This is a genomic window from Kitasatospora sp. NPDC043950 (genome assembly GCF_056435345.1).
Genome location: NZ_JBWKER010000003.1, coordinates 53,938 through 111,608, shown reverse-complemented (window position 1 = coordinate 111,608; position 57,671 = coordinate 53,938). Strand labels below are relative to the sequence as shown.

Sequence of the window (57,671 nt, the reverse complement as noted above, 5' to 3'; positions counted from 1 at the left end):
CGGGACGAGAGCGCGAAGGGATGACGAACCGGGCGGCGGCTCACGTCGACGCGTGTGCCCGATCCGCCTGGTATGGTCGCCGACCCGCCCACGAGGTCACCGGGATATCCGCACGCGGAACGGTCCGCGGGCGGGCAACGGGCAGGTCTTCGGACTCGTGGGCGCACCGGGCCTGTTGGCGTCCGGTACCTACTGGCCATCGCTTCCCAGACCCGTCCCGGGTCCAGTGCGTATGACGGCGGTCGTTCCCACTCACCGCTGCGGGGCAGTCCCGGATTCCCACCGGGTTCCCTCTTGCGACGTCCTGCCTGGCGGGCAGGACGAACCAGCTGCGTCGCCAGCTTAGGGGCAAACCGCCGGGGCCGACGCGGAATTCACGGAAGCCGTCCGCATGGTGAGACTCCCTCGCCGCTCGCGGAGCCGATGGCGGAGCCGTTCGCGGTGACTCGTCGACCGTCCGGGGCCTCGAAGCGCACCATGGGCTCGAAGTTGGCGCGGCGGGCCGCGCGGCGGAAGACGGTGAGGACGGCCGGGCCGACGACGAGCACGGCGGTGAAGGTGGTGACGGCACGGCCGGTGTCCCAGCCGAGCGAGGTGGCGAGGTCGAAGAGCAGGTAGCGGTGCCACTGCTCGGTGAAGGGCAGCCCCGGCAGGTAGGCGATGGAACTGTTCGGGTCGGTGGAGAACGGCCAGAAGGAGAGGTTGAGGAGGAAGCCGAAGAGGTACCCGGAGAACGCCCCGTACGCGGCCAGCATCGGGACCTCCCAGCGCCGCCGCCGGGTTCTCGGCAGGAGCCCGGCGAGCATGCCGACGAACGCGCAGCCGAACATCTGGTACGGCATCCAGGGGCCGACGCCGCCGGTGAGCAGCGCGGAGGCGAACAGCGAGGTGCAGCCGAGGGTGAAGCCGAAGCCCGGGCCGAAGACCCGGCCGGCCAGGACGAGGACGAAGAAGACCGTCTCCACTCCTGCGGTGCCGGCGCCGAGCGGGCGCAGCCCGGCGTTGACGGCGGACAGGACGCCGAGCATGGCGAGGGCCTTGGCGTCGATGCCGCCGGCCGCGATCTCCGCGATGACGACGGCGAGCACCAGGGCCAGCAGGGCGCCGAAGATCAGCGGCGGGGCGTAGGAGGAGCCGAACTTTCCGGGGGCGACGACGAACGGCCAGGTGAAGGCGACCAGGCCGATGAAGGCGGCCAGGGCCGCGACGACGCGGGCCCGGCCGGGGATCCGGACGGCGCTCACCGGGCGGCCTGCGCGGGCGCGAGGGCGGCGGCGACCTGTCGGGTGGTCAGGTAGGGCAGCGGGGCGAGGATCTTGGCGGTCTGGGGGGCGAAGGTGGGCGAGGCGACGATGACCTCGGCGGTGGGGCCGTCGGCGACGATCTCGCCCTCGGCCATCACCACCACCCGGTCGGCGGCGGCGGCGACGAACTCGACGTCGTGGGTGGAGACGACGACCGTACGGCCTTCGGCGGCGAGGGCGTCCACGATGCCGGTGAGCGCTTCCTTCCCGTGGTAGTCGAGCCCTCGGGTGGGTTCGTCCAGCAGCACCACCCGTGGCGCGGCGGCCAGTTGGATCGCCAGGACCAGGGCCAGCTTCTGGCCCTCGGAGAGGTCCCGGGGGTGGGTGCCGTCGGGGATCCCGGGGGCGAGCCGGTCGAGGATCTGCCTCGCGGTCGGGCCGGCTGTGGTCGGGCCGGCGACGGTCGAGCCGGCTGCGCGGCGGGCCTCCAGGTCGCTCTGGGCGAGTTCCTGGGCGACCGTCTCCAGGTACAGCAGGTCGGTCGGGGTCTGCGGGACGAGCCCGACGAGCTGCCGGGCCCTGGTCGCGGAGAGCCGCTTGGGGTCCGCGGCCGGCCCGCCGTCGGCTCCGAGGACCTGCACGCTGCCGCCCTGTCGCGGGCCCGAGCCCTGGAGGGCCCACAGGAGCGAGGACTTGCCCGAGCCGTTGCGCCCCATCAGCGCCGTGACCTCACCGGCCCGCAGGTCCAGCCCGACCTCCCGGACGGCGGCCACCGGCCCGTACCGGACGACCACCCCTCGGGCGTCCAGCACCCGTTCCCCCGCCACCGCTGCCCGGCGCGGCGGAGGAACGGGCACGTCGTTCAGCCGCTCCCGCAGCGGGGCGGCGGCGCGCCGGGCGTCCCGGACGGAGAGCGGCAGCGGCCGCCACCCGGCCAGCCGCCCGAGGTCGACGACCGGCGGCGCGATCGCGGTGCGCCGGAAGACCTCGGCGGGCGGCCCGTGCACGACCGTGCCGTCGCCGGGCAGGTAGGCGACGCGGTCGGCGTACTGGACGACCCGCTCCAGGCGGTGTTCGGCGAGCAGGACGGTGACGCCGAGGTCGTGGACCAGACGGGTGATGGCCGCGAGCACCTCCTCGGCGGCGGTCGGGTCGAGCGCCGAGGTCGGTTCGTCCAGGACCAGGACGCGCGGGTGCGCGGTGAGCACCGAGCCGATGGCGACGCGCTGTTGCTGGCCGCCGGAGAGATCGTGCAGGGCGCGGTGGCGCAGGTCGGCGAGGCCGAGCAGGTCGAGGGTCTCCTCGACACGCTTGCGCATCACCTCCGGCGGGACGGCCAACTGCTCCATGACGTAGGCCAGTTCCTCCTCCACCGTGTCGGTGGTGAAGCCGGCCAGCGGGTCCTGCCCCACCACGCCGACCACGTCGGCCAGTTCGCGAGGGGGGTGGTGCGCGGTGTCCCGGCCGTCCACGGTCACCCGGCCGCGCAGGGTGCCGCCGGTGAAGTGCGGCACGAGGCCGTTGACGGCGCCGAGCAGGGTCGACTTGCCGACGCCGGTGCGGCCGACCACCAGGCAGAGCTCGCCCTCCGGGATGTGCAGGTCGACGTCGCGCAGGACGGGGGCGGTCTCGCCGTCGTACACCACGCCGACCTGGTCGAATCGGATCACGTGCTCACCTCGGGGGTCGTGCGGTCGGCGCCGGTGCGGCGGGTCCCGGCGGCGGGCTCCGGGGTACGTCCGGGCTCCGGGGTACGTCCGGGCGGAGGCGCGATGACCCCGGCGGCGCCGGCCAGCAGCAGGGCGAGCACCGGGACGAGCGGCAGGCTCGGCCAACTGAGCGGGTAGAGCGAGGGGTTGAGATCGGTGGCGGCGTAGCCGACGGTGGCGAACAGCAGGACGGCGGCGGTCACCCCGCAGCCCGCGACGCCCCACTCGGCGGCCCGCCAGCGGTCCGGCCGGTAGGTGGTGCGCCGTACGCGCCGGCCGCCGAGGATCAGCCCCGCCACGCAGAGCAGGGCGCCCGCGAGGAAGGCGGGAAGTCCCAGGGCAGCGGGGGCGGTTCCGTCCAGGAGCCCGTACACCCCGGCGCACAGGCCGCACATGCCGAGCAGCATCAGGGCGCCGGTGATGCGGCGGGAGCGGCGGGTCGCGGTGCCGGAGCGGCCGTAGCCGCGCGAGTCCATCGCGGCGGCCAGGTGCAGCGAACGCTCCAGCGCGTCCTCCAGCACCGGGACGACGATGCCGCGCAGCGCGCGGATGCCCTTCCGCTGCCCGGCGCGCAACCGCCGTGCCCGGGCGACGCGTTGGACGCTCTGCACCAGCTGCGGGGCGACGCTGAGCGACACCGTCACGGCGACGCCCAGCTCGTACAGGGCGCCGGGCAGGACGCGCAGGGCGCGCTTGGGGTTGGCGAGGGTGTTGGCGGCGCCGATGCAGCAGATCAGGCAGGCCAGGCGCAGCCCGTCGAAGGCGGCGGAGAGGGTCGCCTCCAGGGAGACCGGCCCGCCGATCTGGATGCCCGCGTACCAGGCGGGGGTGGGCAGGTGCGGGAGCGAGAAGAGCAGGTGGTCGTGCGGGGTGATGCCGGTGGCGAAGACGCACCGGAACACCACCCGGATCGCCACCACGGTCAGAGCCAGCCACAGGTAGTAGGTGAACCCGCGCGCCCACGGGGCCTCGGTCCGGCGGGCGGTGACCACGTAGCCGAGCACGGCGAGGACGAGCAGGAGCAGCAGCGGGTTGGTGGTGCGGCTGGCCGCCGTCGCCAGGGCGAGCGCCCAGGTCCACCAGGCCAGCGGGTGCAGGTTCCGGGGGCTGCGCCGGCTCCCGGCGTCCCGTCCGGGGGTGGGCTTCGGCTTCGGGGTGGGCTTCGGGGGGCCGGCGTCGGGTTTGTCGGGCATGGTCACCGGATCACTCGGCCCGGCGGCGGCGCCGTCGCGCGACGACCACGGTGGCCGCGCCCAGCGCCCCCACGAGGGCGGTCGCGATGACGGCGGGGGCCATCGACCCGGAGTCGTGCGGGGCGTCGGCCACCGGATTGGCGTCCACCACGCCGCCGGGCACGGCGGAGGTCGACGTCGGCGCGGCCGCGGCCTCGACCGTCTGCGGGGTCGGCTGATCGCTCGGGGTGTCCGTCGGCGGCGCGGTGGACGGCTCGACCGGCACCGGTGTGGCGGGCACGGGCGTCGGCTCGGGCGCTCCGGGCGGAGTGATGCCGTCCTCGGGGGTGGCGGCGGCGCCGGGCCCCGGGGTAGTGGCGGGCGCGGGCGGACGGGCTCCGCCCGCCGGGGGCTTGGCGGGGGCCGGGGCCCGGCCCGATCCGGTGCCACCGGCGGTGCCGGTGCTGCCGGTTCCGCTTGCGTTTCCGGTACCGCCGGTGCCGCCGGTTCCGCCGGTTCCGCCGGTTCCGTCGCTCGAACCGGTGCCGCTGCCGCTGCCGCCGGTCGTACCCGTGGCACCCGTCGACCCGCCGCCGGAGACGCTGGAATCGCCGGAGCCGCCCGTGGTGCCCTGACCGGGGTCGGCGGGCTGCCCGCCGGGGCTGGAGTTGTGGGCGCGAACGCTGTCCGGCGAGAAGCCCGGCCGCCCCTCGGTGCCCTCGACGTTGGTGCCACCGAAGATCCAGAGGTCGACGCTGCCGGGCTTCGGCTGGTAGCTCATCGCGCCGAGCTGGCTGTAGGACCACTCGTTCTGGCCCGGATCGGCGTGCCAGTACGACCAGTAGGCCGTGGCCGGGGGCGTCAGGACGCACTTCTCCTGGTCCGGGGCCGGGAACTGCTTACCGCCCTGGAAGCCGCTGTAGCCGATCCGGCAGATGAACGCCGGACCGTCGTGGCCGGTCCCGGTGGTCTTCCAGCCGCCCTGGTTGAGCAGGGTGAAGCCGGTGGTCGGGGTGGTCCCGCAGGAACGCAGCAGCGGGCCGCCCCACTTGCTGAAGTCCACGGCGAGCACCACGCCGGAGGCGGTGGTGCACTGGTCGATCGGCAGCGGCGCCGCGGACGCCGGGGCGGTGCCCACGGCGACGCCACCGAACGCGAGGGCGAAGGTCAGGGCCGCCGCCCCGGACAGCCGGCCGAGCCGACCGCCGAGTCCCCGGCTCACCGGTGACGCCCCGGGGCGGCCGCGGTGCGGCGCCGGGCGACGAGGACGGCCGCCGCGCCGAGCGCGGTCAGCACGCCCGCACCCGCCGTCAGCGTCAGGGCCTGGGTTCCGGTCCCGGCCAGGCTGCCGGAGCCGGTCTGCGCCGCCACGCCACCGGCGGGCGCGCCCCTGCCATCGGCCGGGGCGTCGATGCCGCCGGCCGACCAGGTGGCCGAACCGTCGCCGGTCGAGGGAGCGGCGGTGTCCGAGGGCCCAGCCGTGGCGGGCAAGCCCGTCGGGCCCGGCGTGTTCGTGGGAATGTTCGTAGGTGTGCCGGTCGGTGTGCCCGTGGGCGTGCCGGTCGGGGTGCTGGTCGGCGAACCCGTCGGGGTCGCCGTCGGGGTCGCCGTCCCGGTGGAAGTCGGAGTGGGCGTCGGCGTCGACGTTCCCCCGAGCTCCCGGAACAGCGTGCCGAACGAGATCCCGGTGGCACCGCCGAGCACCTGCGTGGACGCGCGGACGTCCGATCCCGGCTGCCCGGCGGAGGCCACGTTGAACCCGCCGTCGCCGTTCTGCTGGCCCGACAGGAAGTCGCGCGCCTTGGCGATCTGGGCGCCGTACGTGGACTGGCGCAGTGTCATGCCCTGGATGGCGAGCGCGGCCGAGTTGGTCGAGTCGCCGGCCGCTCCCGGGAAGCCGCCGTCGGGCAGCTGCCGCGCGGCGAGCCAGCCGAGGCCCTGGTCGACGGCCCGCGCGGCTTCGTCGCCCGGCACGAGGGCGAGGGCCATGACGGCCATCGCCGTGCTGTCCACGTCGGAGTCACCGGTGGCGGGGATCAGGCTCGGCCACGAGCCGTCCTGGTGCTGGAGGCCCTTCAGGTAGGCGATCGCGGGAGCCGCGTTCGTCGAGTCCCCGGCCCGGAGCTGGGCCATGATGCCGAGCGCCTGGGAGAACACCGAGGTCGCGTAGGTGTAGTTGCCGGGCGCCGCGCAGCCGGTGTTCTGGTCGGCCTTGATACACACGAGGGCGGCCAGGGCGGCGATCAGGTCGTGGCCGCCGAAGGCGCGCGGGTTGCGGCCGACCACCTCGGCGAGCAGCGCCTCCTTTCCGATCGAGCCGCCGCCTGCGTACTCGGTGCCGATGCCGGTCCAGTCGTTGACGGTGCGCTCGCCGGCGTCCTTGCCCGGCTGGTCCAGGAAGTCGACGATCCTGCGCAGCGCGGCGTCGTCGGTGCCGGTGGCCGCGAGGGCGTAGGCGCCGTCGATGGTGAGGCCGAAGTCGGCGAAGGCCGGGAAGCCCTCGTAGTAGCGGCCGTTGATCAGGCGGGACGGGTCGGTGAGGTAGGCGCTGCCCTTGGCGGCGTCGGGGGCTCTCCCGGCAGGCGGCGTGGTCGCGGGCGAGGTCGGCGGCGTGCTGGCGGGTGTCGTCGGCGGGGTGGTGGCGTCCGGGTTGTGTCGGACGCTGGTGAGGTCGGTGCCGGTCAGGGCCAGGATCGCCTGCTCGGTGGCCGCCGGGTCCGGGTCGGTGGTCGACGCGTCGGGGCCGAAGCCGCCGTCCGTGCCCTGCCGGGCGGCGAGCCAGGCCGTGGCGGCGGCCCGGCGGGTGTCCTGTCCGGTGGCCTTGAACGCCTGGGCCGCGCTCGCGGTGCTGATGGTGTCGCCGGGGGCGCCGAGGTACGGGAGGAGGGATCCGTCGGCCTGCTGTCCGGCCGCGAGCTGGTCCGAAGCCTTCCTCGCGGCCGTCTCGTACCCGGGCGCCGTACGCAGGGCGAGGACCGCGAGGCCGGTGGTGAGCGGGTCGGACTCGCAGTGGTCGCCAGCGACGATCATCGATCCGGCCACCCCGCCGTCGGCGCACTGGAGCGCCGTGAAGCGGGCGAGCGCCGGGGCGGGTGGCGTGACGCCGGCGCGCTGGAGGGCGATGACGCCGAGGGACTGAACCCAGGGCGAGGCCGCGCCGAGGAAGTCCCCGGCGGCGGTGCACTTGCCGTTCTCCCCCGCCGCCGTGCAGACATGGCCGGTGAGCGCGGCGATCAGGTCCCGGCCGCCGAAGGCCCGGGGATCGCCACCGGTGCTCTCGGCGACGAGGGCCAGCAGTGCGGCGGCCCTCGCATCGGGCCGGCCGGCCGGTCCGTCGGGGTGGAGGAAGGCGTCGGTGTGAGCGGAGAGGAAGGCGACCGTCCTGCGCAGCGCCGGGTCCTGCGTGCCGGCGGCGGCGAGGGCGATGGCGGTGAGGGCGGTCCGGGGGTAGTCCGGCCCCTCGACGGCCCAGTTCTCCATGTGGTCGCCGCCGACGAGTTGGCGGGCCAGCCAGGCCGCGGCGGCCGCCGGGTCACCGGCGGCGGACGGCCCGGTCGGAGTCGGGGTCGAGGTCGGAGTCGGGGTCAGGGTCGCCGAGGGCGACGGCGAGGCGGACGGCGAAGCCGGCGAACCACCGCTCTTCGCCCGGACGGAGTCCGGCGTGAAGCCCGGTGCCCCGCTGGTGCCGCCGATGTCGGTGCCGCCGTACACCCAGGCCTCGACCTCGCCGGGCTTGGGCTTCTGCGTCCCGGCGCCGAACCGGCTGTAGGACCAGGCCTGTTGGCCGGGTTCGGCGATCCAGTACGACCAGTACGCGGTGGCCTGCGGGGTGTTGACGCAGGGTTCCTCGGCCGGCGTCGGGTACTGGGTGCCGCTGTTGAAGGTCCCGGTTCCGAGTCGGCAGATGAAGGCGGGTCCGTCGTGCTCGGTTCCGGCGGTGGTGAAGCCGGCGGCGTGCAGCAGGTTCATCCCGGTCGTGGGGTGGGCGTCGCAGCCCCGGACGACACCGCCGCCCCAGTGCGTGAAGTCGACGGCGACGATCGCGCCCGTCGTCGCCGTGCACCGCTCGATCGGGTCGGCGGCCGCGGTGCCGGGGCGCCCGAACAGGACGCTTCCGCAGGCGGCGACCGCGACAGCACCGGCGACCACCAAGGAGGCGAGGTCCCGGTTCCTGTGACGTGTGCGACTGCTGCTGACCCTCACGACGACTCCCTGGTCGGTCGACGTGGGACGCAACGGCGCAGCCGACGGTCCCCTGGGCAGGGACCGTCCGGACCGCGTCGTAGTCCGCGACGACGCAAGTGCTCTGTGAACAGGGCCCCCGGTCCAGGCATTCCGGCTCACCCACCACAGGTGGGTCCACGGTTGCGGGTCAGCGCCGGAGTTGGACCGGCTTCCCCTGAATGCCGAGGGCAAAAAATCGGTTCATCAGACCACGACGGCCGAACGGGAGTCAACGGTCCGTCATGTCGATCACATCACCTCGTCGGCCGGTGCGCCGTGCGGTAGCGTCCGCGGTGGCCGAGCGGGGGAACCCGGTGCGAATCCGGGGCTGACGCGCAGCGGTGTGGGGTGGCGATCGTGCTGCCCCGAGCCCGGATGCCCGCCCGGCCACGCACCATGGCGAAAGCCGGCCCACGCGATCCGGGCGGCGACCGCTCCGGCCGTCGCGCGCCCTCGAACGGACGCCGGAACTCCGGGGCAGGGTCGGCGCCCGCCACCCCAAGGAGCCTGTCCCGTGTCCCTCCTCGCCCCCTCGCGGACCACACCTTCCCGCGCCGCCTCCGCCGTCACCGTCGCCCTGACGGCCGGCGCGCTCCTGCTCTCCGCCGTCCCCGCCCACGCGACGGCCAGCCCGACCCAGATAGCCACCTCGAAGAGCACCGGCGTCACCTACCTGAAGTCGCTCCAGGCCGCCGACGGCAGCTACGTCACCGGCGGCGGGCTCTCCAACGAGTGGGCGTTCAGCGCACTCTCGGCCGCCGGCACGGCCGCCGCGGACGTCACCCCCGGCGGCGACCCCACCAAGAACGCCCGCCTGGTCTACCGCGGCCAGCTCGCCGCCCCCGGCTGGCCGAGCGCCTCGCCGGTCGTCACGGACTACGAGCGCGGCATCCTCAACGCCTACGCCGCCGGCATCGACCCCGCCCGGGTCGGCCCGGGCCGCAACCTCGTCGCCGACCTCGCCGCCTACTGGCAGACCGCCGAACCCGGCTACTACGGCCCGTCCGCCAACTTCAACGGCACCGTCTTCGGCCTCCTCGCCCTCGCGGGCGCCAAAACCCAGGCCGGCAGCCCTCGCGTCCCGCAGCCGCTGCTCGACGCCTCCGTCACGGCGGTGCGCGCCAACCAGCACAACGATGGCGGCTGGAACTTCAGCAAGGCCGCGGGCGACCCGAACGCCCTCGCCCAGGGCAGCGACATCGACATGACCGGCGCCGCCATGGCCTCGCTCTGCACCGGGGGCGTCGCCGCCACCGACCCGGCGATCGCCGCCGCCAAGAACTTCCTCAAGGGCAAGCTCACCGCCTCCGGCGCCTTCAACGCCATGTTCGGCGTCAACACCGACTCCAACGGCTGGGCCGTCTCCGGCCTCAGCGCCTGCGGCATCAACCCCCAGGGCGCCGACTTCACCAGCGGCACCGGCAAGAGCCCCGTCGACTTCCTGATCGCCCAGCAGTTCAAGCCCGGCGGCGGCTTCAAGTACCTGCCCACCGACACCACCCCCTCCCCCTACGCCTCCGTCGACGGCCTGCGCGCCGTCGCCGGCGCCGGCTTCACCGCCACCCCGCCGACCCCGACCACCACCGGCGAGCCCGCCTGGGCCGCCGCCACCGCCTTCGTCCCCGGCACCGCCGCCAAGCTCGCGCTGGTCATCGACGACGGCACCGGCGCGCTCAAGGTCTGCGCCGCCACCCTCACCCCGACCGGCACCACCGCGACCCTCGGCAACGTCCTCGACGCGGCCGCCGGCGCCGCCCCGAGCGGCTGCGTCACCTCGGTCGCCCCGTCCACCGGCGGCGACACCGTCACCGCGATCAACGGCACGGCCAACAGCGGCTCCTCCACCTGGCAGGTCAGCCTGGACGGCACCACCGCCACCGGCGCCACCCGGGCCACCACGGTCCACCTCGGCGACACCGTCTCGCTGCGCTACGGCAGCTGACCGCACTGCGCCGGAGGGGAGCCGACCACGGATCGCCTCCCCTCCGGCGGGACAGAACCACGATGGCCCGACGGATCCGCCGCCGGACCGACAGGACGGGGGGAACGGATGCCGACGGGTGTTTCCAGATGGGTGGCGGGCGGCCATGTGGCCTTGGTCGGCGGGCTGGCCGTCCTGGGCGGGCTGACGGAGAACGGGCGTTACTACCTCGCGTCGATCGTCCTCACCCTTCCCGTCGGCCTTGCTGCGCTGGCCGCCGTCTACCTCGCACGAGGGGTGCTGACCGGCATCGGCGGGCTGTTCACCGACACCACGCTGCCTAACGGCGAGGAACCCGGTTGGCTGGCCACGGGCGGCATCGTGGCCAACACGCTGCTGTTCACCGTGGCGGCCGTCGCCACCGTACTGCTGGTCGAGCGCTTCGTCCGCCACCGGAGGGCATCTCACGGCAGCTGAGCCACGGGTACGCGGTGCCCCGGCCCCCTTCCGGAGGGGCCGGGGCACCGGGGTGTCTCCGGAGGTCAGGGCGCGGTGACGCCCGGCTGGGCGCCGGCGCCGAAGGACCAGCCCTCGACGTCGCCGGGCGCCGGGTTGTAGCTGCCCGCGCCGAGGTTGCTGTACGACCAGGGGCCGCCGTGCTGGGCGTGCCAGTACGACCAGTAGGCGCTGCCGGTGGGGTTGGTGCAGGTCGTCGGCAGGGCGTTGATGGTGCAGACGAAGCCCGGGTAGCGCGGGTGGAAGGTGTACGCGAACCCGGCGCCGGTCAGCGCGGCCAGGCCGCTGGCCGGGTCGCCGGGTGCGCAGCCGGTCTGGATGCCACCGCCGACGGCGGTGAAGTCGACCACGACGGTGACGCCGGTGGTGCCGTCGCAGGCGGCGGCCCGCGCCTGCGGGGCCTGGACGACGGAGGCGCCGAGCAGTCCGGCGGTGAGGGCAGCGGCGGCGGCGATCGACCCGAGGGTGCGGCGGGCCAGGCGCGCGGGCGCCATGGTGTCGGTCATCGGAGCTCTCCTCGCGGGGTCAGCGGGTGGTCGCCGGGCAGGCCGGCACGGGCGCGTCCGGGCGGGCACCGGCGGCGGAGAGGGTGGCCAGCGGGGTGCCCGCGAGGCCGAGGACGGCCTGCGCCGTGGCCCGGGCGCCGGTGGCCGGGTTGAAGCCGGTCGCGTCGTAGGCGACCGCCCCGCGCACGCCCGGGTCCGTGGCGCAGCCCTGCTGGAGCTTGACCAGGCTGCTCCAGCCCTTGAGGCCGGCCCCGAAGCGTCCGCCGGCCAGCAGCGCTTGCGTGGCGAGGCCGGTGGTGTTGGCGTTGGACGCGGCGGCCCCGGCGGCCGAGAAGCCGCCGTCGGCGTTCTGGTGGGCGGTCAGCCAGCCGAGTCCGGCGTCGGCCTTGGCGGTGCGGCCGGTCGCGGCGAGGGCCTGGGCGGCGAGCGCGGTGGCGTCCGGGTCGCTGGCGCAGGTGGCCTGGCCGAAGGCGACCGGGTACCCGCCGTCCGCGCACTGGCTGTTGGCGAGGAAGTCGACGGCCGTCGCCGGGGCCCCACCGGCCGTGCGGTGCAGGGCGATCACGGCCAGGGACTGGCCGAAGGCGTTGCTGTAGTCGCCCCACTGCGAGCGGTCGGAGAACCGGCCCTCGGCGGTCTGGAGCGAGCGCAGGCGGGCCGGCAGGTCGACGCCGCCGAAGGCCGTCGGGTTCCCGCCGCGCACCTCGACGGCGAGCAGCAGCTTGGCGGTCGCGCCCGCGTAGGCCTCGGTGATGCCGTCGCCGAGGTAGCCGCTGATGACCTCGGGCTTGGCCAGCCAGGCGGTGGCCTTCGCAGCGGCCTGGTCGGAGCTGTGCGAGGCGGCGAAAGCCAGCACGGCGTCGATGGTCAGGCCCTGGTCGGGGTAGGCGGTCCCGTTGAAGACGGACTCGAAGTGGTCGCCGTCGACGAGTTGGCGGGCGAGCCAGCCGCCCGCGGCGGCGTCGGGGCGGACCGTCGGGGACGAAGTCGCGGCGGCAGGTGCCGCGTGGGCGGCAGCGGCCGCCGGGAGGACGGTGGCGAGGGCGAGCGCGGGTATCGCGAAGAGGCGCAGGGGGCGTCGGAACGAGGACACGGTGGGCCTTTCCGGGCCCGCACGCAGGGGCCCGGAGGACGGCGGCAACAAGCCGGGCAGCCCTCGGAGCTCCGGCCCGCAGACCACGACGGGAGGAGGGGACGACACACCTCCGCCGCCGGGTACTCGGGCTCGCCGCCGACATCGGATCGGCGGCCTACCGTTGCGGGTCAGCGCCGGATTCGAACCGGACTTCCCCCAGCGGCGGAGTCACAACATGACGGCCCATCATGGCGAGACGGAGAAGTCCCGGTCAAGGGATCGTCCGCCGCATCGCGCCACATCGCGCCGCGAACCGCTCGGACCGTCAGCGGTGAAGGAACTCCGGTGGGCGCTTCTCGGCGAAGGCCGCCATGCCCTCCTTCTGGTCCGCCGTGGCGAAGGTGGCGTGGAACAGTCGCCGTTCGAAGCGCACGCCCTCGGCGAGCGTGGTCTCGTACGAGCGGTTGACGCTCTCCTTGAGCATGACGGCCGCCGGGGTGGACATCGCCGCGATCGTCCCGGCCACCGCCAGGGCCTCGGCCAGCAGTTGGCCCGCCGGGACGATGCGGGAGACCAGGCCGGCCCGCTCGGCCTCCTCGGCGCCCATCATCCGGCCGGTCAGACAGAGTTCCATCGCCTTCGCCTTGCCGACCGCCCGGGTCAGCCGCTGCGAGCCGCCGATGCCGGGGATCACGCCGAGCTTGATCTCCGGCTGCCCGAACTTCGCGGTGTCCGCCGCCAGGAGGACGTCGCACAGCATCGCCAGCTCGCAGCCGCCGCCCAGCGCGTAGCCCGCCACCGCCGCCACCACCGGCTTGCGCAGCGCGGCGAAGCGGTCCCAGGCGGCGAACCAGTCGCCGAGGTAGGCGTCGACGAAGTCGAGCGACTGCATCTCCTTGATGTCGGCGCCGGCCGCGAAGGCCTTCTCGGAGCCGGTGATCACCAGCGCGCCGATCTCCGGGTCACGGTCGAACTCCGTTGCTGCCTGCACGACTTCGTTCATCAGCAGGGTGTTGAGCGCGTTCAGCGCCTTGGGCCGGTCGAGCGTGATCAGCCCCACCCGGCCCTTGCGCTCGACCAGGATCGTCTCGTAGCCGGTCACTTGCCGTCCTCCCGCAGGGTGGTGATGATCGCCGAGAAGTCCAGGCCGGCGCCCCCGTCGGCCTGAGCGAAGTCCGCGTACAGCTGTGCCGCCCTGCGTCCGAGGTCCGTGGGCAGGCCCGCGGCGTCGGCGGCCCCGGCGGCGAGTCCGAGGTCCTTGGCCATCAGGGCGGCGGCGAACCCGGCCGCGTAGTCGCGGTTGGCCGGGCTGGTCGGCACCGGCCCGGGGACGGGGCAGTTGGTGGTGAGCGCCCAGCACTGGCCGGAGGCGGTCGAGGCGACGTCGTAGAGGGCCTGGTGGCTGAGCCCGAGGCTCTCTCCGAGCACGAAGGCCTCGCTGACCGCGATCATCGAGATGCCCAGGATCATGTTGTTGCAGATCTTCGCGGCCTGCCCCGCTCCGGGGGATCCGCAGTGCACGACCTTGCGGCCCATCGCCTCCAGCACCGGTCGAGCCGCCTCGAAGTCCGGCTCGGCGGCTCCGACCATGAAGGTGAGGCTCGCGGCCGTGGCACCGACCACCCCGCCGGAGACCGGCGCGTCCACCGCCCGGTGCCCGGCGGTCACGGCCAGGTCGTGCGCCGCCCGGGCGTCCGCGACGTCGATCGTGGAGCAGTCGACGAAGAGCGTTCCCGGGCGGGCGGCGGGCAGCAGGTCCGCGTAGGCGGCCAGCACGTGCCGGCCGGCCGGCAGCATGCTGATGACGACGTCGGCCTCCCGCACCGCCTCGGTCGCGGACCGCGCCGGACGGACGCCGCCCTCCTCCGCCCTCCGCAGCGCCTCGGGTGCCAGGTCGTAGCCGGTCACGGTGTGCCCGGCCTCGGCGAGGTTGGCGGCCATCGGGCCGCCCATGTTGCCGAGGCCGATGAATCCGATGACTCCGTTGCGGTGGGTCACCAGCGCTCCAGGGGTGTGGTGGGGGCCAGGCCGAGTTCCCGGTCGCCGAGCGGGGCGAAGTAGCGGGCCACCGCGGCGGGCCCGACGGCGCTCAGCGTCGACGGGTTCCACTGCGGGGAACGGTCCTTGTCGATGACCTGGGCGCGGATCCCCTCGGCCAGGTCCGGTGTGGAGAGCGCCGCGCAGGAGGTCCGGTACTCCTGGTCGAGCACCGCCTCCAGCGGACCGAGGGTGCGGGCCCGGCGCAGCGCCGCCAGGGTGGCCTTCACGGCGGCGGGCGAGTTGGCGGCGATCCGGTCCGCGGCCTCCTTGGCCTCCGGTTCGCCGCTGTCCCGCAGGCGGTCGAGGATCTCCTCCACGGTGTCGGCCCCGTAGCAGCGGTCGATCCACGCCCGCCGGCCGTCCAGCACGCCGGCCGGTGCGGGCCCGACGTTCCGTTCGAGGGCGTCGTGCAGGGGGAGTTCGGCCAGGTCGTCCAGCAGCGCGGGCAGCCGCTCGGCCGGGACGAAGTGGTCGGCGAGGCCGCAGAGCAGCGCGTCCGCGGCGCCGACGGAGCCCGCGGTCAAGGCGAGGTGGGTACCCGACTCGCCGGGTGCGAGGGCGAGCAGGTAGGTGCCGCCGACGTCCGGGACGAAGCCGATGCCGGCCTCGGGCATGGCGATGCGCGTGGTCTCGGTGACGATCCGGACGCTGCCGTGGGCGGAGACCCCGACCCCGCCGCCCATCACGATGCCGCTCATGAGCGCGACGTAGGGCTTGGGGTAGCGGGCGATGCGGGCGTTGAGGCGGTACTCGTCGCGCCAGAACTCCTCGACGGCGCCCGGGTCCGCGCCGGTGGCGGCGCGGTGGATGGCGACGATGTCGCCGCCGGCGCAGAAGGCCCGCTCACCGGCGCCGGTGATGACCACGGTCGCGACCCGCTCGTCCTCCTCCCACGCGTCCAGCGCTTCGGAGATCCTCCGCACCATGCCGTGGGTGAGGGCGTTCAGGGCTGCGGGGCGGTTGAGGACGATCAGGCCCGCCCGGCCCTCGCGGTGGACCAGGACCTCGTCGAGGTCGGTCCCGGCCATCACGCGGCCCCGATCAGGCCGCGGGCGACGATGACGCGCATGATCTCGTTGGTTCCTTCCAGGATCTGGTGCACCCGCAGGTCGCGGACGATCTTCTCGATGCCGTACTCGGCCAGGTAGCCGTAGCCGCCGTGCAGTTGGAGCGCCTGGTTGGCCACCTCGAAGCCGGTGTCGGTGGCGTGCCGCTTGGCCATCGCGCACAGTTCCGGCGCCCTGGGGTCCCCCCGGTCCAGGGCCGAGGCAGCCCGCCAGAGCAGCGACCTGGCCGCCTCCAGCTCGGTGGCCATGTCGGCGAGCCGGAACTGCAGCGCCTGGGCGTGCAGGAGCCGGGCGCCGAACGCCTCGCGGTCCGCCAGATAGCCGGTGGCCCGCTCCAGGGCGTCCTGCGCTCCGCCGAGGGAGCAGGCGGCGATGCCGAGCCGGCCGCCGTTCAGCCCGTTCATGGCGATCCGGAAGCCCTCGCCCTCGGCTCCGAGGAGGCGGTCGGCCGGGAGCCGGACGCCGTCCAGCCGCACCTGGCGGGTGGGCTGGGCGTTCCACCCCATCTTCTTCTCGTCGGGCCCGAACGAGACGCCGGCGTCGTCGCGTTCGACGACGAACGCGGACACCCCGCCGGCCCCCGGCCCGCCGGTGCGGGCCATCACCAGGTAGACCCGGGAGACGCCGGCGCCCGAGATGAACTGCTTGACGCCGTCGAGGACCCAGTGGTCCCCGTCCCGGCGGGCGCGGGTGGTCAGTGCCGCCGCGTCCGAGCCCGCGCCGGGCTCGGTGAGGCAGTAGCTGGCGGGGGTCGCCATGGCGCTGAGGCCCGGCAGCCACCGGGCGCGCTGGGCGTCGTCGCCGTAACGGTCGATCATCCAGGCGACCATGTTGTGGATGGACAGGTAGGCGGCGATGGACGGGCAGCCGGTGGCCAGCGCCTCGAACACGAGCACGCCGTCGGCGCGGGTGAGTCCGGAGCCGCCGGACTCCTCGCGGACGTAGACACCGGCCAGGCCGACGTCCGCCGCCTTGCGCAGCACGTCCACCGGGAAGTGCTTGGCCTGGTCCCACGCGACCGCGTTCGGCGCCAGGTGTTCGCGGGCGAAGGCCCGGGTGGTCGCCGCGATGGCGAGCTGGTCCTCTGTGAGGTCGTGCACGGCGCCCTCAGCCCATCGTCGGGATGGTGAAGCTCGCGCCCTCCTTGACCCCGGAGGGCCAGCGCGAGGTGACGGTGCGGGTGCGGGTGTAGAAGCGGATCGAGTCCGGCCCGTGCTGGTTGAGGTCGCCGAACCCGGAGCGCTTCCAGCCGCCGAAGGTGTGGTACGCGACCGGCACGGGGATCGGCACGTTGACGCCGACCATGCCGGTGTTCACCCGGCGCGCGAAGTCCCGCGCCGTGTCGCCGTCCCGGGTGTAGACGGCCACGCCGTTGCCGAACTCGTGCTCGCTGGGCAGGCGCAGCGCCTCCTCGTAGTCGGCGGCGCGGAGCACGGTCAGGACGGGGCCGAAGATCTCCTCCCGGTAGATCCGCATGTCGGGAGTCACGCGGTCGAACAGCGAGGCGCCGAGGAAGTAGCCGCCCTCGTGCCCCTCCAGCCGGAAGTCCCGCCCGTCGACCACGAGTTCGGCGCCCTCCTCGACCCCGAGGTCCAGGTAGCCACGGACCCGCTCCAGCGCGTCGGCGCCGACCAGCGGGCCGAAGTCCGCCGCCGGGTCGTCCGAGCGCCCGACCTTCAACGCGGCGATCCGCTCGACCAGTTTGGCCACCAGGGCGTCGGCGGTCTCCTCCCCCACCGGGACGGCCACCGAGATCGCCATGCAGCGCTCGCCGGCCGAGCCGTAGCCGGCGCCGATCAGCGCGTCCGCGGCCTGGTCGAGGTCGGCGTCCGGCATCACGACCAGGTGGTTCTTGGCACCGCCGAAGCACTGCGCCCGCTTCCCGTGCGCGGCGGCGGTGGCGTAGACGTACTGGGCGATCGGCGTGGAGCCGACGAACCCGACCGCCTGCACCCGCGGGTCCTCCAGCAGGGTGTCCACGGCCTCCTTGCCGCCGTTGACCACGTTCAGCACGCCCGGCGGCAGCCCGGCCTCCAGGAGCAGTTCGGCGAGGCGCAGCGGCACCGAGGGGTCGCGTTCCGAGGGCTTGAGGACGAAGGCGTTGCCGCAGGCGAGGGCGGGTGCGGCCTTCCAGAGCGGGATCATCACCGGGAAGTTGAACGGCGTGATGCCCGCGACCACGCCGAGCGGCTGGCGCATCGAGTACACGTCGATGCCGGTGCCCGCGTTGTCGCTGAACTCGCCCTTCAGCAGGTGCGGGATGCCGGCGGCGAACTCCACGACCTCCAGGCCGCGCTGGATGTCCCCGTGGGCATCGGCCACGGTCTTGCCGTGCTCGGCGGACAGCAGCCGGGCCAGCTCGTCCTTCTCCTGCTCGACGAGTTGGAGGAAGCGCAGCAGGACGCGGGCCCGCCGCTGCGGGTTCCACGCGGCCCACCCGGGCTGAGCCTGCGCGGCGTCGGCGATCACCGCCTCGACCTCGGCCCGGCTGGCCAGCGGCACCCGGGCCTGCACCCGGCCGGTGTTGGGGTCGTACACGTCGCCGAAGCGACCGGAGGTGCCGGCGGTGGGCTTGCCGGCGACGAAGTGGGTCAGTTCTCGGACCATCGGGTTCCTTCTCTCGACAGGGTGGGGAGAGGAGGAGGATCGGAGGCCGCCGCGGGTCGGCGGGCACACGGTGGTGCGCCCCGCGGCACGGGCGTGCGGCGGCGGAACGGAACGTCAGGGCGTCGGGGCCCCGGCGGCCGTCGGCACGGGACGACCAGGAGCGGCAGTGGAGCGGGAGCAGCCCGGAGTCATGCGTGTCGTCTCCATCCTCGTGGAAAACACGGAACACCCGCGGCCGGTATCCTGACTCCCGGATCACCGCACGCCCCCAGGCCTTCCCGGCTGGCTGCCAGTGGCCTTCGTCTGCGAGGACGAACTCCCCGGTCACAGTGGCGGGACCGTGCCGGACTCACACCGGCTTCCCTGACACCGCGGACCTGCCGTCGACCATATAGTTGGACGTCCTAGTAAGTCCAGAGGCCCGCACGCGCGTTGCGCCATCGGGTTTCCGCCGCGCCGAGCCCTGCCCGACGCCGGTCACCGCGCAGCCGCGTAACCGCGTAACCGCGTAACCGCCCACCATTCGCAGGCCACCCCCTTGCCGGAACGTTCCGGCATGGCTAGATTCTTCACCACGCCAGCAAAGCTGACTGAACTTTCAGTTATACCGCAGGGCCGCGTCGGCACCAGAGAACAGAAGGAACACCCATGACCACGTCCACCACCACCGGCCGCACGGCCGCCGGAGGCCCCGCCTCCCGCACCTGCCGGACGTCCCGCCGGCAGACGAGGACGGTCCGCCCGTGACCTCGTACGCCGTCCTCACCTCCTTCGGCTCCCCGCTCGGCTCCCCCGGCCGCACCAGGCCGGCCGAACGCGCGCCGCTGCGCGTCGGGCTCGTGCAGATGCGCTGGCACACCGACCCGGCCGAGCACGACGCCCGGCTGCGCGAGGGCGTGGCACTCGCCGCCGCGCAGGGCGCGACGATGGTGTGCCTGCCCGAGCTGACCCGCAGTCCCTACTTCTGCAACACCGACGACCCGATGGGGGAGGGCGCCGCCCGCCACCTGGAGGACGTCGAGACGGGGCCCACCACCCGCCTCGCCGCCGAACTCGCCGCCGAACTCGGCATCAGCGTCCACGCCTCCCTGTACGAGCGCGCCGAGGACGGCGGCCTCGGCTACAACACGGCCGTCTGCGTGGACCGCGACGGCACCCTCGTCGCCAGAACCCGGAAGAACCACATCCCGGCCTTCCCCGGCTACCGCGAGGACCTGTGCTTCCGCCCCGGCGACAGCGGGTTCCCCGTCCTGGCCCACCAGGGCGCCGCCTTCGGCTTCCCCACCTGCTGGGACGAGTGGTTCCCCGAACTCGCCCGCGCCTACGCGCTCGGCGGCGCCGAAGTCCTCGTCCACCCCACCGCCATCGGCTCCGAGGTGGACCTCCCGGACTTCGACACCCGGCCCATGTGGGAGCACGCCATCAGCGCCAACGGCCTCGCCAACGCGCTGTTCATGATCGTGCCCAACCGGATCGGGACGGAGGGCCGGTCCACCTTCTACGGCTCGTCGTTCATCTCCGACCCGTACGGCCGGATCCTGCTCCGCGCCCCGCGCGACCGGCCCGCCGTCCTCGTCGCCGACCTCGACCTCGACCAGTGCCGGGACTGGCGGGAGTTCGGCCTCCTGCGCACCCGCCGCCCCGAGCTGTACGCCCCGCTGACCGCGACGAGCCGCACCGACGCCTGACCGGACGCCCCGGCGCACCCACGCCGGGGCGTCCCGCCGCCACGAGTCGACGTGCCGGGACTGACGCCAACTACCTTTTCCAGTAGCGTAGTTGACGTGACCGACGCGCCGACCTCAGGTGGTGGCCGTCGGAGCGGGCGAAGCCGCACCGGCGGACGGCGGGGCCTGGCAGGGCAGGACGACCATCACACTCACACCCTGGCCGGGCTTCGACGCGCCCGCCGAAACGGTGTAGCCGTCGGACTCGTGGACGGCATCGAACTCCCAGGTGGGCGGGGTGGACTGAGCGTCCGCACCGGACGCCGACGAGGTGATCTTGAAGCCCTCGCCCGCCAGCTTCTCCCGCAGCGCCCGCAGCACCTCGGGGCGCTGGTCGTCCGTGGCCTTGAGCAGGATCCCCGAGCTGAGCTGGTAGGCCTCGCCCTCGTCGGCCACACCCAATCCCCGCCCCGGGCACCTGTAGTAGCCGATGAGCTTGCTCCACGGATCCCGCTCGAGGCCCGTCAGCTCGCGCACGTGGCCCTGGACCCGATCCGTCCGGGCCAGCGCCTCCTCCCGGGACTCGACACGTGTGGGCTCGCTCGGCGTTTCCCGTCCTCCGCCCGGCGTTTCCCGCCCTCCGCCCGGCGACCCCACGGACGAGCATGAGCCGAGCACCAGGGCACCCGACACCATCAGCACGGCCGCGCAGGCCGCCCGTGCGCCCGCCCCGGCCGGCACGGCCGTCGATCTCTTGAACAAGTGCAGTACTCTCCCCCGCTGACAGGTGTGCGTTTTTGCCATCCGGATGCTACGGCACCACCGGAAAGGCTCCGCATGTGCCGAAGCGTGACAGCCGACACCAAGGCGCGTGCGGTCGTCTGACAAGCGCTACCCCGGTGAAGGCGGAGGGCTGGATGAGGGCGAGGGAGCGGACGGGACGGGTCCGGCTCCCGCGAGCCGAGCATCCGTCAGCGGCATCGGCCGAACGGGTGGGCACCAGCGGCGTCGGACATCTTGTGCGCGCACGAAGGCAAATCGCCGTGCGTAACTGTGCGCGGGTCCGGCGGCCACACGGTCCGCCGTACGAGCCGACGGCCGCAACCCGCCCAGTCCCACCCCTCCACGCCCCGCACCCCGAACGGAGCCGCCCGCCCATGCGCACCCCCACTCTCGCCGCCCTCTCGCTGGCGATCGCCCTACCCCTGACGGGGCTGGCCGCCACCGGCACCGCCGCCGCGCAGTCCCCCGCCTCCCGGGCGGTGCCGATCACGGAGTGCGAGGGCGTCCCCAAGGTCCGCGATACCGGCGCCGAGAACTACCTCTGCACCCGGAAGGAACTCGGCCCGGTCACCCTGCCGACGGACTCCGTGCTGACCAAGCTGCTGGCGGGCTACGACCGGCTGGGCGGAGTGACGCCGGTGCGCTTCCTGGACTGGTACCGGGACTGGAGGGGGTGGAAGTACCCGGACCACAACGGCTTCACCGACAACAACGGCACCCTCGACATGGCCGTACAGAGCATGACGGAGCACCAGAAGCTGGACCGCTTCGGGAACAGCGCCTACGGCTCGTTCCTCGCCCCCGGCGGCACGCTGTTCTCCCAGCGCGCCCTTCCGCCGGACTCCCTCAACGGGGGCGAGGACAACTACCACTGCTTCGAGGTGCAGAGGCCGTTCAACGTCCAGCAGGGGCACATCGCGGGCGCGTTCTCCCAGCCGGGCAACGGACTCCAGCAGTGGCTCGACCCGGCCCTGAAGCCGGGCGACATCCCGGGCACGTACGACGTCGCCGCCCTCATCACCGCCGGGTACCTGACCGAACACGCCGCCGACAAGGACTTCTGCCTGTCGAGCCAGAACGACGCCTGACCCCCACCCGGCCGGACCTGACTGCGCGCGCCCGGCAACCGGCAACCGGCCCGCCCCGCCCTGCTACGCGCTCGGCGGGGCTGCCGCGGCAGTCGGCACGGGCCTGTGACCTGCGACTTCAATGCGGAGCGGGCAACGAGAACCGGTTACTCCTCGTCAAGTCGCCAGCGCGGCGGACCGGCGAGGCGACAGGGCCTGGGCGAGGTCGGTATGGGTCGCACCGCGCTCCGGCCACCGGACGACCGGCAGGGCTGGTTCCCCCGCCTCGGCCTCCCGGCACCCACCCCCGTACGGGTTGTCCGCTCCCCGCGCCCGGCAGGGCGGCGCGGATGCGACCGCCGCACCAGGGATGATCCGGGTGCCCTGCGGCCGCCGGGCCCGCAGGCAACCCGACTGACCCGACTGATCGGAGCCCGATCCGTGCCCCTGCCCCTCCGCCGGGCGTCGGCGGCCCTGCTGCTGACCCTCACACCCGTCACGGCCCTTGCGCCCGCCGCGTATGCCGCCCAGCCACCCACCGCCTCCACCGCCGTGGCCGTGGCGCACTCCGCCAGTGCCGTGCCCGGGCAGTACATCGTCACCCTCAAGCACGGCCGCGACCCTGGTGAGGTCCTGCGCGGCCTCGGCATCACCCCCAGGTTCACCTACACCGACACGCTGAACGGCTTCGCCGCCACCCTCGACCCCCTCCTGCTGCGCGCCGTACGAACCAGCCCCGCCGTCGAAGCCGTCGAGGAGAACACCACCCTCCGCGTCCCGGCCCCCCACGACGGTGCGAGCGCCACCCGGGCACCGGCCGCCACCTGGGGCCTGGACCGCATCGACCAGCGGAACCTGCCCCTGGACGGCCAGTTCACCACCCACGGCCACGGCGCCGGAACGACCGCCTACATCCTCGACACCGGCATCGACTACACCCACCCGGAATTCGACGGCCGCGCCGTACCCGGCTTCGACGCCGTCGGCGACGGCCAGAACGGCCGCGACTGCCACGGCCACGGCACCCACGTCGCCGGCACCGTCGCCGGCCGCACCTACGGCGTCGCCCCGCAGGCCCGCCTCGTCTCCGTACGCATCGTCGACTGCACCGGCAACGGCGACAAAGCCCAGATGATCGCCGGCCTCGACTGGGTCGCCCACCACGCCCAGTACCCCGCCGTCCTCAACGCCTCCGCCGGCGAGGAACGCTCCCAGGCCCTCAACGACGCCACCACCGCACTCTCCGACAAGGGCGTCCTGCCCGTCGTCTCCGCCGGCAACGACGCCGCCGACGCCTGCACCGCCTCCCCCGCCTCCGCGGACCGGGTCGTCACCGTCGCCGCCACCAACCGGCAGGACCAGGAGAGCACCTTCTCCAACTGGGGCCCCTGCGTCACCCTCCACGCCCCCGGCCAGGCCATCGAATCCGCCAAACTCGGCGGCGGCAGCACCACCCTCAGCGGCACCTCCATGGCCGCGCCCCACGTCACCGGCGCCGCCGCCCTCTACACCGCCGAACACCCCGACGCCGACCCCGCCGAGACCGCCGCCTTCCTCCAACGCACCGCCACCCGGAACGTCCTGAGCAACGTCCACCAGGACACCCCCAACCTCCTCCTCTTCACCGACGGCCTGTAACACCGCCCGCCACCACGGCACTTCGGGCCCGGTCCGGCCGTTCCCGCCGGACCAGGCCCGAACCCCGCGTTCTCCCCGGGCCGCGGCGATGACTCGATGGTGCGCGTCCGGAGGGCGGGCCCGTCGTTGACCGGACCCCCGGCCCGGGCCCGGGTGGTTGCCCGGTGCGCGGCCCGCGTCCACGTGAGACCACCGCTCGCCCATACGACACGATCGGGCCAGATCCGCTTGCGCTGGATTGCGCTCGTGCAGGTGGCCATGAACGCAATGCAGTCGGGGCGCTTCACGGATGGGGCTGGAACTTGACTGATGGCGGCCGGCCCTCGGCTCGTTCAGTGGGGGAAGCGGGCGTGTCGGCGGAGGAAGTCGGCGACGTCCTGGACGTCGTCGAGGGGCAGGGGGTAGACGACGAGGCGGGTGAGGCCGAGTGCTGCGTAGCGGTGGTAGGCCTCGGTGTCGACGGGCGTCATGGCGGTGTAGTTGAGTTCGAGGGGGCCCAGCCGGGCGGGGCGTTCGACCTCGTCGGCCGCCTTGCGCAGCCCGGCGAGGTTGGCGGCGAGCTGGTCGGGGCTGTCGCCGGCGCCGAACCAGCCGTGGCCGCGGGCGACGGCCCTGCGGTAGGCGGCGGGGCTGTGTCCGCCGATGAGGATGCGCGGGCCGCCGGTCTGTACGGGGCGGGGGTGGGCGTCGAGGTGGTCGAAGGCGACGTACCTGCCGTGGAAGGAGGGTGCGGGCTGGGTCCACAGGGCCGTCATGGCGTCGAGGTACTCGTCGGTGCGCGCGCCGCGCTCGGCCAACGGCACGCCCACGGCGGCGAGTTCCGGTTCCAGGTAGCCGGCTCCGACGCCGACCCGCAGCCGGCCGCCGCTGAGCACGTCGAGGCTGGCGAGTTGTTTGGCGAGGACCACGGGGTGGCGTTGGGGCAGGATGATGATCCCGGTGCCGAGTTCGATCCGTTCCGTGAGGGCGGCGACATAGGCGAGGTGGACGAGCGGGTCGAGGATCGGCTCGTCCGCGTCCATGGGCGAGTCGGGGGTGCGCGGGTCGGGCAGCGCCACGTGGTCGCCCACCCACCACGACCGGTAGCCGAGTTCCTCGGCCAGGGCGGCCAGGCGCGCCGTCGCCTGCGGCCGGTGCGTGGCCTTGGCGCTGATTCCGAACACTCCGAGTTCCATGACTGCCCGCCTCGTTCGACACCGGCATGTGTGCGGCCGGGAACGTCGCACCGGTGGCGTGCGCGTCTCACGGCCGTGGACCCGTCATACCCGAAGCGGAGGCCGCCGTCACGGGCGACGCGCGGCGGTCCGCCCCGGTGGCGGCGGGCACCGCGCGGAAACCCGCGGTTCTCGCCACTTCTCTCATCGAGGACTGCCGGGCTGCCACTGGTCCGTGGCGGCCTCCCGGTGGCGGGTGGCGTGGAGGCTGCCGAGCGGCGAGGGCGCCTGCCCGCCGGGGCTTGCCCCCGCTCGCCTGTGAGCCAGATCACCGTTGAGGTTGACCTTGGGTCAGGGCTCAAGCTCCTCGCAACGGCACGACGCCGACCCGGGCGTCACCGATGTGAAGGAGCACACCACCATGCCACTCCCCCTTTCCGGCCTTTCCGGCCCTTCCGGCCCTTCCGGCCCTTCCGGCCAGGACGAGAGCACCCTGCGGACCGTCGCCCCCGACGCCGCCGGGCAGGACCGCCCGGAACTGCGGAAGGCGATCGAGGAGATCGTCGACTCCGGTTTCACCGGGGTGTCGCTGCGCGTGCACGACGAACGGGGCGCGTGGGTCGGCAGCGCCGGGGCGGCCGAACTGGGCGGGGCCGCGAAGCCGCCGGCGGACGGGCGGGTCCGGATCGGCAGCAGCACCAAGACCTTCACCGCAACCCTGGTGCTGCAACTGGTGGCCGAGGGCAAGGTCGGGCTGGACACCCCCGCGGCGCACTACCTGCCCGAGTTCGGGCTGGACGGGCGGATCACGGTGCGGATGCTGTTGCAGCACACCAGCGGGGTGTTCAACCACACCGGCGAGGTCTACGCCGACGGGACGGTCGCGCCGGGCATCCCCATCCCCTACGGCACCACGGGCAGGGAGTGGATGGACAACCGGTTCAAGACCTACCGGCCGCAGGAGCTGGTGCGGCTGGCGCTGTCCAGACCGGCCCGGTTCGAGCCGGGGGCGGGCTGGAGCTACTCCAACACCAACTACGTGCTGGCCCGGCTGCTGATCGAGAAGGTCACCGGCCGCCCGGTCGCCGAGGAGATGCGGCGGCTGGTCCTGGGGCCGCTCGGACTGTCGGGCACCGTGGTGCCGGGCGCCTCGCCGGAGGTCCCCGAGCCGCACGCCCACGCCTACTACCGCTACGAGGACGCCGGCGAGCAGAGGACGGTCGACATCACCCGCCAGAACCCCTCCTGGATCTCCAGCGGCGGCGACATGATCTCCACCACCCGGGACCTCCACACGTTCATCTCCGCGCTCCTGGGCGGCAGGCTCCTGCCGCCCCCGCTGCTGGCCGAGATGTGTACCCCGCACCCGACGGGCATCCCGAACATGGACTACGGCCTGGGCGTGTTCGTGGTGACGACGGACGACGGCGCCACCGTCATCTCCCACAACGGCGCCGCCGTGGGCCACGCGGCGCTGATGTACGGCACGCCCGACGGCAGCAGGACCCTGACCGCCGCGCTGAACTGCGTGGACGACGCCGGCCTGTCCGTCGGCGGGGCGTTCCAGCAGGCGATGCACAGGCTCGTCGGCGAGGTGTTCCGCGGCGGGCAGGCCGATCCGGCCCGGCCGACGGACTGATGTGCTGCGCGTAGCCACCGAGTTCGAACCCGAGGCAGGATTGGTGGATGAACGGAGTCACGATCGGGCAGGCGGCGGCGTTCGTCGGCGTCACGGTGAAGACGGTGCGGCACTACCACAAGCTCGGCCTGGCCGAGGAGCCGGAACGCGACAGCTCCGGATACCGGCGGTACGGATCGGCCGACCTGTTGCGGCTGGTGCAGGTCCGGACGCTGGCCGCCGCCGGGGTGCCGCTGGCCGAGACCGGGCCCCTGCTCGACGCCGACGCCGCACTGTTCACCGCCAAGCTCGCCGACGTCGAACGTCAACTCACCGAACGGATCGAGGAGTTGACCGCTCGGCGCGACATGCTGCACCGGCTCGCCGACGGCGACCGGGCGCTGCTGCCCGACCGCGCCGTGGCACTGCTGGAGCGGATGGCCGACCTCGGCTTCACCCCGGACGAGGCGGCGGCCACCAGGGAGGGCTGGGTGCTGGCCAGGGCCCTGGTACCGGAAGGCTTCGACGACTACCTCACCCATGTCGAACACGCCCTGCTGGACAGCCGGTTCGTCGCCTTGCTCAAGCGCGGCGCCGAAGCCGCGGCCTGGGAGCCGGACGACCCGCGCATCGCCGAACTCGCCGCCGCCGCGGCCGACCACTTCCTCGCCAACCCCGCCCAGCTGAAGATCGTGACCGGCCTCCAAGCCCGCGCCGAAGCCGCGCGCCGGTACCAGCTGATCGCCCACCACGGCGAAGAACAGGGATCGGGCGGGGCCCGGCTGGTCGCACTGGTCGAGACCGAGCTCCGCTCCGCCGGCGTCCGCATCCCCGGGCCGGACTCCCCCTGACCGGCCCGGGGTCGCGGCGTCACCGCTCCCATTGCGGGCGGCAGGAGCCCCGGGGCACGAGGACGGTGCGGTACCGGCCGGGGGTGCGGGACATGGCCACCTGGTCGGTGACGCCCTGGTAGCGCCCCAGCGGGGTGTCGGCGGTGAAGGTCCGTGGGGGCAGGTAGGCGTGCTGCTCTCCGTGTCCGGCGGTCTCGTGGGCATAGGCGTGGTCGAACACCCCCATGGCGAGGATCCACAGGGCGGCGCGGGTCAGCGAGACGTGGACCCGGTAGCTGCCGCCGTGGGTGGCCCGGCGGGTCAGGGCCTCGACGACGCCGGCGGCCATCAGCCAGGAGACGATGTAGTCGTTGACCACGAGGATCGGCGGCAGTGCGGGGCGTTGGCCGCCGCCTTCCAGCAGCATCATGCCGGTCAGGCTTCCGGCGCTCTGGTCGAAGCCCACGCGCTCCGCCCAGGGGCCTCGTTCACCGTTGAGCGAGGCGGTGGCGTGGACGATGCCGGGGCGCAGGTGCGCGGCCTCCTGCGCGGTGAGGCCGATCCGTTCCAGGTATCCCGGCCTGCGGTTGGCGTAGAAGACGTCGGCCGAGGCGAGCAGTTCTCTGATCCGCCGGGCGCCTTCGCCCTGGTAGGGGTCCACGGTGGCCGACCGTACGCCGACGTTGGCGCTGGCGTAGGTGAGGTCGTGTTCGAACTCGTCCGGGCGCCAGAGGTTGAGGACGTCGGCGCCGTGCAGGGCGAGGGCCCGGCCGAGGCCGGCGCCGGCGATCACGTGGCCCATGCCGAGCGCGCGCATCCCGGACAGGGGCTGGTCGGCGCCGTGGGGGAACGGCTCGGGCTCGCTGTCGGCGATCTTGGTGATCTCGATCAGGGGAAGGTCGGCGAGGACGTCGCGGTAGTGCCGCTCGGCGAGCAGTTCACCGGTGGTGCGCAGCATCGGCAGGACCACTCCGGCCGCCCCGGCGGCTTCCTCCAGCTCGCGCGCGTCGCGGCGGGCGATGGCGGCGGCCACGCGGTCGGGGTCGTCCGGGACGTCGAGCAGCCGCTGGGCGGCGATCTTGATCTTGGGGTAGGGGTTGAGGGGCATGACCCAGCGGTCGTCCGCCGTACGGTAGAAGCGGAATCCCAGGGCCTGGGAGGGGTTCGACGAGGCGGTGGGCGGGTGGCCGTTCAGCAGTTCCCACCTGCGGTCGTAGAAGGGGCAGAGCCGGTGCGGGGTGACCCGCAGGTCCACCGCGATGTCCTGTCCGGGACCGCCGCGCAGCCGCCAGAGCTTGGCGATGGCGGCGGACTTGGCGGCCAGCGCGATGGCGGAGGCGGCCCCGAGGCGCAGGGTGCTGGGCACCACCGGGTCCGCGCCGTGGAAGGCGATGGCACCCCCGGTGTCGGCGGGGCTCATCCCGATCCCGGCCAGGACCTGGGCGAGGTGGGCGTGCGGGTCGAAGGCGTCGTGGGTCAGCGGGTCGGCGACCGCTTCGGCGAGTTGGTCAGTGAGCGTCATCGGGGCCCTCCGCGCCGGTCAGCAGTGCTTCGGGGACCAGGACGTGCTTGGCGCGCAGGTATTCGCCGACCGCCTTGCCGACCTGGTCGACCCGCAGATTGGACGACCCCCCGGTTCCCAGCAGTCCGCGCAGGACGAAGTGCACGGCGCGCAGGTGCTCGAACTCGTGGCGGACCACGTCGAGGTCCTTCGCCTCCGGCAGCAGCAGCCGCAGCTGCGCCGTGGTCAGCGTCCGGCGCAGCCACGGCCACACGGCGGGGTCGTGGGCCCAGATCCCCACGTTGCTGTTGCCGCCCTTGTCGCCGCTGCGGGCGTAGGTGACCGTGCCCAGCGGCACGCGGCGCACCCGGGTTGCCTCCACGGCTTCCTCTACGGCTTCCTCGGGCTCGGGGTGGACGGGCTGACGGGCCGTCGCCGTCCGGGAGGGGGGTGCGATGTCGAGGGTGCGGCCTTCGGCGAGGACCACCCGGTGGGCCACGGCGGTGATGTCCAGCAGGGCGGGCCAGTAGTCGATCCTGGGTTTCGGGCTGGTCTGCGGGACGGCCTGGCCGTCCAGGAAGAAACCCGGGATGCTCTGCAGGTACAGGCTGCCCAGCCGGCCCGCGAGGTCGAGGCGCTCCAGCGGCTCGCGCTCGCGGGCGGCGGCCATGACCCGCAGCGCGACCGTCGCGTCCCACTGCGTCTCGGGGTCGGTGGCCGCGGTCCCGATCCTGGTGATGTCCAGCTCGTCCACGCCCGCGGGCAGGTCCCTGCCGATCTGGGCGCGCAGCAGGTCCACCTTCTCCTCGACCTCGGGCGCGGTCACGTAGACGGTGTTCACGACCGTGTGGCCGATGGGCGCGAAGAGCGCGACCTTGGTCGTCGGCGACGGAGGCGAACCCGCCGCCCCGGACACCCGGACCCGGTCGGGACCGGCCGGATGGAGCCGGACGCCGTCCAGGTGGACGGTGACGTCGGGGTTGAGGTAGCGCGGCCCCTGGATCTCGTACACGAGCTGGGCGGTGACGGTGTCGACCGTGACGGCCCCGCCGTCCCGCCGGTGCTTGGTGATCACGCTGGTGCCGTCCTCGGCGATCTCGGCGATCGGGAAGCCGGGGGTGAGCATGCCCGGGATGCGGGTGAAGCCGGAGAAGTTGCCGCCGACGGCCTGCGGGCCGCATTCGATGATGTGCCCGGCGACGACCGCACCGGCCAGCCGGTCCCACTCCGTGCCGTCCCAGCCGTGCCACCACGCCGCCGGGCCCAGGGCCAGGGACGCGTCCGTGACCCGGCCGCACACGACGATGTCCGCGCCCTCGGCCAGCGCCCGCGCGATGCCCCAACCGCCGAGGTAGGCGTTGGCAGACACGGGCTCCGCGCCCCACGACGCCAGCGGCCGGCCGGTGTCGAGGTGCTCCAGCCGGTGCCCTGACCGCGCCAGTTCGGGCAGCCGGGGCAGCAGGTCGTCGCCCTCGATGTGGGCCACCGAAACCTCGACGCCCGCCCGGGCGGCCGCCGCGCGCACGGCCTCGGCCAGGGCGGCGGGCCGGAAACCGCCCGCGTTGGTCACCACCTTGACCCGCCGCCGGGCCAGCGTGGCCAGGTGCGGCCGCAGCTGGTCGAGGAAGTACTCGACGTAGCCCCGCGCCGGATCCTCCTGGTACTGCGCCGACAGGCCGGCGAGGGTGATCTCCGCCAGGTAGTCACCGACCAGCACGTCGACCGGGTCACCGGCCACGGCCTCGTCGATGGCGGTGTACCGGTCTCCCAGGTAGCCGGAGAAGTTGGCGATGCGAATGGGTCGGCCGCTCATGGTCAACACCTTCCCTCGATGGGGTGAGCCCTTCCCGTCCGACGTTAGGAGGCGACCGTCCCCGGCGGCCACGACCAATCCCCGCACGCGCACGTGACCGCACCGGTCACGTGGAAGACGGGCGTATGTTGTGGCGGTGGACATGCTGCATCTGCGGTACTTCGTGGCCGTCGCCGAGGAGTTGAACTTCACCCGCGCCGCCGCACGCCTGCACATGGCGACCTCCCCGCTGAGCCAGCGCATCAGGGACCTGGAACGCGAACTCGCCACCCCCCTGTTCGTCCGCACCCACCACAAGGTCGAACTCACCCCCGCCGGCGAGACGCTGCTACCGGCGGCCCGCGACACGATCCGACGGTTCGACGCCCTCCCCGGCCTCGTCCGCACGGCAGCCGGCACCACTGCGCGCACCGTCGTCATCGGCATCGCACCCGATGTGTCCACCGAACTGCGGACCGGCTTCCTGAACACCGTCGCGGCCCGGCACCCCGATCTCCTCCTGCGGCTGCGCCCCGCCAGCACCGAGCCCCTGGTGCGCTCCCTGCTCACCGGCGAGATCGACATGGGCTTCCTCCACGGTCCCGTCACCGGCCCCGGCATCCGCACCCTCGACCTGGAGACGGCCCCGGTGGCCGTGGTGGTCGGACGCGGGACCGGCTTCGACGCCCGCACGACCGTCCGGCTGGAAGAGCTCGCGCACCTGCCGTTCGCCTCGATCGGCTACGACGCCGCACCGGAGATCTACCGCAGACTGGATGACGCCCTGAACCGGGTCGCGGTCCGCAAGCGCATCAGGCTCGAAGGGGACAACTTCGGCGGCCTGGCCCACCTGGTCGCCGCAGGCCAGGCTTTCACCCTCATCGCCCTGGGCGGTGGCACCACGGGCAAGGCCTTCACCGGCGAGCCCGTCGTGACCCTCGCCATCGAAGGCGGCGATCTCACCCTCACCACCGTCGCGGCCTGGCACCAGGACCGGCCCGGCCCCGGCGAGATGCTGGCCGAACTGGCCGCCGCCCTCGCCAAAGGTCTGCCCACCGCCCACGGTCCCTCCCCGGGGTGACGCCGCGGGAGCGGGCGGGGAGTCGGCACCACGGTTGAACGGCCGCCCCCGAGGAGCGGGGGGCAACGCCGTGCGGCAGGACACCCGCCGAGGTCGACGCGCACCGGGGTTCAGCGCACCGGCTCGGGCTCCGGCGAGGGGGACGGCGTGCCCGCCCAGCGGTGCAGGGCGGCTTCGAGGCCGGCGGCGGCGTCGGCGGCGGTGGTGTCGGTGTCGGTGTCGGTGTCGGTGGTGTCGCAGGCCCAGGCGACCACTCCGTCCGGGCGGACGAGGACTCCGGTCGGCGTCGCGTGGTCGTCGGTCACGCTGGTCACGCTGGTCACCCGCCCGGTCCAGCCTGCGGCGAGACGGGTGAACGCGCCGTCCGCCGTACGGTCGAGCAGCAGGAACCCGCCGCCGTGGCCGTGGTCGACCAGCCGGAAGCCGTCCCCCAGCCACAGGTCGGGGGCGTACCGCCCGACCAGCGGGTGGTCGCCGGGCAGGTCGACGCGCTGCGTCACCCCAGAGATCTTCTTGACCGCGTAGGTCGCGCCCGCCCCGGTGCCCAGCAGGTCGGCGACGACCTCCCGGAGCGCGGCCGACTTGGCGTCCCCGCGCATCACCCCGATCTGGGCCCTCGTCCAGTCCAGTACCCAGGCGCCGAGCGGGCGGCGCTCGGCGTCGTAGGTGTCGAGCAGCCCTTCGGGCGCCCACCCGGCGACCACGGCGCCGAGCTTCCAGCCGAGGTTCATCGCGTCGCCGACCCCGAGGTTGAGCCCCTGGCCGCCGAACGGCGAGTGCACGTGCGCGGCGTCGCCGGCCAGGAGCACCCGCCCCGAGCGGTAGGCCGCGGCCTGGCGGGCGTTGTCGCTCCAGCGGGTCGCGGGGCCACGCAGCGCGGTGAGCGTGACGTCGGTGCCCGAGACCCGGCGCAGGCTGCTCTGCACCTCTTCAAGGGTGACCGGCGCGGAGCGGTCGGCGGGGGCGCCGCCGAACTCCACGGTGACCACCCGCCCGGGCTGCGGCCCGCAACGGTAGGCGCCCTTGGACGACCACACCCATCCGTCCGCGAGCACCGTGGGGTCGGCGATGTCGACGACCGCCAGGTGTCCGGTGAGTTCGGGGTCGGTGCCGGGGAAGCCGATGCCCGCGAGGCGGCGCACGGTGCTGCGCCCGCCGTCGCACCCGACCAGCCATCCGGTGCGCACCGTGCCGGCGGTGGTGGTGACGAGCACGCCGTCGCCGGTGTCTTCGAGCGCGGTGACCTCCACCCCGCGACGCACCGCCACGCCCAGACGCGCGACCTGGCCGGCCAGCAGCGCCTCCAGCTCGCGCTGCGGCACCATCCGCGCTCCGTCGACGGCGGTGTGCGCGGCGAGGTCGGTATCGGACCAGTCCACGAGGTCGGCGTCGAGGACCATCCCGGCGAAGTGCCCGGTGAAGCGGGGTGCGCGCGCCGGCCGGCCACCGCCGGGCGGCCGGTCGACCGCGCGGGCGAACGACCCGACCCGTTCGAGCTGCTCCCGCTGCACCTGTTCGGCGGCCGGCAGCAGGCCGCGGCGGTCGAGCGCCTCGGCCGTCGGGACGTTGACCGCCCCCGCCTTCATCGACCGGTCCGGCTCGGCGAGCCGTTCGAGCACCTGCACCGTCGCCCCGGAGAGCGCCAGCTCGGCGGCGAGCACGAGGCCCACCGGCCCGGCGCCGACGACGGTCACGTCCACGTCCACGTCCTGGTTCATGGTCTGGTTCGAATCCTGATGCGGATCCCGGTTCACGTTCACATTCCTAGTCACGAACAATGTTCTATAAACGAACAGCGTTCGTGTCAAGCTATGATGGTCCGGTGAACCCGAGAGAGCGACGCGCGGCACGCCACCAGCCGCCGAACCCCGACGCCGAAACCGACCCCAGGCCGCGACGCCGCAAGGCCCCCATCACCGTGGACCAGGTCATCGACACCGCGCTGGGCGTCATCGCCACCGAGGGCTACGAGGCACTGACCATGCGCCGCCTCGCCGGCGCCCTCGACACCGGGCCCGCCTCCCTCTACGCCCACGTCGTCAACAAGGCCGACCTCGACGAGCTGCTCATCGGACGGCTGTGCGCCGCGCTCGCCCTGCCCGAGCCCGACCCCGCGGCCTGGCGGGACCAGATCCGCGGCGTCTGCACCCGGATCCGCGACCAGTACCTGGACTACCCCGGGATCTCCCGCGCCGCGCTCGCCATCGCCCCCACCGACCTCGAAACCATGCGCGTCAGCGAAGGGATGCTGGCGATCCTGCTCGCCGGCGGCGTCGCCCCACAGGCCGCCGCCTGGGCCGTCGACGCGCTCCTGCTGTACGTGGCCGCCTACTGCCTCGAAGCCTCGATCGTGCGCCAGCGAGCAGCACACGACGACGACGCGTGGGTCCTCGACCGCGACGAGCTGCTGCGCCGCCTCACCGCCCTGCCCGCCGAGACCTTCCCCCACACCACCCGCCACGCCGCCGAACTCACCGCCGGCACGGGCCACGACCGCTTCGACTTCACCGTCTCCCTGATGATCGACGGCCTCGCCCGCCGCTAGGGCGTGACGTTCCGAAGCCGGCCGGGTTCACTGTCAACTGCTGTTCACGCAGCTCCGCCCGTCTGCTCACACAGCTCCGCCCGTCGCCCCGGCCCGAGAACGGGGGCCGGAGCGACGGGCGGAGCGACGCGCGGGTGTGGTCAGGCCTGTGCGTTGCCCGGCTGGCGGCCGGGGGCGTCGGCGGCGGCGCGCTTGAGGACGGCGGTGTTCGCGGTGACGGTGCCGGGCTTGACTCCGTAGGCTTCGGTGACCTGGACGCTGCGCTCGCCCAGGAAGGCGTAGGAGCTGCGGTCGAAGATGATCTCGTCGCGGGAGCCGGTGGTGGTGTTGGTCCGGGCGATCGCGATGCCGGTGCGCCCGGCGGCGTCGGTGGCGCTGTCGAGGAGGACGACACCGGGGATGCGGGCCGCGGCCTGGTAGAGCGCGGCGGCGAGCTTGCCGGGGACGGCCTGCTCGCGGATCAGGTCGGCGATGGTGACGAACGCCTCCTGGTCCGGCCCGTTGCCGCTTCCCTTGGTCTCGGTGTAGATCTTCTGCAGCAGTTCCTGCGGGTCGGTGGGCAGGGTGCGCACGTAGTCGTAGGAGGGCGCGTTCAGGTAGGCACCAGTGCCCGATTCGAGTGCCTTGCCGCCTTCCGGGGACTTGCCCTCTTCGGTGAGCCAGCCCGTGCGGCCGTCGGCCGAGTGCCAGATCTGGCGCTGGTGGGGCTTCTCGACCCACACGTTCGAGGTGCCGCTGGCGGCGTCGATGGTGCCCGTGAGGTGGGAGACGGTGCTCTCGATGTAGACGTACTGCCCCGGGCGCAGGACGAGGTCGGGCGCGGCCGCGGCGGCCAGCGAGATCCGCTCCACCGCGCCGGCCAGGCCCGCGGTGTCGCCCGCCGAGACCTGGATGACGGGTGCGGCGACGCGCTCACTGCGCGCGGGGGTCGTTCCCGGGCTGCCGAGCGTGGTGGCCGCCACGGTGGCGGCGAGGGCGAAGGCCGCCACCGTGGTGGGCACGGCGATCAGCAGCCGCCGACGCCTCCTGGCCTCGGGGCGGACCGGCACTGCGGCTTCGGGGGTACGGGTGATCTCGTTCATCAGGAACTCCTCGATCTGGCGCTGTCGGCCGAGCGGGGCGGCCGGTGCTCCGGCCGCCGGCAGCAGGTGCCTCAGCTCCGCGTCCTCAAGCGGCTGCTGCCACTCCGGGGTGCTGGTCATCTGTTCCACTCCTTGTTCGACCGGGCCGGAACCATCCGGCCACCCTGTACTTGTCCGGCTGCCGGCAGGGGTTCCCGGCGAGTTTTCGAAGCCTGCCGCAGTTCCTTGTCGGCCAGAGCACGCAGCCGGGTCCGGGCCCTGGAGAGCCTGGAGCGCACGGTGCCGACCGGGATGCCGAGGGCCTCGGCGGCCTCGGGGTAGCTGAGGCCCGCCCACACGCACAGCGAGAACACCTCGCGCTCCCCGCGGCGCAGTTTCTCCAGCGCCGCCTTGGCAGCGAGCAGTTGATCGCGGTCGGCGAGCCGGCCGACCAACTCGTCGGCGAAGTCCGGGGCGGGTTCGGCGAGCGGCATGCGGGCGAGGGCGGCCGCATGCCGGCGGGCGGCCCTGGCCCGGTTGCGCAGCACGTTGACAGTGATGCCCATCAACCACGGGCGAGGAGTGGTCCCCTCGTCGCGGAGCTTGTCCCGCAGCCGCCAGGCCTCCAGGAAGACCACCGCCATGACGTCCTCGGCACCGGCGCGGTCCCCGCTCACCCGGACCGCGTGCGACAGAACCGCCTGCGAGTGCTCCTGGAACAACTGCCGGAAGGCGCCCGGGTCCCCGGCTCTGATCCGTTCGTGCAGCGAATAGTCCACACCTCTGGTTGTCCGGCCACCACGAAGCAGTTCCAGTGAGCTGCGTCACAGGTGTGCCGGCAACCGGCGGATGCCTTTCGCGCGGACGACGGGTCCTCCGCGCAGGTGCCGACTTGAGCGGCGGCACCTGCGCGGCGGCACCTGAGGCGCTCGGCCCGGTGGCGAGCGGCTGCCACCGGGCCGTCCCCCGAACGCCACGAGGTGTTCCGGCGAACCCCCCGATGCCAGAAACTCTGCAGCGGCGGCGCATTGTCCGAAAGAGCCCTCTGGGCAGGACATTCAAGTCGGACAACGATGTGAGGGGGCGGGAGAGGCCTGCCAGGGGTGGTGAACGTGGACACGCGGCCGAACGGGACACGGCGCAAGGCCCGACTGGGCAGACCGGAGCGGTTCGTCGATCCGCAGGCCGGTCCGGTGGAGCGGCTCGCCTGGGAGCTGCGCCAGCTACGGGACCGGTCGGGCGCACCGAGCTACCGCGCGCTGGCGAAGGAGTCGCACTACTCCGCCAGCACGCTGGCGGAGGCAGCGAAGGGCGAGCGCCTGCCGTCGCTGGCCGTGGTGCTCGCCTACGCGCGGGTGTGCGGCGGGGAGAAGGCGGAGTGGGAGGCCCGCTGGCTGGCGGCTTCCCGGGCCGTCCAAGGGCCGTCCGCCACGGCGCAGGACGGCGACAAGGACCGCGCGGACGGGGGCGACCCCGCTCACTGCCCGTACCTGGGACTGGCCGCGTTCGGCACGGGGGACGCCGACATCTTCTTCGGCCGGTCGGAACTGGTGAGCCACCTGGTCCGGCACGTGGGTGACCACCGGCTGACGGCAGTCGTCGGCGCCTCCGGCAGCGGCAAGTCCTCGCTGCTGCGGGCCGGGCTGCTCCCCCGGCTCGACGAGTCCTGGCACACCGCGCCGCTGGTCCCCGGCGACCACCCGCTACGGGCGCTGGCCCTGGCGGTCTGCGCCCTGACGGGCGGTGACGCGGAGGCACTGTCCCGCGCGCTGGCCGACGAGCCCGCGGCCCTGGGGATCGCGCTGGACACCTGGCTGGTCACGCAGCCCGCCGACCGGCGCGTCGTCCTCGTCGTCGACCAGTTCGAGGAGCTCTTCACCACCTGCGCGGACGTCGGGGAGCGGGAAGCGGCCCTGGCCTGCCTGGCCTGGACGGCCGGCGACCGCACGGCCGTCGACGGGACGGCCGACGGCCACACAGCCGGCGACGGAGCGGCCGGGGCCGGCGCGGCCGAGGCCCGGGTACGGGTCGTCATCAGCGTGCGCGCCGACTTCTACGACCGCTGCCTCGCCCACCCCGCCCTGGCCGCCGCCCTCCGCTCCGGCGCCCAACTGCCGGTCGGCGCACCCACCCGGGCCGAGCTGCGGGACATCGTCGTCGAACCCGCGGCCCGAGCGGGCGTCGTGGTGGACCCCGACCTGCTGGAGGCCGTCCTCGCGGAGGCCACCGGCCAGCCCGGCGCGCTGCCGCTGGTGGCCCACGCGATGCGCGAGACCTGGACCAGGCACCGCGGGACCGTCCTGCGGCTGGCCGACTACCGGGCCACCGGCGGCATGCGGGGAGCCATCACCCAGACCGCCGAGGCCATGTACGCCGCTCTCCCGCCGGGCCACCAGGAGGCCATGCGGCTGCTGTTCCTCCGGCTCACCGCCCCGGGCGAGGGCACCGAGGACACCCGCCGCCGCCTGGCCCGGAAGGAACTCGACGGCCTCGCCGACGCCGCGACCGTCGACGACCTCCTGCACCGGCTCGCCGCCGCCCGCCTGATCGTCCTGGCCGACGGCACCGTCGACGTCGCCCACGAAGCGGTCATCCGCGCCTGGCCTCGGCTGCGCCACTGGCTCGACGTCGACCGCGAGGCCCTGCGGACACACCGCCGGCTCACCCAGGCCGCCCTGACCTGGAACGAACTCCAGCGCGACCCGGGAGCGTTGTACCGGGGAGCACAGCTCGCCACCGCCTGGAGCTGGTCCCGTACCCGCGGCGCGGCGCTCAACCGGCTTGAGTCCGCCTTCCTGGACGCCAGCACCGCGGCGGACGGCCAGCGTGGCCGTCGCCGGCGCCGGACGGTCGTGGCGCTGGCCGTCCTGACCGTGCTCTCCCTGGTGCTGGCGGTGACCGCGTTCGTCCAGGGGGAGCAGTCCGACGCGCAGCGCCGCGTCGCGGTCTCCCGCGAACGGGCCGCCCAGTCCAGGCAACTCCTCGAAACGCAGCCCGAGGCCGCGGCGCTGGTCGCGCTGGAGGGCTACCGGACGGCCCGCACCACCGAGGCCCGCGGCAGCCTGCTGAGCGCCTACGCCGCCTACTCCTCCAACCAGTTCACCGGTCACACCGGCACCGTGACGGCGGTGGCGTACGCGCCCGACGGCCGCACCCTGGCCACCGGCAGCGCCGACCACACCGTGAAGCTGTGGGACACCACCACCCACCGCATGCTCGCCACCCTGACCGGCCACACCGGCATCGTCAACACGGTCGCCTTCAGCCCCGACGGCCGCACCCTGGCCAGCGCCGGCGCCGACCGCACCGTACGGCTGTGGGACGTCGCCTCCGACCGCACGACGGGCATCCTCACCGGCCACACCGGCGCCGTCTCCTCGGCGGTGTTCTCGCCCGACGGACACACCCTGGCCACCGCCGGGTACGACCAGACCGCCCGGCTGTGGGACGTGGCGTCCCAGCGCGCCCTCACGACGCTCACCGGTCACGCCGGTTCCGTACGAGCGGTGGCGTACGCGCCCGACGGCCGCACCCTGGCCACCAGCGGCGCCGACCACACCGTGAAGCTGTGGGACACCACCACCCACCGCATGCTCGCCACCCTGACCGGCCACACCGGCGCCGTCGGCACCGTCGCCTTCAGCCCCGACGGCCGCACCCTGGCCAGCGCCGGCGCCGACCGCGCCGTGCGGCTGTGGGACGTGGCGTCGCACGACACCACGGCCGTCCTCAACGGGCACACGCAGGAGGTGAGCCAGGCCGCGTTCACCGCCGACGGCCGCACCCTGACCACGATCGGCCAGGACAACACGGTCGCCCTGTGGGACGTGGCCGAGCGCCGACTGACCGCCACCCTCCACGAGACCAACACATCCGCCCCCGCGCTGGCGCTCTCCCCCGACGGCAACGAGCTGGCCACCACCGCCACCGACAACATCGTCCACACGTGGGACCTCAAGAGCCGCCAGATCGCCGCCACCTTCAGCGCGACGAACGACCTGGACACCCTCGCGACCGTCGCCACCTACGCCCCCGACGGCCGGACCCTCGCCATCGGCCACACCGACGGCTCCGTCACCTCGTGGACCACCGCTCCGCTGCGCCCCGCCGTGACCTTCGCGGCGCACAGCCAGGGCATCATGCACCTGGCGTTCTCCCCGGACGGCCTCCTGCTGGCCGCCGCGAGCTCCGACCGCACGGCACGCCTGTGGGACGCCGCGTCAGGCCGCCCGGTCGCCACCCTCGAAGGCCACACCGACCAGGTGTCGAGCGTCGCCTTCTCCCCCGACGGCCGCACCCTGGCCACCAGCAGCCTCGACACGACCGTACGCCTGTGGGACGTGGCGACCCACCAGACGACAGCGGTCCTCCAGGGGCACACCAGCCTGGTCTCCAAGGCCGTCTTCGCCCCCGACGGACGCACCCTGGCCACCGCCGGGTACGACGGGACGGTGCGCCTGTGGGACCTGGCCACGCACCGCACCGTCGCCGTCCTGTCCGAGAACACCAACGCCATCGCTTCCCTGGCCTTCTCCCCCGACGGCCGCACCCTGGCCACCGGCAGCTCCGACGCCACCGTGCGCCTGTGGGACGTGGCGCAGCGCCGGACGGTCGCCACCCTGACCGGCCACATCAACACCGTCTTCTCCGTCGCCTTCAGCGCCGACGGCCGCACGCTGGCCAGCACCGACGCCAGCGGCACGGTGTGCCTGTGGGACGTGGCATCACAGCAGGTCACGGCACTGCTCGTCGGTCACACCAGAGCCGTGCACACGGCCGCCTTCAGCCCCGACCAGAGCACGCTCCTCACCGCCGCCAGCGACGGAGCACGGCTGTGGCCCACGGACGCGGACCGGACCGCCGACCGCATCTGCGACCTGAGCCGGAGCAACCACTGGCCCGAATCCCTCTCCGGTTCCGCCACGGGCGACACCTGCCGGTGAGCTCCGAGTCGTTGACGTAGCCCGCGCCCACAGCGCACCCGCCCACCCACAGCTCTCCTGCTTCGCCGCCCGCACCCGCCCGAACCCGCCCGCACCCGCCCGAACGCCGGATGTGCCACGAAGACACCGCCAACCCCCCGTTGCGAGAATCGTCGGAGCGGGCGGACGGGCCGGGGCGCCGGTCGCGGTCCGTCAGTTGGGCATCGGGCGCGGGCGGCTGGTGGGGGGATCCGAGGGGATGTCGTCCACGCTGGGCAGGTTCTTCAGGAGCCAGTGGACGCTGTTGTCACCGCCGAGTTCGGGGAAGTCGACGACGGCGGTCTCGCAGAGCCAGATCAGGTGCTCCTTCATGGTCCGGTGCCCCTTGGCCTTCTGCTCCGCGGCGAAGTCGTAGTACTCGAAGGTGGGAGCGGCACAGGCTCCGTCCCAGGCGGGGTCGTCGCTGCCCGGGGTCGTCATGAGGAGTTCCGCGATGGGGTAGAGCACACCGCTCATCGAGGCGATGAAGGTGCGTTCCAGGTGGTAACGGGTGCTCGTCCGGTTCGGGTTGAGGTTCGACCGGACGGCGTAGAGCTTGTCGAGCATGGCCAGGGTGTAGCAGTAGGCGGCATTGAAGAGGAGGGCCAGGCCTCCGGCCGGTCCGGAGAAGTCCTTCACCCGGGGATCGCCAGGGACGTTGCGGACCTGCCCGATGACCTCGATGCCCTGTTCGATCCTCTTGAACTTCGCGTAGTGCGAGAGCTCGTCGAGGCCGGGTCGCGGGTTGACGGGGTCGATCGGGACGGTGGCCTTCTTCGGGTCCACGCCCTCGCCCTGCTCGATCACGATCTTCAAGGCGGTCTGGGCCGTGTCAAGGTCGGTGATGACCACGGGTTCGCCGCCGCCGTCATGGTTCCAGTACGCGCTCTCGTACTGCCAGGGGGCGTTTGCCTTCGCGTACTTCCACACGCCGTCCGGGTCGACCTGGGTCAGGTGCTTGAGGCCCTCCTCGATCGCCCGGTAGAACTGGCCGAGCGTGTTGTACTCGTCCGGTTGCGGCTCGGCGCCCTTCTCGGCGGGCAGTTCCAGCGGCAGGAACACCCGGGTCATCAGGTCCTTGCTGCACCGCTCCAGGTGAAGGGTCAACGGCGGAGTCCGATGGAGCATCTTGCTCGGGTACTTGGTGATGAAGTCCGGGTCGTAGAAGACGATCCGGTCCGCTCCGCCGAGCGCGACCGCCAGGTTGCGCACCAGGCACAGGTGCAGCATCTCCTCGATCGCGATGCTGATGATCGTGCGCTGGGCGGAGATTCCCGGGTCCCACTGGCTGTGGCCCTTGGTCCCGATGGAGTAGGCCGCGTACAGGTACATCGGGATCGTGGACAGCTCGACCTGGGCCGCCTGATGCAGGTGGTCGAGCAAGGCGTCGATGTCCTCGATCGGCCGGTCGGCCTTGATCGTGTCGATCGGGGTGACCGCGAAGGGGATGTCGGCCAGGCGACGGGTGGCGGACTTGGTGGCATCGGTCGTCATACCTCGGCTCCGTTCGGTTCCGGGCGCTCGTGGCGCGGTGAGGGCGGTGCGGGTGGCGGACCGGCCCGGTCGGGGCGGTCGACTCGGTCGGGGTGGCCGGGGAACCCAGCCCGGGAGGCGAGGAGCGTGCGCCGGACGTCCTCGGTCAGCTCCGTCACGTGGACGCCGTGGTCCCGGCGGCGCAGCAGCAGGAGTACGGGGCGTGCGGCCGGCGGCTGCGGGTCCTCGCCGCAGGCCACCGCGGCCGCGTAGCGGTGCACGGGGTGCCGACAGGCCAGCACGCGGCACGCGCGGTCCGGCTCGGCGTCGTACACCTCGGCGAAAGCCCGTTCATATCCCGCGAGTTCGACGATCAGCTGGACCCAGGGATCGACGTCGTGGCCCGGTGGGTCGCGGTCGGGTCTGGTGGTCGCGAGGTGCGACGCGAAGCCGTCGGCGAAGTGCTCCAGGGTCCAGCTGCGGGACGGGCAGGTGTTCAGGTACTCGGTGGCGAGCGCGTCGAAGGCCTCCGGCCCCAGGAGTCGGCGCAGCGCGGGGAAGCAGGAGCGCAGGCAGGCCAGTAGGCGCAGCCGGTAACCGCGGCGGTAGATGTCCAGCCGCTCGCCGGCGGTGAGCCGGCTGGACGGCGTGAGCACCTGGGCGGTGGCCTCGCCGCCCTCCTGGTCCGGTCCGGTGGCGTGGAGGACGGCGGCCTGCAGCCAGTGCTGGAGTTCGGCCAGGTGCGCCGGCGCCCCTTCGACCGTCGACATGTCAGACTCCCGTCGCGACGGGGATGTTCGCCGGATCGAGGGCCCGCTGGCGCGCCTTTCCGAGTTCCGCCACCAGCTCGGGGAAGGGCGGCAGGCGGTCGTCCCACTCCAGCAGGGTGGACACGGGCCCGGTCAGCGCGATCGCCGCGTCGTACAGCTCCCACACGGCCGGTGCGACCGGTCCGTCATGGGTGTCGATCAGATGTGTGCCCGCGTCGGTGTGACCGGCCAGATGGATCTGTACGACCCGGTCGTGCGGGAGCGCTCCGAGGTATGCGCGCGGATCGGTGTCGTGGTTGACGGCCGACACGTAGACGTTGTTGACGTCCAGCAGGAGCCCACAGTCGGCCTCGACCGCCAGCCGCGCGACGAACTCCTCCTCCGGCATGGTCGATGCGGCGAAGCCCACGTACGTGCTGGGGTTCTCCAGCACCAGCGGGCGCTCCAGGAAGTCCTGCACGGTCCTGACCCGTCGCACCAGATGCGTCAGCGCGGCCTCGGTGAAGGGGACCGGCAGCAGGTCGTGGGTGTTGAGCCCGGCGACCCCGGTGAAGCACACGTGGTCCGACACCCAGGCGGCGCCCACCGTGTCGGCCAGCCGCCGGAGCCGCCCCAGGTAGTCGAAGTCCAGGGGCTCCACGCTGCCGATCGACAGCGACACCCCGTGCATGACCAGGGAGTGCCGCTCGGCGACCCGGTCCAGTACGTGACGTGGGTGGCCGTGGGAGTCGAGGTAGTTCTCGGAGATGATCTCCAGCCACTCGGCGCCCAGCCCATCACCGAGGTGGTCCAGTACGTACCGGTGGTGCGGGCCGCGCAGGCCGACACCGAACCCCAGGTTCGGCAGGTCGAAGCGGGACACCCGGTCGATCCGCTCGCCCTGGTGGGGCTCCGTCACGCGGTCGCCTCGTCCGACGGCAGCGGCAGCACCTGCGGCTTGCTCCGGTCGAGCCTCTTCTTCCTCCGCTCGGCCTCGTTCACCTCGTACGGCGGGACCAGGTCGTCCGGGTAGCCCTCGCCCGGGGACGGGCCGAACGGGAGGCCGGCAGCGTACATCCGGGCCTCGAACAGCTGGCGGGCGAGCTTCCAGACGCTCTTGCCCTTCAGCGGGCCGCCCGCGAACACCCGGCTGACATTGATCGGGCTCGCACAGCTGCCGTTCTGCCGACAGGCCTGCTCGCCCGGCTTGGCGAGTTCCGCGTCGGGGCCGGTGTAGCCGCACCCGCCCTGCCCGCGGCACTCGTTGGCGCCGTGGCACACGTGCAGGACGGTGGCACAGGCTCCCATGCCCGCCATCGGCGCCTTCTCGTCGATGTCGTGGTTGCGGCAGGCGTTCAAGCCCATGCACACATGGAGCTCAAGGGCCTTCTGCAGCTCGGCCGCGGACACGCGCGGCCCGCCGGCCTCGTGCGCGGCGTGCCGCAGCGCGATCCCGTCGTCGCCGCCGAGGATCACGCGCTCGATCTCCGCCAGTTCCCCGGGGCTCAGATCCGGGAAGCCGTCACCGCCGGCCGCCCTGCCACTGTTCTCCCTGCCACTCACGAGTACCTCCTCGATCGCCTTGGGTCGGGCACGCACGGCAGTGCGATCTCACTGCGCTGTCACACGATGTGACGCGCGCCACAGTCGCCAAGGTCATCACAGCCGGAGGCGGGCTGGATAGCGCCAAATGAGTAGTGTGCGAATTATTCCTGCGGAGCGAGCTCCGGGCGCTGCGCGGGGCAGGCGGTTCGGACGGCGGCCCTGGTCCGGGGTGCTGCGCGGGCGGCTACGCGTCGAGCGGGATGGTGCCGAGGGCGACGGTGAAGCAGGCGCCGCCCTCGGGGCCGTGGCCGTGGACGGTGATGGTGGCGCCGAGCCGGTCGGTGAGGCGACGGGTGATGGCCAGGCCGAGGCCGGTGCCGCCGGGGCGGGTGCCCGCATAGCGGGAGTGCAGGGCGCCGGGTTCGAAGGCGACCCGGACGTCCTCGTCGGTCAGGCCGGGGCCGCCGTCGCGGACCTGTAGCTCGGTGTCGCCGCTGTCCGTTCGCCGCAGGGCCAGCACCACGGGGGCGCCGGGCGGCGAGATCCGCACGGCGTTGCCGATCAGGCCGTCGAGCAGCTGGCGGACCCGGAATCCGTCGGTGACCGTGATCACGGGTTCCCCGGCCGTTTCCACCCGCAGGTGGAGTTCGCTCTGTCGGAGCCTCTGGTCCCAGGCTTGCGCGGTCTCACGGACGAGGGCGGTGAGGTCGGTGGGTTCGCGGGTGATGGGGAAGTCGTCGGCGTCCAGGCGTGCGAGTTCGAGCAGGTCGGAGACGAAGCGGTCCAGGCGTCTGGTCTCGGTCAGGAGGATCTGGCCGACCTGGGCCTGCTGCCCAGGTTCGACGACCCCGTCGGTGAGGGCCTCGGCGTAGCCCTGGAGTGCGGTGAGGGGGGTACGGATCTCGTGGGAGATCGAGGTCAGGAAGTCGCGCTGGCGTTGTTCGCTGCGTTCGAGGGCGGCGCCCAGTGCGTTCAGGGCCTGGGCGACGTCACGGGCCTCGGTGGGGCCGTCGGCCTCGCAGCGCAGGCCGCGTTCACCTGCGGCGAGTCGGTGGGCGACGCCGGCCGCCGCGACCAGGGGGCGGGCGATGCGGCGGGCCAGCAGGGCTCCGGCGAGGGCGGCTCCGACCAGGCCCGCGACCAGGGGGAGCGTCAGACTGCCGCGCATCCGGCCGGCAGCCGCATCGACCTCGGTGAACGGCTGGGTCAGCACGACAGCGCCGCCGTTGCTTGCCGGGTGTCCCTGGACGAGTACGCGCTGGTCGCCGAGCGAGGCCGTGGCGGAGAGCGTCCGTCCGGCGAGCAGCGCGTCCCGGTCGGCCGGGGCGACGGCCTGCGCCGCGGGGCCGTCCACGTGTCCGTCGGGATCGACGACGGCGACCAGGACGCCGGTGGCCCCGGTCAGCCGTTGGGTCTGGTCGAGGAGCAGCACGGACAGGTTGGGAGCGAGGCTGAGCACGGTGGCCTGCCGGGACAGGCGCTCCCGGTACTGGGACTCGGCGTTGGAGAAGGCGGTCTGCCAGGCCGCGACCCCCGCCAGTAGCACGGCCGTGGCTGCCACCACGGTGGCGAGCAGGACCAGGCTGCCGGTGAGGGAGCCCGCGCGCAGGCGCCTCACCGCTCCGGCTCCTGGGCGCTGTAGCCGATCCCCCGCACGGTGCGGATCGGGCTGGCGTCGCCGAGCTTGGCACGCAGCTGCGAGACGTAGACGTCGACGACCCGGCTGTCGCCGTAGTCGGCCTGCCCCCAGACCTGGGCACGGAGCTGCTCGCGGCTGAAGACCTGACCGGGCCGGGCCAGCAGGTGGGCGAGCAGGTTGAACTCGGTGGTGGTCAGCTCCAGCGGTTCGCCGTCGCAGAGCACCGTGCGGCGACCGGGGTCCAGGCGCAGCCGGCTGCCGCCCAGGACGGCCGAGACCGGTGGGCCGGCGGTGCGGCGCAGCACCGCCTTGACCCGGGCGACCAGCTCGCGGGGCGAGAACGGTTTGGTGAGGTAGTCGTCGGCACCGATCTCCAGGCCGAGGATCCGGTCGGCCTCCTCGTCCCGGGCGGTGACCAGGATGACGGGCGTCCAGTCGTCGGCGGCGCGCAGCCGGCGGCAGAAGTCCGTGCCGTCCAGCCCGGGCAGCCCGATGTCGAGAACGATCGCCACCGGCCGCAGCCGTGCCACGGCGGCCAACCCGGCGGTGCCGTCGGCCTCGGTGTGGACGCCGAAGCCCTCGCGGGTGAGGTACAGGCGCTGGAGGTCGGCGATGTGGCGCTCGTCCTCCACCACCAGCACAAGGCCCTTGCTCTGTGTCATCTGTCCGGTGTCACCGCAGTCTCCCCGCGCCGCGGCACCCATCTCGCGGCTGCTTGGCCAGTCGCGCGTGCCACGGCTTCGAACTGCACCGATGCTAACCCGCGGGCCGTCACCGTCCGGCGGACCGACGGCGATCCTTACAAGGCCCGAACACAGGCCGAACCTTCGCCTTGCACAACGGCGACAGGATGCTTCCGACCTCGCCGACCGGCGGGGTCGGGACAAGGGAGAGCAGTCGTGCTCACGGGCTCCAGATCCCTCGTGCTGCTCGGCGTCTGTGTTGCGGCCCTCCTGATCGTCGCGGTCGTCGTGCTGCTCACGCGCACCGGTCGCGCCCCGTCCCCAGGACAACGGCCGACCACAGGACGCCGCCGGGACCGCACCGGGCCGCCCGCCCCCCTCCGACGCCCCGACAACGACAGCAGGACAATGATGACCATCCGTCCAGAACCGGCCCGAACCGCCACCGCGCGGCTGGGCCGCCTCCGCCGCCCGACCACCCGGCGAGGCCGGATCACTCGCGCCGTCGTCCTGCCCGTGGCCGTCGTGCTGGCCCTCGCCGGGGGCGGCGAGGCCGTCACCCGGCACGTCCTGAAGAGCCGGATCGCCGACCGCATGGGGAAGGCGCTCGACACCCGGGTGACGGTCGACACCGGCGCCGGCCCGGCGCTGCTCGCGATCCTCGACCGGCACCTGGATCACGTCACGCTCGGCGCGGACGACGCCCACGTCGGCTCACTCACGGGCGCCTCGGTCCGCATCACGCTCGACGACCTCCACCTGGCCGAGCCCGCGACGGCGTCCGACGTCCGGGCCACCGTCACGATCCCCGCCGACTCCCTGGCGGGAGCGATCCACGACTCGGGCCAGGGCGTTCCCGTCAGCAGCACCCGGACCGACCCCGCCACCGGCACCCTCCTGCTCGCCCTGGGCCCGGGTGGCATGGGCCAGTTGACGCTGAAGCCCGCCCTGGCCGACGGCCGGGTCACCATCACCGCCACCAGCCTGCAGTTCCTCGGCCGAACGATCACCGGTCCCCAGCTCGACCAGATCAACACCAAGCTCACCGCGCGGAACCGACAAGCCGACTACCCCCTGTCCCTCAAGCCCGTCTCACTCACCGTCACACCGACCGGACTCGCCCTCACCCTGGCCTCCGGCCCCACCACGCTGAAGCAGCCATGAACCAGGAACCGACCCCGGCGATGACCGACCCCACGACACCGCCGTCCAGCCACCCCACGACACCACCGTCCAGCCGCCGCACCCGCCTGCGCCGACGCATCGTCGTCGCCGTCACGGGCCTGCTCGTCCTCACTCTCACCGCGGCGTCCGGCGCGCTGTGGCTACTGACCGGCAAGTTGCTGCACCCCACCGACGACACCCCGCTGAACACCCGCGTCATCGCCGTGGGGAACGCGACGGTGACCCTTCCCGCCACCGACGAGAGCCGCTACACCGGCACCTACGGCCTGGTCTGGCAGGACAGCGGATCCGCACAGCGGCGCTCGGGAGAACTCGGCCGCGTCCTCACCTCGGACGGCAAGACCGTCACCCGCGAACTCCAGGCCACCACCCCACCCGCCGTCGGCGCCAAGGCGAAGATCATCGTCACCGTGTGGAACTCGGACCCGCGCCGAGCGGTGGGGCTGGACTACCAGGACGTCAGCTACCCCGGCGACCTGGGCCCGATGCCCGCCTGGTACCTCCCGGGCTCGCGCAGCACCTGGGTCATCCAGGTCCACGGGCTCGGCGCCGGCCGCAGCGCGGGCCTGCGGACGATGCCCGGACTGCACGACCTCGGCTACCCTATCCTCGACATCACCTACCGCAACGACCCCGGCGCACCCCGCGACTCCAACGGCAACCGACAACTCGGCAACACGGAATGGCGCGACCTCGACGCCGCCGTCCGCTACGCCCGCGCCCACGGAGCCTCCGGCGTGGTGCTCTACGGGTTCTCCATGGGCGGCGCCATCGTCGAGAACTACCTTCAGCGCGCCCAGGACACCAGCGCGGTCCGCTCAGTCGTCCTCGACTCACCCGCACTCGACTACCGGGCGGCCATCGACACGATCGCCACCGGCCTCGGACTCCCGTTCCCCATCGCCGACCTCACGGCCCCCTTCATCCGGGTCCAAGCCGGAGTGGACCTCGACCAGGTCGACACCCTGGCGGCGAACCGGCGCAACGGCGGCCCCGAACAGCCCGTGCTGCTCTTCCACGGCACCGCCGACACACTCGTCCCGTACGCCGGCAGCGCCCGGTTCGCCCGCGACTGGCCGGACAAGGTCCGACTCGTCACCGTCCCCGGGGCCGGCCACACCGGCTCCTGGAACGCCGACCCCGCCCGGTACGACAAAGAGCTCGCCGACTTCCTCGGTCAGCACTCCTGACCGCGTCCCGGGCACCGCGCCGCAACGCCGAACAGCCCCACTGACACACCAGCCGTCCCACCAAGGAGGCAACCGATGAGCCGAACCCGCCCCGCAGCCCTCGCGGCCGCGCTCCTCACCCTGACGACCACCGCACTCGCCGCCACCACCGGCACCGCCCACGCCGCCCACGCCGCCACCGTCAACTACGTGGCCCTCGGCGACTCCTACTCCGCGGGCGGCGGATCATCCAGCACGTACCTCAACAGCTGCAACCAGAGCACCAACGCGTACCCGTACCTCTACGCCCAGTCCACCTCACCGGCCACCTTCGACTTCCAGGCCTGCGGCGGCGCCACCACCACCGACGTCGTGAACAACCAACTCGCCCCGCTCACTTCCGGCACCACCTTGGTCAGCATGACCATCGGCGGCAACGACGTCGGCCTGCGCGACGTACTGGCCTCCTGCCTGCTCGGCAGCGACGCCGCCTGCCTCAGCGCCGTCTCCTCCGCAGAGAACACCGCCCGCACCCAGCTCCCCGGCGAACTCGACACCGTCTACGGCGCCATCCGCTCCCGCGCCGCCAACGCCCACGTGGTGATCCTCGGCTACCCCCGCTTCTACGACCCCGGCGCCCCCCTCTGCCCGGGGATCAGCCCGGCCAGGCGTGCTGCCCTCAACGACGGCGCCGACGTCCTGAACAGCGTCATCCAGAGCGAGGCCGCCAAGTACCCGAACTTCGCCTACGCGGATGTGACCAGCCGGTTCGCCGGCCACCAGCTCTGCGACCCCGCTCCCTGGCTGCACGCCCTGAACTGGCCGATCGGACAGTCCTTCCACCCGACCGCCGCCGGCCAGGCCGGCGCCTACCTCCCGGCTCTGGAAGCAAACGGCTGACGCAGCCCCGCCGCCCGCCGCCATCGGACGGCGGCGGACGGCGGACGGCCGGCGGTGGGCATCAGGAGGGCAGGGTCCAGCGCTGGTTGGGGCCGCCGTGGCAGTCCCAGATCTGCAGCCTGGTCCAGTCGGCGCCGCTGCCGTCGCGGGCGTCGAGGCAGCGGCCGGAGGCCGGGTTGAGGAGCGTGCCGTCCGGGCGTGGCTGCCAGCGCTGGGCGCCGGTGCCGTTGCAGTCGTAGAGCTGGGCGGGCGTCCCGGCGGCGGTCCAGCCGTTGGTGACGTCCAGGCACTTGCCGAGGGCCCGCAGGGACTCGTCCTGCCCGACGGTCCAGTCCTGGGCGCCGGTGGAGTTGCAGCGGTAGAGCTGGACGGCGGTGCCGTTGGCCGTGTCGGCGCGGTTGAGGTCCACGCACTGCCCGGCGATGCCGGTCACCCGGCCGCTCGGGCGGGGGGTGGCCCAGCTCTGTTCGGCGCCCCCCGAGCAGGTCCGCAGCAGCAGCCGGCCGTCGGCGGCCGCGAGGCAGCGGCCGGACGCCGGGTGGAGGATCGAGGAGCCCGGGCCCGGGCGCCACACCTGGTCGGCGCCCGCGGTGCAGTCCCGCAGCCGGACGGCGGCGCCGTCGTCCGGGCCCGCCGGGGTCAGGCAGCCGTCGAGGGCGCGGACGGTGCCGTCCGAGCCGACCGTGGCGTCCTGGGCCGCCGTGCCCGCGCAGCCGGCCAGTCGTACCGCCTCGTTGCCGTCCGCGGCGGCGGCGCCCGCGTCCAGACAGGACCCGTCGGCACCGGTGATCCGCCCGGACCAGGTGGAGACGACCGGAGAGCCCGGGACGTCCACCGCGCCCTGCAGCTTCGGCGCGCGCGAGGAGGAGCCGACCATGAGGCCGTACCGCCCGCCGGGGACCTGCCAGCCGTGCACGCCGGGATCCCAGACCGCGAAGGAGGAGCGGTCCAGCGGCAGTTCCACGTGCGTCGACCGGCCGGGCGCCAGCGTGACCTTGTCGAAGGCCTTGAGCTGCTGCGGCGGCTCGCCGGCCGCGGACGGGAAGGAGACGTACAGCTGCGGCACCTCGGTGCCGGTCCGGGCGCCCTGGTTGGCGAGGTCGAAGCCGACCCGCACCCGGCCGGCGGCGTCCGGGCCGGTCACGGTGAGGTTGCTGTAGCCGAAGGTGGTGTACGAGAGGCCGTGGCCGAAGGGGAACAGCGGGGCGGTGGCGGTCGCGTCGTACCAGCGGTACCCGACCGCGAGCTGCTCGGTGTAGTGGTAGGCGCCGTCCGTGCCGGGGTACTGGGAGGCGTCCCGGATCGGCGTGGCCGCCACCGAGGTCGGGAAGGTGACGGGCAGCCGCCCCGCCGGATCGGCGTCGCCGAACAGCACGTCGGCGAGCGCGGTGCCGCTCTGTTCGCCCGGGTACCAGGCCTCGACCACCGCCGGCACCGCGTCCAGCCACGGCATGGTGACCGGCCCGCCGGTGTTGAGCACCACCACCGTCCGCGGGTTGGCGCGGGCGACGGCGCGGATCAGGGCGTCGTCCGCCGGGGCGAGGTCCAGCGAGCCGCGGTCCGCGCCCTCGGTCTCCTCGTCGCCGACCACCACCACCGCGACGTCCGCCCCGGCGGCCACCGAGGCGGCCGCGGCCGCATCGTCGCCCGGGTGGTAGCGCACCGAGACGCCCGCACCGGCCCGGGCGGCGATGCCCTGGCGAGGCGTCACGACCTGGTCGGGGTAGGGGGCGACGTGCGAGGAGCCGTAGCCGCCGGTGTAGGCGTGGTCGGCCCACGGGCCGATCACCGCGACGGACGACAGGTGGGCGGCGTCCAGCGGCAGCACCGGCCCCTGGTTGCGCAGCAGTACCGTCCCGGCGGCGGCCGCCGCCCGGGCGTCGCGCGCGCCGGCGGCGGGGTCGGAGGCGGGCGGATCGGAGGCGGGCGGATCGGAGACGGCCTGGCCCGAGCCGGAGCCGGGGCCGGAGCCGGGCGGCCGGCCGCCGTCCAGCGCCCCGGTCCGGACCATCAGCCGCAGCACCCGCCGCACCTGGTCGTCCAGGACGGCCGGGGCGAGCCGCCCGTCGGCCACGGCCGCGTTCAGGTCGGCGAAGTACGTCGTACCGCCGAACTCCTGGTCCAGCCCGCCCGCCGCGGCGTTCACCGAGGAGTGGGTGGCCGGGTAGTCGGAACCGATCACCCCGTCGAACCCCCAACGGCCCTTCAGCACGTCCCGCAGCAGCGGGAAGTTCTCGCACGCCCAGATGCTGTTGACCGGGTTGTAGCCGCACATCGCCGACCAGGCCCGGCCGTCCCGGACGGCCGCTCGGAAGGCGGGCAGCTCGATCTCGGCCAGCGTCCGCTCGTCCACCTCCGAGCTGTACGACTGCCGGTTGTTCTCCTGGTTGTTCGCCGCGAAGTGCTTCACCTGCGCCGCGACCCCCTGCGCCTGGATGCCGCGGACCTCCGCCGCCGCGACCCGCCCGGCGAGGAACGGGTCCTCCCCCAGCGTCTCGAAGTTCCGCCCGCCCTGCGGCACGCGCACGAGGTTCACCATCGGCGCGTACAGCACCTGGTAGCCGCGCGCCCGGGCCTCGCGGCCCAGCACCGCGCCGTAGGTGGTGGCGAGCCCCGGGTCGAAGGCGGCGGCCAGCGACACCGGTGCCGGCAGCGCCGTCGCCGGTTGCCCGTCCCGCACGCCGGCCGGGCCGTCGGACAGCAGCAGCGGCGGGATGCCCAGCCGCGGCACGCCCCGGACGTAGCCGACCGCGTACACCCCGTTCGGTGCGGCGATCCCCTGTAGCAGCGTCGCCTTCTCGTCGGTGGTCAGCTGGCCGAGGAGCGCTTCGATCCTCTGCTCCGGCGACGGCCCGCCGTGCGACCCCCCACCGTGCGACCCCCCGTCCTGAGACCGCCCGCCGTGCGACTGCGGACCGGCCGGTCCGGCGACCGCTGGGCACATGCCGGAGCCGGAGGCGGCCGCCAGGAGGCAGCCGCTGAGCCCGAAACGGAGTATTCGCGTCCACGAGGTGATACGCCGCATGGCAGCACCTTTCGACGAAGGCGGGCCGAGCCGGGAGGGCCGGGAAATGTGACGGCCAGTCAAATTTACGGCGCATTAACACTTACCGGCAGGTAGCGCGCAAGGGCGCGTCGGAGGCACCAAGGGCGCGAACGGTCACCGAGGGGCGCAGGCGGGGGCGCGGACGGCGTCGGCCCGGCCGTCGTTGACGCGTCGTCTATCCGCTGTCAACACGCCGACCCTAGACGAACGGTGCTGCGCAACGGTCTGTACGCCGAGTTCCTCGGGGCGATCACCGCGCCCTGCCCTGGAGATCATCGCCGGAGGGCGCTGAGCGCCGAACGGGCTGGCGCTGTCCATCACGTGTCTACCGGTGCCTCGTACGTTCTGCCGCATCAATGTCACCGAATTCCTTTGGAGAGGACATGTTGCGGTTGCGAACGACCGTCCGGCCCGGCCGGGCACCGGGGGGCCCACCGCCAAGACGGCTTGTCGGAGGGCTCCGGCGGATGCTGGTGGTCCTGCTGGCGGTTCTCCTCCTGCCCATCGGGGCGACCGGGCCGGCGCACGCCGCCGACCCGCCGGACCCGGCTCGTCCCTACCTCCAGCTCATCGAGCTGCTGCGGGGGAACTTCACCCGCCCGTACCGCGCGGACTTCAACGTCACGCTCGATGACCCGAACCCCGTGATGGTCGACCTCTTCGATCTGGGACACCCGGATCAGGACCCCGTGCCGGGGATGGAAACCGGACTGATCATCGCGCCGCGCGACATGTACATCTGCGGCTTCTACACCGTCCGGGCGGGCGTGAAGACGCTCTACCGCTTGGCCGACAGGGGCGTCGGCACATCGCGGACTGCCCGCGACAACTGGTTCACGCAGCAGCAGCGGCAGCGGCCGCAACCAGGGCAAACCATCACGGTCCGGTATCGCGAGCTCAGCGCCATCGGCGTCGAGTACGGCGACCTCAGAAACGAGTCCGCCACGCCAGGCAACCTCTTCACATTCGAGAACGGCTGGGCGAATGTCGATGCCGACGCGCTGAGGAACGCCGTCAGAGTCCTGGAGAACGTCCTCGACGGCGGCCCGGACCCGGCGGCGCAGGCGCAACGGACACCATGGTTGCGCAGCGCACTGATGGTCCTCGTCGAAGCCGTGGCCGAGGGCACTCGGTTCCAGAACGTCAGGAACGGCATCGCGGCGGCGATGCGCAGCCGGATCCCGGCACGCATCCGTGAGTACGAGACCCAGATCCTGACCTGGGCCAGGCGAAGCAGGGACCTGTGGGACGCCAACCAGGACCCGAGCAACTCCTGGTTCGCCGCCACCGCAGCCGCCGTCGGGCTGGCCGTCCTCCAGGTCCAGGCGCAGAATCGGATCTGCCGGATACCGCGGTCGAGCGACGGCCCGTTCGCGTGCTCCCAGCCACTGGTGGAAGCGAGTTTCAGCACCAGCCGTGACGTCTACCTCCTCCGGGGGCCGTTCGTCGCCCGCATCGCGGACTTCCCGGGCAACGCCAGCCTGGCCGGAGGCAAGGAGGACACCATCTCCCACCTGTGGCCGGTCCTGGGGAACACACCGTTCGCGAACGGCTTCGACGCGGCCTTCACGCTGCCGGAGAACCCGGATGAAGTGATGATGTTCCGGGGGGACCAGTACATGCGGATGAGGGTGGACCCCGACACGGGGACCGCAACGATGACCAAGCCGCCGACCACGATCGCGGACGGGTGGCACAGCCTGGCCGGCAGTGACAGCACCGCACCCTTCACCCAGGGGGTCGACGCGGCCCTCTCGGTGACGGAGAACCAGGTCTTCCTCTTCAAGGGCGACACGTACGTGTCGCTGGAAGCCAACATCGGCCGTTCCACCGACCGCGTGCTCAACGGGCCCAAGCCCATCGGCGACAACTTCACCGCCCTGACCCGAGCCGGCTGGACCGACGGGTTCAACGCGGCCATCCGGTGGCCAGGCTCGCAGTTCTCCAACAGGGCCTATGCCTCCTTCTTCCGCGGGAACCAGTTGACCAGCGGATTCGTTGCGGCCGGCGGCACGGACGGCACCGTCGTCGTGGGCCCCACGGCTCTGCGCTGGAACGTCCTGCAGGGCACGATCTTCGCCGCCGGCGACACCACCGGCATGCCGAAGATCCCGCGGATGGACGACAACGGCCGCCCGACGGACACCCCACCGCCCCCGCCCTCGGCGGCCGGCGTCTCGCTGGTCAACGACGGCACCGGCCGGGTGGCCGACGTCGACCAGGCGAACCCCGCCAACGGCACCAAGGTCAAGGCCCTCGGCGGGAACGGGAACCCGGCGCAGAAGTGGAACCTGGACCGCCAGGACGACGGCCGGTTCGCGATCCGGACGGCCCTCGACCCCGGACAGGTGCTGGACGCCAACAGCAACCGGTCGCAGACCGTGGACGGCACCAGCTACTACAGCGCGCTCTGGCGGGACGGCGGGGGCGCGAACCAGCGCTGGCAGCTCGACGCGCTGGACGGGCGGACGTACCAGATCGTCTCCTCGGACGGCGGCTGCCTGACCGACCAGGGCGAGGACAAGGCCCTGGCCTTCTGGAAGTGCGCCGGGGCCGCCGAACAGCGGTGGCACCTGGAGGGCGGCACCAGCACCGGCGACCCCGGGGGGCCGGACTCCGCGGGAGCCCCGTTCGACGACTCGCCCGACGACCGGGGGACGAAGCCCGCCTCCTCGGGCGACTGCCGGCCCGAGGGGATGGCCGCCACCCCGGGGGTGAACGCCCGGTACTGCGACGTCTACGACAACAGCGGCCGGGAGTGGGTCGGTAACAACCGCACCCGGCGCACGGTGGGGTACTTCACGGGGTGGCGCTCCGGGGCCAAGGGAGACCCCGCGTACCTGGCGTCCAACATCCCCTGGTCGAAGGTCACACACGTGAACTATGCGTTCGCGAAGGTGGAGAACAACCGGATCAGCGTCGGTGACGTGAACGACCCGGCCAACCCGGCCACCGGCATGACCTGGGACGGCGACCGGAACGCCATGGATCCGTCCCTCCCGTACAAGGGTCACTTCAACCTGCTGAACACCTACAAGAAGAAGCACCCGGCCGTGAAGACGCTGATCTCCGTCGGCGGCTGGGCGGACACCCGGAACTTCTACGCGATGGCCACCAACGCCGACGGCTCGGTGAACCAGGCGGGCATCGACGCGTTCGCCGACTCCGTGACGGACTTCCTCGACCGGTACGGGTTCAACGGCGTCGACATCGACTACGAGTACCCCGGCGCCCTGCCCAACACGGGCAACCCCAACGACTGGGACGTCTCCAACCCGCGCCGCAAGGGCCTCCAGCAGGGCTACACCGCCCTGATGAAGACCCTGCGGACCAAGCTGGACCAGTCCGGCACGACCAAGGGCCGCTACTACCTGCTGACCTCGGCCGGGTCCGCCTCCGGCTACCTCGTGCGCGGACTGGACGCCGGCCAGGCGCTCCAGTACCAGGACTACGTCAACGTCATGAGCTACGACCTGCACGGCTCCTGGAACAAGTACGTCGGCCCGCAGGCCCCGCTCTACGACACCGGGCAGGACAACGAGCTGGCCGACGCCGGGATCTACAACGACCAGGCCGCGAACACCAAGGACTACCAGAAGAACGGCTACTTCAACACCGACTGGGCCTACCACTACTACCGCGGCGCCCTCCCGCCCGGCCGGATCAACCTCGGCATCCCCTACTACTCCCGCGGCTGGCAGAACGTCCAAGGCGGCACCGACGGCCTGTGGGGCACCTCCGCCATGGCGGACCAGTCCCAGTGCCCGAAGGGCGTCGGCGGCCGGGGCCCGGCCAAGGGCCAGGACTGCGGCCTCGGCGCGACCGGCATCGACAACGTGTGGCACGACACCGAGGACGGCCGCGAGGTCGGCGCCGGGTCGAACCCGCTGTGGCACACCAAGAACCTCCAGGACGGCCGCACCCCCGGCTACCTGAAGTCCTACGGAGTCGACCCGGCCACCGACGCCGGGAAGCTGACCGGCGGCTACGCCGAGAAGTACTCCGACCCGCTCCAGTCGTCGTGGCTGTGGAACGACGCCAAGAAGGTGTTCCTCTCCACGGAGAACGACAGGTCGATCGACGCCAAGGCGAAGTACATCGCGGACAAGGGCGTCGGCGGAGCCATGATCTGGGAGCTCGCGGGTGACTACACCAAGCGTTCCAACGGCGAGTGGGGGATGGGCTACGACCTGACCACCCGCCTCGACAACGCGCTCAAGGGCGCGGGGGCGTCCGGCAACACCACCGGCGGCGGCAAGACGCTGCCCGCCGAGGTGATCGACGTCAAGGCCGAGCTGGTGGACTTCCCGACCGACGTCGGGGACATGTGGCCGATGCAGCCGAAGCTGCGGATCACCAACAACTCCAAGGTCGCCCTCGCCCAGGGCACGGAGATCTCCTTCGACCTCCCCACCTCCGCCCCGCCGGTGGTGAAGGACGGGGCCTGGAAGGAGATGAGCGGCATCGTCCCCGGCCACACGGGGCCCAACGCGGGCGGGCTGAAGGGCGACTTCCACCGGGTGACCGTCAAACTCGGCTACTGCGAGGACATCCCCGCCGGCAGGTCGAAGGACATCGAGGTCAAGTACTACCTGCCCGTCACCGGCCCGGCGAACGTCACCTTCAGGATCGGCGGCAAGGACTACGGATCCACCGGCGACAAGCGCCGCGCGGTGACGACCGTCGATCCCCCGGCACCGGCCTCCGGGGCCCAGTGCCAGGCCGCGCCGTGGCAGGCGCACGCCTACAACCCCAACCCCTCGTTCGCGTTCTGGCAGACCGGCGACAAGTGGATCATCGAGGACCGCAACAGCGGCAACGTCCTCGACCACCCCGGCAGCTGGACCGACGCCCACCTGTCGATGAAGCAGACCGGCAACGCCAACCAGCTGTGGGCGGTGAGCGAGGACGACCAGGGCTGGTACCACATCAAGTCCGCTACCAGCGGCCACGACCAGTGCCTCGGCGCCACCACGGCCAGGGGCACCCTCACGGTCCGGGACTGCGACGGGAAGGTCGACCAGTGGTGGCGGCTGGTGCCGCTCAGCACGGACCAGGCCACCGCGGGCAAGCCGATGCTGGACCGGTGGGTCACCGGTGGCGCCAAGCACGGCAGCTCCTACGCGCTGGGCAGCTTCGCCGGCGGGAACGACGACTGGTGGAAGGCACCGGCCTACCTCGCCGCCCCCGCCAACAGCGCCACCGCCTCCAGTACGAAGATCATCGCCGGGGACACCGACGGCGCCTGGGCCTCGACGGTGTCGTGGAACGGCTTCTACTGGCGCGCCAAGTGGTGGAACAAGGCGACCGACGAGCCCGGCAAGAGCGACGCCTGGCAGAAGCTCGGCCCCACACCGTGACCGACCCGCACCCTGAGGGGAGTTGACCGCCGCGGGGGGGGGGGGGGGGCCCCCGGCCCTCCCGGGGGAGGTTCGGCCTGGAGGTAGGGGTGGCGGCGCGTTTGGAGGGGCGGGTTGAAGGGGGAGGGGGGTGGGAGGGGGAG

40 protein-coding genes and 4 riboswitches are annotated in these 57,671 nt (G+C 73.3%); of the genes, 14 read left to right on the top strand and 26 right to left on the bottom strand.

Annotated elements, in window-relative coordinates; genetic code table 11:
* Window positions 1-135 precede the first annotated feature (135 nt).
* Window positions 136-332, bottom strand: a riboswitch (cobalamin riboswitch).
* Between the two features lie 42 nt (window positions 333-374).
* The 5 genes from AC07BF_RS02725 to AC07BF_RS02705 are packed head-to-tail and all read right to left on the bottom strand — an operon-like array spanning window position 375 to window position 8,328.
* A complete protein-coding gene (locus tag AC07BF_RS02725) occupies window positions 375-1,244 on the bottom strand; it encodes an ECF transporter S component (RefSeq protein ID WP_478332835.1) in 870 nt (289 codons plus the stop codon).
* Window positions 1,241-2,914, bottom strand: coding sequence for an ABC transporter ATP-binding protein (locus tag AC07BF_RS02720; protein ID WP_400808275.1), 1,674 nt, complete (start codon window positions 2,912-2,914; stop codon window positions 1,241-1,243). Before AC07BF_RS02720 ends, AC07BF_RS02725 begins: the two co-directional genes overlap by 4 nt.
* Window positions 2,911-4,146 carry a CbiQ family ECF transporter T component gene (locus AC07BF_RS02715; RefSeq protein WP_478317233.1) on the bottom strand — a complete coding sequence of 412 codons (1,236 nt, stop codon included), beginning with the start codon at window positions 4,144-4,146 and terminating at the stop codon, window positions 2,911-2,913. Before AC07BF_RS02715 ends, AC07BF_RS02720 begins: the two co-directional genes overlap by 4 nt.
* Before the next feature lie 10 nt (window positions 4,147-4,156).
* Window positions 4,157-5,347 (bottom strand): hypothetical protein, encoded by a 1,191-nt coding sequence (locus AC07BF_RS02710; protein ID WP_363583494.1) that lies wholly within the window; start codon window positions 5,345-5,347, stop codon window positions 4,157-4,159.
* Complete coding sequence (locus AC07BF_RS02705; protein WP_478332834.1) at window positions 5,344-8,328, bottom strand: prenyltransferase/squalene oxidase repeat-containing protein; 2,985 nt, start codon at window positions 8,326-8,328, stop codon at window positions 5,344-5,346. The genes AC07BF_RS02710 and AC07BF_RS02705 overlap by 4 nt, the downstream gene beginning before the upstream one ends.
* A 325-nt stretch (window positions 8,329-8,653) precedes the next feature.
* A riboswitch (cobalamin riboswitch) is annotated at window positions 8,654-8,730 on the top strand.
* Window positions 8,731-8,863: 133 nt separating this feature from the next.
* Here AC07BF_RS02705 and AC07BF_RS02700 point away from each other — a divergent pair.
* Both AC07BF_RS02700 and AC07BF_RS02695 read left to right on the top strand, forming a co-directional pair.
* Window positions 8,864-10,291, top strand: coding sequence for a prenyltransferase/squalene oxidase repeat-containing protein (locus AC07BF_RS02700; RefSeq protein ID WP_478332833.1), 1,428 nt, complete (start codon window positions 8,864-8,866; stop codon window positions 10,289-10,291).
* A 132-nt stretch (window positions 10,292-10,423) separates the two neighbouring features.
* On the top strand, window positions 10,424-10,747 hold the full coding sequence (locus tag AC07BF_RS02695; protein WP_363583488.1) for a hypothetical protein: 324 nt from the start codon (window positions 10,424-10,426) through the stop codon (window positions 10,745-10,747).
* Window positions 10,748-10,812: 65 nt separating this feature from the next.
* Here AC07BF_RS02695 and AC07BF_RS02690 read toward each other — a convergent pair whose 3' ends face one another.
* The 7 genes from AC07BF_RS02690 to AC07BF_RS02660 form a co-directional block, all read right to left on the bottom strand.
* Window positions 10,813-11,292: a flagellar hook-length control protein FliK gene (locus tag AC07BF_RS02690; RefSeq protein WP_478332832.1), complete on the bottom strand. Its 480-nt coding sequence runs from the start codon at window positions 11,290-11,292 to the stop codon at window positions 10,813-10,815.
* Window positions 11,293-11,311: 19 nt separating this feature from the next.
* Entirely contained in the window at window positions 11,312-12,385 is a 1,074-nt protein-coding gene (locus tag AC07BF_RS02685; protein ID WP_363583484.1) for a peptidase, read from the bottom strand.
* A 100-nt stretch (window positions 12,386-12,485) separates the two neighbouring features.
* Window positions 12,486-12,606: riboswitch (cobalamin riboswitch) on the bottom strand.
* A gap of 86 nt (window positions 12,607-12,692) precedes the next feature.
* Window positions 12,693-13,469, bottom strand: a complete 777-nt coding sequence (locus AC07BF_RS02680) for an enoyl-CoA hydratase (protein WP_478332831.1) — start codon at window positions 13,467-13,469, stop codon at window positions 12,693-12,695.
* On the bottom strand, window positions 13,466-14,365 hold the full coding sequence (gene mmsB / locus AC07BF_RS02675; RefSeq protein WP_478332830.1) for a 3-hydroxyisobutyrate dehydrogenase: 900 nt from the start codon (window positions 14,363-14,365) through the stop codon (window positions 13,466-13,468). Before mmsB ends, AC07BF_RS02680 begins: the two co-directional genes overlap by 4 nt.
* Window positions 14,362-15,435 carry an enoyl-CoA hydratase/isomerase family protein gene (locus AC07BF_RS02670; RefSeq protein ID WP_478332829.1) on the bottom strand — a complete coding sequence of 358 codons (1,074 nt, stop codon included), beginning with the start codon at window positions 15,433-15,435 and terminating at the stop codon, window positions 14,362-14,364. Before AC07BF_RS02670 ends, mmsB begins: the two co-directional genes overlap by 4 nt.
* Window positions 15,435-16,574 carry an acyl-CoA dehydrogenase family protein gene (locus AC07BF_RS02665; RefSeq protein ID WP_363630058.1) on the bottom strand — a complete coding sequence of 380 codons (1,140 nt, stop codon included), beginning with the start codon at window positions 16,572-16,574 and terminating at the stop codon, window positions 15,435-15,437. Before AC07BF_RS02665 ends, AC07BF_RS02670 begins: the two co-directional genes overlap by 1 nt.
* A 7-nt stretch (window positions 16,575-16,581) precedes the next feature.
* Window positions 16,582-18,081, bottom strand: a complete 1,500-nt coding sequence (locus AC07BF_RS02660) for a CoA-acylating methylmalonate-semialdehyde dehydrogenase (RefSeq protein ID WP_363630056.1) — start codon at window positions 18,079-18,081, stop codon at window positions 16,582-16,584.
* 216 nt (window positions 18,082-18,297) lie between these two features.
* A riboswitch (cobalamin riboswitch) is annotated at window positions 18,298-18,470 on the bottom strand.
* Window positions 18,471-18,824: 354 nt separating this feature from the next.
* Between AC07BF_RS02660 and AC07BF_RS02655 the strand changes: the two genes are divergently transcribed.
* Complete coding sequence (locus AC07BF_RS02655; protein ID WP_363583474.1) at window positions 18,825-19,769, top strand: nitrilase-related carbon-nitrogen hydrolase; 945 nt, start codon at window positions 18,825-18,827, stop codon at window positions 19,767-19,769.
* Between the two features lie 114 nt (window positions 19,770-19,883).
* Here AC07BF_RS02655 and AC07BF_RS02650 read toward each other — a convergent pair whose 3' ends face one another.
* A complete protein-coding gene (locus AC07BF_RS02650) occupies window positions 19,884-20,204 on the bottom strand; it encodes a hypothetical protein (protein ID WP_363630054.1) in 321 nt (106 codons plus the stop codon).
* Between the two features lie 701 nt (window positions 20,205-20,905).
* Between AC07BF_RS02650 and AC07BF_RS02645 the strand changes: the two genes are divergently transcribed.
* Window positions 20,906-21,619, top strand: coding sequence for a TNT domain-containing protein (locus AC07BF_RS02645; RefSeq protein WP_478332828.1), 714 nt, complete (start codon window positions 20,906-20,908; stop codon window positions 21,617-21,619).
* A gap of 420 nt (window positions 21,620-22,039) precedes the next feature.
* On the top strand, window positions 22,040-23,236 hold the full coding sequence (locus AC07BF_RS02640) for a S8 family peptidase (RefSeq protein ID WP_478332827.1): 1,197 nt from the start codon (window positions 22,040-22,042) through the stop codon (window positions 23,234-23,236).
* A gap of 332 nt (window positions 23,237-23,568) precedes the next feature.
* Here AC07BF_RS02640 and AC07BF_RS02635 read toward each other — a convergent pair whose 3' ends face one another.
* Window positions 23,569-24,411, bottom strand: a complete 843-nt coding sequence (locus AC07BF_RS02635) for an LLM class F420-dependent oxidoreductase (protein ID WP_478332826.1) — start codon at window positions 24,409-24,411, stop codon at window positions 23,569-23,571.
* Between the two features lie 400 nt (window positions 24,412-24,811).
* Between AC07BF_RS02635 and AC07BF_RS02630 the strand changes: the two genes are divergently transcribed.
* The gene (locus AC07BF_RS02630) at window positions 24,812-26,029 is read left to right on the top strand and encodes a serine hydrolase domain-containing protein (RefSeq protein ID WP_478332825.1); all 1,218 of its coding nucleotides are present in this window, start codon (window positions 24,812-24,814) and stop codon (window positions 26,027-26,029) included.
* Window positions 26,030-26,076: 47 nt separating this feature from the next.
* The gene (locus tag AC07BF_RS02625) at window positions 26,077-26,859 is read left to right on the top strand and encodes a MerR family transcriptional regulator (protein WP_478332824.1); all 783 of its coding nucleotides are present in this window, start codon (window positions 26,077-26,079) and stop codon (window positions 26,857-26,859) included.
* A 19-nt stretch (window positions 26,860-26,878) separates the two neighbouring features.
* Here AC07BF_RS02625 and AC07BF_RS02620 read toward each other — a convergent pair whose 3' ends face one another.
* Window positions 26,879-28,360 (bottom strand): CoA transferase, encoded by a 1,482-nt coding sequence (locus AC07BF_RS02620; protein ID WP_363583460.1) that lies wholly within the window; start codon window positions 28,358-28,360, stop codon window positions 26,879-26,881.
* Window positions 28,347-30,152, bottom strand: a complete 1,806-nt coding sequence (locus tag AC07BF_RS02615; protein ID WP_400808321.1) for an acyclic terpene utilization AtuA family protein — start codon at window positions 30,150-30,152, stop codon at window positions 28,347-28,349. Before AC07BF_RS02615 ends, AC07BF_RS02620 begins: the two co-directional genes overlap by 14 nt.
* Before the next feature lie 142 nt (window positions 30,153-30,294).
* On the opposite strand from AC07BF_RS02615, the gene AC07BF_RS02610 reads away from it, so the two are divergent.
* Window positions 30,295-31,212 carry a LysR family transcriptional regulator gene (locus tag AC07BF_RS02610; protein ID WP_478332882.1) on the top strand — a complete coding sequence of 306 codons (918 nt, stop codon included), beginning with the start codon at window positions 30,295-30,297 and terminating at the stop codon, window positions 31,210-31,212.
* 110 nt (window positions 31,213-31,322) lie between these two features.
* Here AC07BF_RS02610 and AC07BF_RS02605 read toward each other — a convergent pair whose 3' ends face one another.
* A complete protein-coding gene (locus AC07BF_RS02605) occupies window positions 31,323-32,930 on the bottom strand; it encodes an FAD-dependent monooxygenase (protein WP_478332823.1) in 1,608 nt (535 codons plus the stop codon).
* 104 nt (window positions 32,931-33,034) lie between these two features.
* Here AC07BF_RS02605 and AC07BF_RS02600 point away from each other — a divergent pair, with 104 nt between their 5' ends.
* Window positions 33,035-33,757 (top strand): TetR/AcrR family transcriptional regulator, encoded by a 723-nt coding sequence (locus AC07BF_RS02600; RefSeq protein ID WP_363583454.1) that lies wholly within the window; start codon window positions 33,035-33,037, stop codon window positions 33,755-33,757.
* A gap of 140 nt (window positions 33,758-33,897) precedes the next feature.
* Here AC07BF_RS02600 and AC07BF_RS02595 read toward each other — a convergent pair whose 3' ends face one another.
* Window positions 33,898-34,959: a CU044_5270 family protein gene (locus AC07BF_RS02595; protein ID WP_363583452.1), complete on the bottom strand. Its 1,062-nt coding sequence runs from the start codon at window positions 34,957-34,959 to the stop codon at window positions 33,898-33,900.
* Complete coding sequence (locus tag AC07BF_RS02590) at window positions 34,956-35,597, bottom strand: RNA polymerase sigma factor (RefSeq protein ID WP_363583450.1); 642 nt, start codon at window positions 35,595-35,597, stop codon at window positions 34,956-34,958. Before AC07BF_RS02590 ends, AC07BF_RS02595 begins: the two co-directional genes overlap by 4 nt.
* Window positions 35,598-35,930: 333 nt before the next feature.
* Here AC07BF_RS02590 and AC07BF_RS02585 point away from each other — a divergent pair, with 333 nt between their 5' ends.
* Complete coding sequence (locus tag AC07BF_RS02585; RefSeq protein ID WP_478332822.1) at window positions 35,931-39,761, top strand: nSTAND1 domain-containing NTPase; 3,831 nt, start codon at window positions 35,931-35,933, stop codon at window positions 39,759-39,761.
* Between the two features lie 192 nt (window positions 39,762-39,953).
* On the opposite strand, the gene AC07BF_RS02580 is transcribed toward AC07BF_RS02585, so the two are convergent.
* The 6 genes from AC07BF_RS02580 to AC07BF_RS02555 all read right to left on the bottom strand — a co-directional run bounded on the left by AC07BF_RS02580 (window position 39,954) and on the right by AC07BF_RS02555 (window position 45,847).
* Window positions 39,954-41,273: a ferritin-like domain-containing protein gene (locus AC07BF_RS02580; protein WP_478332821.1), complete on the bottom strand. Its 1,320-nt coding sequence runs from the start codon at window positions 41,271-41,273 to the stop codon at window positions 39,954-39,956.
* Entirely contained in the window at window positions 41,270-42,022 is a 753-nt protein-coding gene (locus AC07BF_RS02575; RefSeq protein WP_478332820.1) for an HvfC/BufC family peptide modification chaperone, read from the bottom strand. The genes AC07BF_RS02580 and AC07BF_RS02575 overlap by 4 nt, the downstream gene beginning before the upstream one ends.
* 1 nt (window position 42,023) lies before the next feature.
* Window positions 42,024-42,920 carry an MNIO family bufferin maturase gene (gene bufB, locus AC07BF_RS02570; protein ID WP_363583442.1) on the bottom strand — a complete coding sequence of 299 codons (897 nt, stop codon included), beginning with the start codon at window positions 42,918-42,920 and terminating at the stop codon, window positions 42,024-42,026.
* Entirely contained in the window at window positions 42,917-43,564 is a 648-nt protein-coding gene (locus tag AC07BF_RS02565; protein ID WP_363583440.1) for a hypothetical protein, read from the bottom strand. Before AC07BF_RS02565 ends, bufB begins: the two co-directional genes overlap by 4 nt.
* 226 nt (window positions 43,565-43,790) lie before the next feature.
* The gene (locus AC07BF_RS02560) at window positions 43,791-45,164 is read right to left on the bottom strand and encodes a HAMP domain-containing sensor histidine kinase (RefSeq protein WP_478332819.1); all 1,374 of its coding nucleotides are present in this window, start codon (window positions 45,162-45,164) and stop codon (window positions 43,791-43,793) included.
* A complete protein-coding gene (locus AC07BF_RS02555; RefSeq protein ID WP_363583436.1) occupies window positions 45,161-45,847 on the bottom strand; it encodes a response regulator transcription factor in 687 nt (228 codons plus the stop codon). Before AC07BF_RS02555 ends, AC07BF_RS02560 begins: the two co-directional genes overlap by 4 nt.
* A 432-nt stretch (window positions 45,848-46,279) precedes the next feature.
* On the opposite strand from AC07BF_RS02555, the gene AC07BF_RS02550 reads away from it, so the two are divergent.
* The 3 genes from AC07BF_RS02550 (at window position 46,280) to AC07BF_RS02540 (ending at window position 49,122) form a co-directional block, all read left to right on the top strand.
* Window positions 46,280-47,032, top strand: a complete 753-nt coding sequence (locus AC07BF_RS02550; RefSeq protein WP_478332818.1) for an LmeA family phospholipid-binding protein — start codon at window positions 46,280-46,282, stop codon at window positions 47,030-47,032.
* Complete coding sequence (locus tag AC07BF_RS02545) at window positions 47,029-48,243, top strand: alpha/beta hydrolase (protein WP_478332817.1); 1,215 nt, start codon at window positions 47,029-47,031, stop codon at window positions 48,241-48,243. The genes AC07BF_RS02550 and AC07BF_RS02545 overlap by 4 nt, the downstream gene beginning before the upstream one ends.
* Before the next feature lie 75 nt (window positions 48,244-48,318).
* Complete coding sequence (locus AC07BF_RS02540) at window positions 48,319-49,122, top strand: SGNH/GDSL hydrolase family protein (RefSeq protein ID WP_363630026.1); 804 nt, start codon at window positions 48,319-48,321, stop codon at window positions 49,120-49,122.
* A gap of 61 nt (window positions 49,123-49,183) precedes the next feature.
* Here the strand turns inward: AC07BF_RS02540 and AC07BF_RS02535 are convergent, their stop codons facing one another.
* The gene (locus tag AC07BF_RS02535) at window positions 49,184-52,147 is read right to left on the bottom strand and encodes a glycoside hydrolase family 3 C-terminal domain-containing protein (protein ID WP_478332816.1); all 2,964 of its coding nucleotides are present in this window, start codon (window positions 52,145-52,147) and stop codon (window positions 49,184-49,186) included.
* A gap of 488 nt (window positions 52,148-52,635) precedes the next feature.
* On the opposite strand from AC07BF_RS02535, the gene AC07BF_RS02530 reads away from it, so the two are divergent.
* Complete coding sequence (locus AC07BF_RS02530; RefSeq protein WP_478332815.1) at window positions 52,636-57,528, top strand: glycosyl hydrolase family 18 protein; 4,893 nt, start codon at window positions 52,636-52,638, stop codon at window positions 57,526-57,528.
* The last annotated feature ends 143 nt before the right edge of the window (window positions 57,529-57,671 follow it).

What these genes read in the sequence shown, in the direction of transcription:
- AC07BF_RS02635 (WP_478332826.1), bottom strand. Translation starts at nt 24,411, where the DNA reads ATGGAACTCGGAGTGTTCGGAATCAGCGCCAAGGCCACGCACCGGCCG.
- AC07BF_RS02715 (WP_478317233.1), bottom strand. Translation starts at nt 4,146, where the DNA reads ATGCCCGACAAACCCGACGCCGGCCCCCCGAAGCCCACCCCGAAGCCG.
- AC07BF_RS02580 (WP_478332821.1), bottom strand. Translation starts at nt 41,273, where the DNA reads ATGACGACCGATGCCACCAAGTCCGCCACCCGTCGCCTGGCCGACATC.
- AC07BF_RS02530 (WP_478332815.1), top strand. Translation starts at nt 52,636, where the DNA reads ATGCTGGTGGTCCTGCTGGCGGTTCTCCTCCTGCCCATCGGGGCGACC.
- AC07BF_RS02625 (WP_478332824.1), top strand. Translation starts at nt 26,077, where the DNA reads ATGAACGGAGTCACGATCGGGCAGGCGGCGGCGTTCGTCGGCGTCACG.
- AC07BF_RS02660 (WP_363630056.1), bottom strand. Translation starts at nt 18,081, where the DNA reads ATGGTCCGAGAACTGACCCACTTCGTCGCCGGCAAGCCCACCGCCGGC.
- AC07BF_RS02595 (WP_363583452.1), bottom strand. Translation starts at nt 34,959, where the DNA reads ATGACCAGCACCCCGGAGTGGCAGCAGCCGCTTGAGGACGCGGAGCTG.
- AC07BF_RS02535 (WP_478332816.1), bottom strand. Translation starts at nt 52,147, where the DNA reads ATGCGGCGTATCACCTCGTGGACGCGAATACTCCGTTTCGGGCTCAGC.
- AC07BF_RS02545 (WP_478332817.1), top strand. Translation starts at nt 47,029, where the DNA reads ATGAACCAGGAACCGACCCCGGCGATGACCGACCCCACGACACCGCCG.
- AC07BF_RS02575 (WP_478332820.1), bottom strand. Translation starts at nt 42,022, where the DNA reads ATGTCGACGGTCGAAGGGGCGCCGGCGCACCTGGCCGAACTCCAGCAC.
- AC07BF_RS02550 (WP_478332818.1), top strand. Translation starts at nt 46,280, where the DNA reads ATGACCATCCGTCCAGAACCGGCCCGAACCGCCACCGCGCGGCTGGGC.
- AC07BF_RS02690 (WP_478332832.1), bottom strand. Translation starts at nt 11,292, where the DNA reads ATGACCGACACCATGGCGCCCGCGCGCCTGGCCCGCCGCACCCTCGGG.
- AC07BF_RS02555 (WP_363583436.1), bottom strand. Translation starts at nt 45,847, where the DNA reads ATGACACAGAGCAAGGGCCTTGTGCTGGTGGTGGAGGACGAGCGCCAC.
- AC07BF_RS02630 (WP_478332825.1), top strand. Translation starts at nt 24,812, where the DNA reads ATGCCACTCCCCCTTTCCGGCCTTTCCGGCCCTTCCGGCCCTTCCGGC.
- AC07BF_RS02645 (WP_478332828.1), top strand. Translation starts at nt 20,906, where the DNA reads ATGCGCACCCCCACTCTCGCCGCCCTCTCGCTGGCGATCGCCCTACCC.
- AC07BF_RS02615 (WP_400808321.1), bottom strand. Translation starts at nt 30,152, where the DNA reads ATGAGCGGCCGACCCATTCGCATCGCCAACTTCTCCGGCTACCTGGGA.
- AC07BF_RS02540 (WP_363630026.1), top strand. Translation starts at nt 48,319, where the DNA reads ATGAGCCGAACCCGCCCCGCAGCCCTCGCGGCCGCGCTCCTCACCCTG.
- AC07BF_RS02670 (WP_478332829.1), bottom strand. Translation starts at nt 15,435, where the DNA reads ATGGCCGGGACCGACCTCGACGAGGTCCTGGTCCACCGCGAGGGCCGG.
- AC07BF_RS02620 (WP_363583460.1), bottom strand. Translation starts at nt 28,360, where the DNA reads ATGACGCTCACTGACCAACTCGCCGAAGCGGTCGCCGACCCGCTGACC.
- AC07BF_RS02605 (WP_478332823.1), bottom strand. Translation starts at nt 32,930, where the DNA reads ATGAACCAGGACGTGGACGTGGACGTGACCGTCGTCGGCGCCGGGCCG.
- AC07BF_RS02610 (WP_478332882.1), top strand. Translation starts at nt 30,295, where the DNA reads ATGCTGCATCTGCGGTACTTCGTGGCCGTCGCCGAGGAGTTGAACTTC.